Consider the following 54,494-nt stretch of genomic DNA (forward strand, 5'->3'; position numbering starts at 1 on the left):
GCGTTGCAGGTAGGGCTCGGCGCGACTCAGCCGCCAATCGAGCTGCAGGGCGTCGGCGCCGAGCTGCAGGCGACGGCCGTCGGCGGCCAGTTGCTCCAGCTCCAGGCGCTGCAACTGCAGGCCGTGGCGCGACAGTACGAGGCCCTGCCAGTCGAGGCGGACGATGCCCTGCTCCTGCTGCAGCCTTTGCCACTGTTGCCAGCCGTAGCCGGCCGCCGCCAGCAGGGCGAGCAGCAGGCCGAGCGCCGTCCATGACAGGATGCGGCGCCAGCGCTGCGGGCGTGCCGCCATCGGGATGTCCTCGTGTCCGTTGCGGGTTTGTGCCAAGGGTGGCTCGCCTGTCCTCCGGGGGCAAGCGGCCGGCGCCCGGAATTGTTGCCCTCTGCCTGTTGTCCATGGGGGCCTGTGCTAACCTGCGCGACAGTTTTCCGGGCCGCGCCGCCCGTATTCGAGGTCATCCATGCATATCCACATTCTCGGCATCTGCGGCACCTTCATGGGCTCGCTGGCGGTGCTGGCCAAGGAACTCGGCCACCGCGTCACCGGCTCCGACGCCAACGTCTATCCGCCGATGAGCACCCAGCTCGAGGCCCAGGGCATCGAGCTGACCCAGGGCTACGACCCGGCGCAGCTGGAGCCGGCGCCGGACCTGGTGGTGATCGGCAACGCCCTGTCGCGCGGCAACCCGGCGGTGGAGCACGTACTCAACGCCGGCCTGCCCTACGTCAGCGGCCCGCAGTGGCTGGCCGACCACGTGCTGCAGGGCCGCTGGGTGCTGGCGGTGGCCGGCACCCACGGCAAGACCACCACCAGCAGCATGCTGGCCTGGGTATTGGAAGACGCCGGCATGAGCCCGGGCTTTTTGATCGGCGGCGTGCCGCAGAATTTCGCGGTGTCCGCGCGCCTGGGCGGCACACCGTTCTTCGTGGTCGAGGCCGACGAGTACGACAGCGCCTTCTTCGACAAGCGCAGCAAGTTCGTTCACTACCGTCCGCGCACCGCCATCCTCAACAACCTGGAATTCGACCACGCGGACATCTTCCCGGATCTGGCGGCCATCGAGCGGCAGTTCCACCACCTGGTGCGGACCATCCCCAGCCAGGGCCTGATCATCCGCCCGGCCGGCGAGGAAGCGCTGGCGCGGGTGCTGGAGATGGGCTGCTGGACCCCGGTGCAGACCACCGGCGACGGCGGCCAGTGGCAGGCCCGGCTGCTCAGCGAAGACGGCTCGCGCTTCGCCGTGCTGTTCGACGGCGCGGAGCAGGGCACCGTCGAGTGGGAGCTGACCGGCCAGCACAACGTCGCCAACGCGCTGGCCACCCTGGCGGCGGCGCGGCATGTCGGCGTGCTGCCGGCGCAGGGCTGCGCCGCGCTGAGCAGCTTCAAGAGCGTCAAGCGGCGCATGGAGAAGGTCGCCGAGGTCAACGGCGTGACCGTCTACGACGACTTCGCCCACCACCCGACGGCCATCGCCACCACCCTCGACGGCCTGCGCAAGCGCGTCGGCAGCGCGCCGATCATCGCGGTGATCGAGCCGCGTTCCAACTCGATGAAGCTCGGCGCCCACCGCGACGGCCTGGCCGCTGCGGTGAACCTGGCCGACCAGGCGATCTGGTACGCGCCGCCGAATCTCGGCTGGGACCTGGCCGCCAGCGTGGCCGGAGCGACGGTGCCAAGCGCGGTGTGCGACTCGCTGGAGGCGATCATCGCCGCGGTCAAGGCCAGCGCGACCCCCGGCACCCAGGTGGTGATCATGAGCAACGGTGGCTTCGGCGGCCTGCACGGCAAGCTGGCCAAGGCGCTGGCCGAGTAAGGAGAAATGGCGATGAGCGGACCGGAACGTATCACCCTGGCCATGACCGGCGCGTCCGGCTCGCAGTACGGCCTGCGCCTGCTCGACTGCCTGGTGCAGGAGGAGCGCGAGGTGCACTTCCTGATCTCCAAGGCGGCGCAGCTGGTGATGGCCACCGAGACCGACGTCGCCCTGCCGGCCAAGCCGCGGGCGATGCAGGCGTTCCTCACCGAGTACACCGGCGCCGCGCCGGGCCAGGTGCGGGTGTTCGGCCAGGACGACTGGATGGCGCCGCCGGCCTCCGGCTCCAGCGCCCCGGCGGCGATGGTGGTGGTGCCGTGCTCGACCGGCTCGCTGTCGGCGATCGCCAGCGGGGCCTGCAACAACCTGATCGAGCGCGCCGCCGACGTCGCCCTCAAGGAGCGCCGCCAGCTGATCCTGGTGCCGCGCGAGGCGCCGTTCTCCAGCATCCACCTGGAGAACATGCTCAAGCTGTCCAACCTCGGCGCGGTGATCCTGCCTGCCTCGCCGGGCTTCTACCACCAGCCGCAGACCATCGACGACCTGGTCGACTTCGTGGTGGCGCGCATCCTCAACCTGCTGAACATCCCCCAGGACATGCTGCCGCGCTGGGGCGAGCACCATCGGGTCAGCGAGGACTGAGATGCGCCGCCTCGCCGCCCTGCTGCTGGCGCTGCTGCTGCTCGGTGGCTGCGCCAGCGTACGCACTCTCGACGCCGCCAAGCCCGGCGCGCCGCTGATCTATTCCGGCACCCGCCTGGACTGGTACGCACTCAACGGCGGCTGTTGCCCGCTGGATCGCTTCGGCGCCGAAGCGCCCAAATATCCCGGCTTCGACCTGCCGGCCAGTGCGCTGCTGGATACCCTGCTGCTGCCGCTGTCGATTGCCGCGGAGCTGGGGCTGGGGTTGCAGGTGGTTGGCGGGAATTGAGTGACGGCGGCCAAGGGCGTGGGGGCTTGGGTGATCGGCGTGGCGTTCTGTGCGCCTTAACATGCGCGCAACAATTGCCGCCTAGGATGAAGCCAAGTTCACGGATGACCGACCATTGCACGGAGTGCAGCCGACAGGATGTTGGCATGGTCTAAAAAACCCGCTTCGGCGGGTTTTTTGTTGTCTGCAGAATGCCTCTGCAAAGCAGGCGGCCGTGTAGCTGGGCGGGTCACTCCGCCAAGCCCACCACCGCAGCGCAACTCTCGCTCAACCCGAACTTCCCCTTGCCATCGCGGCTCACCCGGCCCATCGCCACCCTGGGGTCGTGGGTGAACACCAGCCGGCCATTGCGCGCCAGCAGATCCTCCAGCAGCGCGGTCTTCTCCTCGATCAGGCCTTCCGGGAAGCGGTCGTAGCCCATGGTGATCGGCAGGTGCACCCAGGGCGCGCCGGGGATCAGGTCGCCGGCGAACACCACCGGGCCGCCGGGCATCTGCACCTCGGGGAGCAGCTGGCCGGGGGTGTGGCCGTCGCTGACGTGGAAACGCCAGTCGGCGCCGAGGGTCGGCGAACTCTGGCCGTCGTCGAGCAGCTCCAGACGGCCGCTGGCTTCGAGCAGTTCGAGCAGCTCGGGGATGTACGAGGCGCGGTCGCGGGCGTGCGGCTGGCAGGCGCGTTGCCACTGGCGGCGGCCGGTGACGAAGCGGGCGTGGGGGAACAGCAGGCGCGGCGGCTGACCCTCGGCCCAGGGCGCAAGCAGGCCGCCGGCGTGGTCGAAGTGCAGGTGGGTGAGCACCACCACGTCAATGTCGGCGTCGCACAGGCCCTGGGCGGCGAGGTTGTCGAGCAGCACGTGGCGGCTTTCCTGCACGCCGAAGCGCTCCTTCAGCTCGGGACTGAAGAAGGCGCCGATGCCGGCCTCGACCAAGATGTTGCGCTCGTCCTCGCGCACCAGCAGGGCGCGGCAGCCCAGATCGATGCGGTGCAGGGCGTCGGCCGGCATCCAGCGCTCCCACAGGGCGCGCGGCGCGTTGCCGAACATGGCGCCGCCGTCGAGTTTCTGGCTGTTGCCGAGCAGGGTGGTCAGGGTGCGCATGGGCGGGACTCTCTTGTTGTTGTCGGTGCCGGGTGTGGGCAGGCGCTCAGTCTGCCACACGGAATAAAAAGACGCGGCGGCGGGGGAGCACGCCGCGCAAAACGCTCAAAGCGGTTTCAGAACTGCTCGGTCGTCAGGCCGTACAAAGGCTCGCTGCCGGCGCGGATGCCGGCTTCTAGGCTGTGGATGCGCGGCAGCAGCTTGCGGAAGTAGAACTGCGCGGTGGCCAGCTTGGCGGCATAGAAGGTCTCGTCGCTGGCGCGTCGCTCTGTGGCCACCGCGGCCATGCGCGCCCACATGAAGGCGTAGGCGACGTAGCCGAACAGGTGCAGGTAGTCGACCGCGGCGGCGCCGACCTGCGCCGGGTCGCGTGCGGCCTCGCCCGCCAGCCAGGCGCTGACGCTTTCCAGGCGCTCCAGCGCGGCGAGCAGTTCGCTGGCGAATGGCTGGGCGACTCCGGCCGGGCTGTCGACGAAGGCGCGGATTTCGGCGGCGAACAGGCGCAGGCTGGCGCGCTCGTTGCCCAGCACCTTGCGGCCGAGCAGGTCGAGGGCCTGGATGCCGTTGGTGCCTTCGTAGATCTGCGCGATGCGCACGTCGCGCACCAGCTGCTCCTGGCCCCATTCGCGGATGTAGCCGTGGCCGCCGAACACCTGCTGGCCGTGGATGCAGCTTTCCAGACCGGTGTCGGTGAAGAACGCCTTGGCCACCGGGGTGAGCAGGGCGATCAGCGCGTCGGCGTTGTTGCGCTCGTCGATGTTGTCGCTGAACTTGGCCAGGTCGAGCTGCTGGCCGACCCAGGTGGCGAAGGCACGGCCACCCTCGGTCAGCGCCTTCATGGTCAGCAGCATGCGCCGTACGTCGGGGTGGGCGATGATCGGGTCGGCGCTCTTCTCCGCTGCCAGCGGGCCGCCCGGAGCACGCCCCTGCAGGCGCTCGCGGGCGTATTCCACGGCGCTCTGGTAGGAGGCCTCGGCGCAGCCGATGCCCTGGATGCCGATCGACAGGCGCTCGTAGTTCATCATGGTGAACATCGCCGCCAGGCCGCGGTTGGGCTCGCCGACCAGGTAGCCGGTGGCGCCGTCGAAGTTCATCACGCAGGTGGCCGAGGCCTTGATGCCCATCTTGTGTTCGATGGAGCCGCAGTTGACCGGGTTGCGCGCGCCGAGCGAGCCGTCGGCGTTGACCAGGAACTTGGGCACCAGGAACAGCGAGATGCCGCGCGAGCCGGCCGGCGCGTCGGGGAGGCGGGCCAGCACCAGGTGGACGATGTTGGCGGTGAGGTCCTGCTCGCCGCCGGTGATGAAGATCTTGCTGCCGCTGATCGCGTAGCTGCCGTCACCCTGCGGTTCGGCGCGGGTGCGCAGCAGGCCGAGGTCGCTGCCGGCCTGGGCTTCGGTCAGACACATGGTGCCGGCCCACTCGCCGCTGTACAGGCGCGGCAGGTAGGTCTGCTTGAGCTCCTCGCTGGCGTGGGCGTCGATGGCCAGGCAGGCGCCTGCGGTCAGCGCGGAGTACAGGCTGAAGCTGGAGTTGGCGGCGTAGAGCATTTCCTCGAACTGCACGGCGAGCATCTTGGGCATGCCCAGGCCGCCGTAGACCGGGTTGCCGGCCAGGCCGACCCAGCCGCCTTCGATATAGGTGGCGTAGGCGGTGCCGAAGCCGGTCGGGGTGCTGACCTGGCCGTTGTCGAAGCGCGCGCCTTCCTCGTCGCCGCTGCGGTTGAGCGGGGCGAGCAGTTGGCCGGTGACCTTGGCGGCTTCCTCGAGGATGGCGTCGGCGGTGTCGGCATCGACCGTGTCGGCCAGCGCCGGCAGGCGCGCCCACAGGTCCGGGGCCTGGAAGACTTCATGGAGGACGAAGCGCATGTCGCGCAGGGGAGCATTGAAGGCGGCCATGGATTACCTCGTGACGGCGAAGGCGCAGCAGGGCTGCGCCGGAATCGTGGGGAAAAGGCGCTGCGCGGCGAAGCGGCGCAGCGCCAGGGGATCAGTCGCTTTCGGCCGGTACGGCCGGCTTGCTCTTCACCGAGGTGAAGCGCAGCAGGTGGGTGCGCTCGACCAGGATGTACAGCGCCGCGCCGGCCGCCAGGCCCCAGCCGGCGCCGTACACGGCGAGGACCACGCCCATGGTGCCGGCGACGCCGCGCTCGGTGTTGTTGTTGAGCTGCTCGAAGCCGACCATCAGGCAGATGTAGCCGGTGAGCACTAGGGTCAGCGACAGGGCGATCGGCAGCACCGGCTGGAAGAAGCTGACCAGCGGCAGGATGAACAGGGCGATGAAGCCGGTGATCCAGAAGGTGCCGGCGCCGCTGTAGATCGAGTCCATGGCATGGCGGCCGTACTTGTAGCGCTCGGCCATGGTCGCCGCCACCGCGGTCCACAGCGGTCCGGCCAGGCCCGGGTAGGGAGCGAAGAAGGCGTGCAGGCCGTTGCGCAGGGCGGTGACCAGGTGGATGCGGTCGACGTTGTTCTCGATCTGCTCGTCGGTGCGCAGTTCGTCGGCGCGCTGCATCAGCGACTGGCCGACGATGATGTCGCCGAAGGCGATGATATAGGCGATCACCGCGGTGGGCACGGCGAGCATGAACACCTTGGCGTCCGGGAAGCCGACGTTGAACGGCAGGTAGTTCCACAGCTCGCCGAAAGCCGGCGCGGTGATGCCGAAACGCACGTCGGGCATCTTGTACTCGCCGACGGCGATGCCGGCGAAGATGGCCACGATCATCCCCGGCACCATGCCGTAGTTGACGATCTTGCGGGCGAAGGGCACCCGCTCGGTGAGGCCCTTGAACGACACCGAGAACATCAGGTACAGGCAGATCAGGCTGCCCAGCACCAGCGAGATCGGCGTGTTGGCCAGCCGTCCGCCGCTGGAGATCTCGCCCATCAGCGCGGCGATGCCGGCACCGATGATGATGCCGCCCTTCATCGAGTTGGGCACCAGGCGCACCATCACGCTGCCCAGGCGGGTGAGGCCGAGCACCAGGAAGATGAGGAACACCAGAAACTGCAGGGCGAACAGCGCCTGGATGGCTTCCGGGCCGGGCTTGAACTGGCCGAGGAACAGCAGCACCACCGGGATGCCCGGGGTGATCCAGCCGGGGACCAGCGGCACGCCGAGCAGCGCCGGCAGCATGAAACCGACGCCGCAGACCACCACGTAGGCCAGCGCCACGTCGTAGGGCAGGCCGAGGTATTTCTCCAGCAGCGGGATCATCGCCAGGCTGACCACGAACATGATCAGCGCCTGGAGCATCTCCGCGGTTTCCCAGCGGTAGTGGACGAACGGCAGACGCACCTTGAACGGGCCGAGCGGCCAGTACGGTTGTTCGTCGCCATCCTTGCGGTTGTACAGTTGCATGAATGCCTCCCGGGCCGCGCGCGGGGCGCGGCCGGTTTGTTGTTGTTGGAAACGGAAAGGTGGGCGGGGCGGCTACAGTGCCTTGGCCCAGTCGCGCAGCACGTACTTCTGGATCTTGCCGGTGGAGGTCTTCGGCAGGACGTCGAACACCACGGTCTTCGGAACCTTGAAGTGCGCCAGGTGCTCGCGGCAGAAGGCGACGATCTCGGCCTGGCTGGAGTCGTGGCCCTGCTTGAGGGTGACGAAGGCACACGGCGTCTCGCCCCACTTCTCGTCCGGGCGGGCCACCACAGCGGCTTCCAGCACCGCCGGGTGGCGATACAGCACGCCCTCCACCTCGATGGTGGAGATGTTCTCGCCGCCGGAGATGATGATGTCCTTGAGGCGATCCTTGATCTCCACGTAGCCGTCCGGGTGGCACACGGCGAGGTCGCCGGTGTGGAACCAGCCGCCCTCGAAGGCCTCGGCAGTGGCGGTGGGGTTCTTCAGGTAGCCCTTCATCACCGTGTTGCCGCGCATGAAGATCTCGCCGAGGGTCTCGCCGTCGCGCGGCACCGGCTCGAGGGTCTTCGGATCGCCGACCATCACCCCTTCCAGGGTCGGGTAGCGCACGCCCTGGCGGGCCTTGATGCGTGCCCGCTCGTCGAGCGGCAGGGCGTCCCATTCGGCGTGCCAGGCGCACACGGTGACCGGGCCGTAGACTTCGGTGAGGCCGTAGACGTGGGTGACCTTGATGCCCATTTCCTCCACCGCACCGATCACCTTGGCCGGCGGCGCCGCGCCGGCGACCATGGCGTTGACCGGATGGTCGATGGCGGCCTTGGCGGAGTCGGGCATGTTGACCAGCGCGTTGAGTACGATGGGGGCGCCGCACAGGTGGCTGACGCGGTGCTCGCGGATCAGGGTGAGGATCTTCTGCGGGTCGACCCGGCGCAGGAACACGTGCACGCCGGCCAGCGCGGTGATGGTCCACGGGTAGCACCAGCCGTTGCAGTGGAACATCGGCAGGGTCCACAGGTAGACGGGGTGGTTGCCCATCGCCCAGGTCATCTGGTTGCCCATGGCGTTGAGGTAGGCGCCGCGGTGATGGTAGACGACGCCCTTGGGATTTCCGGTGGTACCGGAGGTGTAGTTGAGACTGATGGCGTCCCACTCGTCCTGCGGCCACTGCCAGGCGAACTCGGGGTCGCCCTCGGCGAGGAAGGCCTCGTAGTCGAGGTCGCTGACCGCCTCGCCCTCGCCGTATTCGGGATCGTCGACGTCGATCACCAGCGGCGGGTGGTCGAGCATGCCAATGGCGGCGTGGATCACCGCATGGAACTCGCGGTCGGTGATCAGTACCTTGGCCTCGCCGTGCTGGAGCATGAAGGCGATGGCCTCGGCGTCCAGGCGCACGTTGAGGGGATTGAGCACCGCGCCGATCATCGGCACGCCGAAATGCGCCTCGAGCATGGCCGGGATGTTCGGCAGCATCACCGCCACGGTGTCGCCGCGGCCGATGCCGCGACCGGCCAGGGCGGAGGCCAGGCGCCGGCAGCGCTGGTAGGTTTCGGCCCAGGTGCGGCGGACGGCGCCGTGGATCACCGCGGGGTAGTGGGGGTAGATGCTCGCGGTGCGCTCGATGAAGCTGAGCGGCGAGAGGGCGACATGGTTCACGGGGGCGGGCGCGAGGCCCTGCTCGTATATCGACATGGAAGTATCCGCTGGCTGATTGTTAGCTCTTTGTCTTTTTCGCTCGTGGCGGCCACGGGTGCGGCGACGAACGTGCCGCCTCGTTCCTGTGGCGACTTGTCCCGAGCATAGCTGGTGAAAATGGAAATGTGTATAGGTTTTTGACTATATTGATATGGTAGAAATACTATAAAGGAGCGACGCAGGTGGCCAAGAGCGCGAAACAGAGCGGCGCGGGGCGTGCAGCCGTCGGGCAGGAGCTGCAGGAATTGGTGCGTCTGGCCGGCGAGGGCGTCGGTCGCCACGAGCTGGCCGATGCCCTGCTGCGCCTGACCCGCAGCCGGCCGGAGGTGATCCAGGCCTACTACCTGGTCTGGCAGGCGGCGGCCGGCACCTATGCCGAGCTGGGCAGCGTCGAGCGCCTGCCGCCGGGGCAGGGCGATCCGCTCACCGCCAGCGACGCCGAGCTGCACGCGCAACTGACGGCTCGTGGCGAACTGGGCCTCGCCGAACTGCGCCGGCTGCCCTGCTGGCTGGCCGGGCGCCTGCGTCGGGCCGGTATCCGCCAGGGTGTGGCGCTGGCCCTCGAGCTGACGCCCGGCGAGCCGGGGCTGTTGCTGCTGGAGCTGGAGGAGCCGGGCAGCGGACTGGCCGGCTGGCTGGCCCAGCTGCTCGGCGCCGTCCTGCTGCTGGCGCGCCAGCAGCTGCGCCCGTCGCCGCTGCTCGACGCCGATGGCGAGCCGAGCCTGCTGCTGGATGGCGATGGCCGCCTGCTCGATCGCAACCGGGCCGCCCTGCAGTTGCAGCAGGACTGCGGCGTGGCCGGGGCCGGCGCGCTGCTGCCGGTCAACCACACGCCGCTGCTGCACGCCTGCCTGCAGCAGCGCCGGGCGATCGGTCCGGTGAGCGTGGAGGTGGCCGGGCGCATTCTGCTCTGGCAGTTCGTCCCGGAACCGGCCAGCGGCCGCGTGCTGGCGCGCGGCCGCGATGCCAGCGAGCAGATCCGCAGCGAGCGCGAGGCGGCGCGCGCCAGTCGCCTGTACCGACTGATCACCGAGAACACCACCGACCTGATCTCCCGGCATACCCCGGGCGGGCGCTTCCTCGATGCTTCGCCGGCCTCCTGGACCCTGCTCGGCTACTGGCCGGAGCAGCTGCGCGGCAGCGACCTCAAGCCGCTGCTGCACCCCGACGACCTGCCACTGATGCGCGAGGCGCGCGAGGTGCTCGAGCAGCACGGCTACCACACCCTGAGCTACCGCCTGCGCCACCGCGACGGCAGCTACCGCTGGTTCGAGACCGCCAGCCGGGCGATCCGCGAGACCTATACCGGTGCGGTGGTGGAGATCGTCAGCGTGTCGCGCGACATCACCGCGCGGGTGCAGGGCGAGGAGGTGCGCCGGCGCCTGGCCGAGGTGATCGAGGCGACCACCGATCTGGTGCTGTTCATCGACCGCAGCGGCGCCATCACCTACCTCAACCAGTCGGCGCGGCGCACCCTCGGTCTGGACGAGGGGCAGGACGCCCCGCCGCTGGCGGCGCTGCTGGATGCCGGCGACCTGCACCGCCTGCTCGACAGCGGCCTGCCCTGTGCCGAACGCAGTGGCGTGTGGGAGAGCGACATGCGCCTGCATCCGCCTGGCGGTGCGGATTCGCTGCCGGTGTCGCTGGTGCTGCTGGCCCACGCCAGCGCCGGCGAGGCCGGCTACTTCTCGCTGGTGGCCCGCGACATGACCGAGCGCGAGCTGCGCGAGACGCAGATGCGCCACCACCAGGACGAGCTGGCGCACACCGCGCGGCTGGTCACCCTCGGCGAGCTGGCCTCGGGGATCGCCCACGAGATCAACCAGCCGCTGGCCGCGGTGGTCAACTACGCCAGCGCCAGCCAGCGCTACCTGCAGCAGGTGGCGGACGATCCGCAGGCGGCGAGCCGGGTGGCCCAGGGCCTGGAGCGCATCACCGCGCACGCCAACCACGCCGCCGAGGTGATCCGCCGCCTGCGCGCCTTTCTGCGCAAGGAGCCGCGCCGCCTGCAGGCGCTGGATGCCGCGGCGCTGGCGCGCGAGGCGGTGCGCCTGTGCGCCTGGGAGGCGGGCAACAGCCGGGTGGCGATCGTCGAAGTTCTGCCGGACAATCTGCCGCCGGTGTACGTCGACCGCGTGCTGCTCGAACAGGTGCTGCTCAATCTGCTGCGCAACGCCATCGACGCCAACCGCGAGGCGCATCCGCACGCGGCCTCGACGATCCGCCTGCAGGCCGCCCTGGAGGCGGACGGCCAGCAGCTGAGCATCAGCGTCGAGGACCAAGGGCCGGGGGTGAGCGAGGAAGCGCTGGCGCACATCTTCACCCCCTTCTACACCAGCAAGGCCGACGGTCTGGGTCTCGGCCTGTCGATGAGCCGTTCGATCGTCGAGGGCTTCGGCGGCGAGCTGCTGGCCCGCCGCCAGCCCGGCGGGCTGTGCCTGGTCTGTCGCCTGCCGGTGGCGGCGCGCGGCGAGGCGGCCGAACCCCTACAACAACAGCAATGAGGAATGACGCCGGTGAAGGAACAAGTGGTGTATGTGGTCGATGACGACCAGGGCCTGCTCGATTCGACGGTCTGGCTGCTCGAGTCGGTCGGCCTCAAGGCCCTGCCGTTCACCAGCGGGCGGGCCTTTCTCGACGCCTGCGACCCCAGCGTGGCGGCCTGCGTGCTGCTCGACGTGCGCATGCCCGGCATGGGCGGCCTCAACGTGCAGGAGGAGCTACGGGCGCGCGGCATCGACCTGCCGGTGATCTTCGTCAGCGGGCATGCCGACGTGCCCATCGTGGTGCGCGCGTTCAAGTCGGGGGCCTGCGACTTCATCGAGAAGCCGTGCAACGAGCAGCTGCTGCTCGACAGCGTGCAACAGGCGCTGCGCCGCCAGGCCGAACGCCACAGTCGCCAGGGCGGCCCGGCTGCCCTGCGTGCGCGGCTGGACAGCCTGACCCCGCGCGAGCGCGACGTGCTGCTGCCGCTGGTGCAGGGCTATACCAGCCGCGAGATCGCCGAGCAGCTGGAGATCAGCGTGAAGACCGTCGACCTGTACCGGGCGCGGGTGATGAAGCGCATGCAGGCCGAGCGCCTGGCCGATCTGGTCGGCATGGCCTGCGCCGCCGGGCTGGTCGATCCGCTCGACCTGCGCGGCAGCGCGGGCGCTCAGTCGGCGCAGGCTCCGCAGACGCAGCAGGCGTAGGCGACCAGCAGGCTGTCGATGAGGTCGTGGATGCTCATGGGCGTTTCCTCCGGGTGGATGCGGCCATTGTCTGCCGCCGGGCGGGCGGCGGCCGCTTGAATCCCTCAATCACTAAGATAGCCGACCGCTGGCAAGGAACTTGCCTGGCGGCATGAGGGTCTGCTGGGGGTGTCGATGTGTTCATCGAGGAGCCCGCTTTCGTGACCCGTAAAACCCTAGCCGCCGGCCTGCTGGTGCTGTTCACCCCGTCGCTGTGGGCGGCGACCTGCAGTGTCGATATCGAGGCCAGCGACCGCATCACCTTCAACACCGAGGTGATCAAGGTGAGTCGCAGCTGCGCGGAGTTCACCGTCAAGCTGCACCATGTCGGTCGTCTGGAGCACACCCGCATGGGTCACAACTGGGTCCTGGTGCGCGCCCGCGAGCAGCAGGCGGTGGCCAACGCCGGCCTGTTCGGCGGCCTCGGCCACAGCTTCGTGCGCCCCGGCGATGCACGGGTGATCGCCAGCACCCGGCTGCTCGGCGGCGGCGAGTCGGACTCGGTGACCTTCCCGGTGAGCCTGCTCGAGGACGGCGAGCAGTACCAGTTCTTCTGCTCCTTCCCCGGCCATGCCCCGCTGATGCGCGGCAGCCTGCTGCTGGTCGACTGACCCGTCCCCCGCCGCGGGCTCTATCCCGGGCCTCGCGACGACTTCCCGGGCGACGTATGCTGTACGCCCGCTGGGCACACCTCCGTCAGCGGTTCCCTGCTCTTGGCCGCTCAAGGAGTCTGCTGCCGATGATCGCCCTCCAGGCCATTGTGCCGATCTTTTTGCTGGTCGCCCTCGGCTACCTGCTGTCCTGGCGCGGCTGGCTCGCCGCCGAGGCGGTGGCCGGGCTGTCGACCATGACCTTCAAGCTGTTCATGCCGACCCTGCTGTTCACCGGCATAGCCCGCGCCGATCTCGGCGAGGGCCTGGCGCCGAGCCTGCTGCTGGCCTACTTCGTGCCGGTGCTGGCGGTGTTCGTGCTGGTCAACCTGTGGGTCCATCGCCAGCGCGGTGCGGCCAGCCCGCTGGGTCTGACTGCCAGCTACTCGAACAACGTGCTGATCGGCATCCCGCTGGTGACCACCCTGCTCGGCGCGGACCAGCTGGTCTACCTGTTCGCCGTGCTGGTGTTCCACAGCCTCACGCTGTTTTCCCTGCAGTCGCTGTACGTGGCGCTGGGCCAGGGCGACGGCAGCCGCGTCGACCTGCGCGGCCTGCTGAAGAGCCTGTTCAACCCGGTGATCAACGGCCTGCTGCTCGGCGCGCTGGTCAACGGCCTCGACCTGCCGCTGCCGGCGGCGGTGTGGAAGGTGGCCGACTGGCTGGCCGCCGCGGCGCTGCCCTGCGCGTTGATGGTGCTGGGCATGGGCCTGAGCCGCTATCGCTTCCATCCGTCGACGGCGGTGTTCGCCCTCAGCGCGATCAAGCTGCTGGCCTTTCCGGCGCTGGTCTGGTGGTTCAGCGGCCTGCTCGGCCTCAACGAGGCGGCGCGCGGCGTGCTGTTGCTGATGGCCGCCTGTCCGACCGGGGTCAACGTGCTGGCCTTCGCCACCAGCCCCGAGGACAACCGCACCCTCGGCTCCGAGGTGTTCCTCTCCACCGTGCTGGCGGTGGTCAGCCTGCCATTGTGGATGCTGCTGGCCGGTCACTGAGCCGTTCAGGCTGACGGGATGCGGCGCGCGTCCTGCTGCTGTTCCTTGTAGGCGATCCAGTGCTCGATCAGCTCGCGCAGCTGCGACAGCTCCACCGGCTTGGCCACGTGGCCGTCCATGCCGGCCTCGAGGGCGCGCTCGCGGTGCTCGCCGAGGATGTGCGCGGTCAGCGCCACCACCGGCGTACGTGGCTGCTGGCGGGCGGCCTCCCAGGCGCGCAGCTGCTCGGTGGCGGCGAAGCCGTCGAGTACTGGCATCTCGCAGTCCATCAGCACCAGGTCGTAGTGGCGGTTCTGCATGGCGCGCAGCGCATCGCGGCCGTTGCTGACCAGGTCGGGGATCAGATCGAGTTTGCCGAGCATCCCCTGGATCACCTTGGTCGAGATGCTGTTGTCCTCGGCGACCAACACGCGGAAGTCGGCCGGCACCTGCAGCGCCGGCAGCTGGCGCTGGCTGCCCGGGGTGGTGAGGCCGCGGCGCTGGCGACCGAGCTCCTCGGCGAGGGTGGCCTTGAGGGTGTAGCCGGCCACCGGCTTGGCGAGGATGCGGCTGATCCCGGCGTTGCGCGCCACCAGCTTGCTCGGCGCCTGGCTCTGGCCGCCGAGCATCACCAGCAGCAGGTCGTGGTTGATGTAGGGATCGGCCTTGATCCGTGCCGCCAGCTGCAGGCCGTTCATGCCCGGCATGTCGTAGTCGAGCAGCACCGCATCGAAGTATTCGCGCAGGTTGGCCTTGGTGCGCAGCAGGGCCAGCGCCTCGGTGCCGGAGGCGGCACTGCTGACCTGCAGTCCCCAGCTGCTGCACTGCTGGATCAGCACCTTGCGGCAGGTCTCGTTGTCGTCGACCACCAGCACGCGCGCCTCGCGCAGCTGCAGGTCGGGATCGAGGGCCGCCTGCTGCAGGCTGGCCGGGTCCAGCGGCAGGCTGAGCCACAGCGTCGAGCCCTGCTGGTTGCCGATCTCGATGCCGAACTCGCCGCGCATCAGCTCGACCAGCTGGCGGCTGATGATCAGGCCGAGGTAGCCGTCGGGGTGGTTCTCGTCGAGGTAGTCGCGGCTGTGCAGCTGGCGGCTGAGCAGCATGTCGCGTTCCGCGCTGCTCAGCGGCCGGCCGCTGTCCTGCACGGCGATGCGCAGGCGCGGCGGCGTGTTGTCGCGCTCCAGGGCGGCGACCAGCAGCACCTCGCCCTCGTCGGTCTGCTTGAAGGCGTTGTCCAGCAGGTTGAGCAGGGTCTGGCGCAGGCGGCCGGGGTCGCCGCTGATGGTGCGCGGCACCTGCGGCTGGATGAAGCCGATCAGCTCGACACCCAGCTGCTCGGCACGGGCGCGGAAGATGTCGAGACTCTCCTCGATCAGTGCGTGCAGGTCGAACTGCACGTCGTCCAGCTCGATCTCCCCGGACTCCAGGGCGGAGATGTCGAGGATCTCGTTGATCAGCAGCAGCAGCTCGTTGCCCGAGCTGTGGATGGTCTGCACGTAGTCGCGCTGCTTGGCCGACAGCGGCGTGCCGAGCAGCAGCTCGGTCATGCCCAGCACGCCGTTCATCGGCGTGCGGATCTCGTGGCTGATGCGTGCCAGGAACTTGGCCTTGCCGGCCTGCTCGGCGCGGCTGGCGGCTTCGGCGCGGCTGGCGCTGGCGCGGGCGTGGATCAGCGCGCGCTGCCGTTCTCTGAGCAGCAGGCTGTAGAGGAACAGGCCGATCAGGCCGGTGGTCAGCAGCAGCGCGTTGACGTCCGCCGGCAGCGCCGGCCACACACCGCTCAGGCCGAGCAGCGGCGGCAGGGCGCACAGCCCGGCCTGCACCAGATTCTGGCGGTCCTGGCCGTAGGCGAAACGCATCAGGTGGTAGACCAGCAGCATCAGCAGCACGCCGAACTGCATGCCGAGCAGCAGGCGGTTGTCGAGGGTCGCCGGCAGCCACGCCGCCAGGCCGGAGGCGTTGTCCAGCTGGCTCAGCAGGGCGAGGGGCAGCGCCAACAGCGCGCTGGCGACCAGGGTCATGGCAATCCGAAGCCGGCGCACGATCGAGCATCCATTCTGGGTGAAAGTCGGCGAATTATAGAGAACAGCGCCGGGGGCGGGGGGATTCTTGGGCGTAAATTGCACCGCTGGGCGGGCGGCGGCGACGAGCTGTCGGTGGGGGCCGAGCAGGCCGCCTGACGCCCGCTGGGGCGCGTCAGGCGGCGGGCACATCAGCCTTCGCCGCGTTCGCGGGCGATGGCGCGGTAGCCGATGTCGTGGCGGTAGAACATGCCGTTCCAGCGGATCTTCTCGGCCAGGCGGTAGGCTTGCTGCTGGGCGTCGGACACGCTGGCGCCGATGGCGGTGGCGCACAGTACGCGGCCGCCGGCGGTGACCACCTGACCGGCGGCATTCAGCGCGGTGCCGGCGTGGAATACCTTGCCGTCCAGCTTCGCGGCCTCGTCGAGGCCCTCGATCACGTCACCCTTGGCGTAGTCGCCCGGGTAGCCGCCGGCCGCCAGCACCACGCCGACGGTGGGACGCGGGTCCCAGGTCGCCTCGACCTTGTCCAGCGCCTTGGCCAGCGCGGCCTCGACCAGCAGCACCAGCGAGGACTCCAGGCGCACCATGATCGGCTGGGTTTCCGGGTCGCCGAAGCGGCAGTTGAACTCGATGACCTTCGGCTTGCCGGCCTTGTCGATCATCAGGCCGGCGTAGAGGAAGCCGGTGTAGACGTTGCCCTCGGCCGCCATGCCGCGCACGGTCGGGTAGATGATCTCGTCCATCACCCGCTGGTGCACTTCGGCGGTGACCACCGGGGCCGGCGAGTAGGCGCCCATGCCGCCGGTGTTCGGGCCGCTGTCGCCGTCGCCGACGCGCTTGTGGTCCTGGCTGGTGGCCATCGGCAGCACGTGCTCGCCGTCGACCATGACGATGAAGCTGGCTTCCTCGCCGTCGAGGAACTCCTCGATCACCACGCGCGCGCCGGCGTCGCCGAAGGCGTTGCCGGACAGCATGTCGCGCACCGCTTCCTCGGCTTCGGCCAGGGTCATGGCGACGATCACGCCCTTGCCGGCGGCCAGGCCGTCGGCCTTGACCACGATCGGCGCGCCCTTCTCGCGCAGGTAGGCCAGTGCCGGCTCGACTTCGGTGAAGTTCTGGTAGTCGGCGGTGGGGATCTGCTGGCGGGCCAGGAAGTCCTTGGTGAAGGCCTTGGAGCCTTCCAGCTGGGCGGCGGCGGCGGTCGGGCCGAAGATGTCCAGGCCGCGCGAACGGAACAGGTCGACCACGCCCTTCACCAGCGGCGCTTCCGGGCCGACGATGGTCAGCTGCACGTTGGCGGCGGCGAAGTCGGCCAGCTGCTCGATGGCCAGCACGTCGATGGCGACGTTCTCGCACTTGGCCTCGGTGGCGGTGCCGGCGTTGCCGGGGGCGACGAAGACCTTGGCGACGCGCGGATCCTGCGCCACTTTCCAGGCCAGGGCGTGCTCGCGGCCGCCGCTGCCGATGATCAGTACGTTCATTGCTGTCTCCTCGTGGAGCCTGTTTGGTGGCCAGCTGCGGCTGACCACCCTACGAGTCTGGTGTCGGGCTGTGCCCGGCGTATTCAAATCTTTCGGGTCGCGATGAAGCGTCTGGATGCAAGGCGGCGGTGGGATCGACGAGCGCAGTTGCCTAGATGGCAATGAGCATCGGCGAGTCCGCCGCCAACGCCGCAGACGGGCGTTTCAGCGCGGCCATGCCACCTTAGTGGCGGAAGTGGCGCATGCCGGTGAAGACCATGGCAATGCCGGCTTCGTCGGCCGCGGCGATCACCTCGGCGTCGCGCATCGAGCCGCCGGGCTGGATCACCGCGGTGATGCCGGCCTTGGCGGCGTTGTCGATGCCGTCGCGGAACGGGAAGAAGGCGTCGCTGGCCATCACCGCGCCGGGAACCGGCAGGCCGGCGTGCTCGGCCTTGATCGCGGCGATGCGCGCGGAGTTGACGCGGCTCATCTGGCCGGCGCCGACGCCGACGGTCTGGCGGTTCTTGGCGTAGACGATGGCGTTGGACTTGACGAACTTGGCCACCTTCCAGGCGAAGATCAGGTCGTGGATTTCCTGCTCGCTCGGCGCGCGCTGGGTGACTACCTTGAGGTCGGCCTCGGTGATCATGCCGATGTCGCGGCTCTGCACCAGCAGGCCGCCGTTGACGCGCTTGTAGTCCAGACCATTGATGCGCTCGGCCGGCCACTGGCCGCATTCGAGCAGGCGCACGTTGGCCTTGGCGGCGACCACTGCGCGGGCCTCGGCGGACACGCTCGGGGCGATGATCACTTCGACGAACTGGCGCTCGACGATGGCCTTGGCGGTTTCGCCGTCCAGCTCGCGGTTGAAGGCGATGATGCCGCCGAAGGCGGACTCGCTGTCGGTGGCGTAGGCCAGGTCATAGGCCTTGCGGATGCCGCCCTCGTCTTCCGGGACCACGGCGACGCCGCACGGGTTGGCGTGCTTGACGATCACGCAGGCCGGCTTGACGAAGCTCTTCACGCACTCCAGGGCGGCGTCGGTGTCGGCCACGTTGTTGTAGGACAGTTCCTTGCCCTGCAGCTGCTTGGCGGTGGCGATGCTGGCTTCGGCCGGGTTGGCTTCGACGTAGAAGGCCGCGTTCTGGTGCGGGTTCTCGCCGTAGCGCATGTCCTGCGCCTTGATGAACTGGCTGTTGAAGGTGCGCGGGAACTCGCTGCGACCTTCGGTGGACAGGGTCTCGGCGCTCTGGTCGACGGTGCCCAGGTAGTTGGCGATCATGCCGTCGTAGGCGGCGGTGTGCTCGAAGGCCTTGAGGGCCAGGTCGAAGCGCTGGGCGTAGCTCAGGCCGCCGCTCTTCAGCGAGGCGACGATACCGGCGTAGTCGCCGGCGTTGACCACGATGGCGACGTCCTTGTGGTTCTTGGCCGCCGAGCGAACCATGGTCGGGCCGCCGATGTCGATGTTCTCGATGGCGTCCGGCAGGGTGCAACCGGCCTTGGCCACGGTGGCGGCGAACGGGTACAGGTTGACAGCGACCAGGTCGATCGGGGCGATGCCGTGCTCGGCCATCACCGCGCCGTCGAGATCGCGACGGCCGAGGATGCCGCCGTGGATCTTCGGATGCAGGGTCTTCACCCGGCCGTCCATCATTTCCGGGAAGCCGGTGTAGTCGGCCACTTCGACCGCGGCCACGCCGTTTTCGCGCAGCAGCTTGAAGGTGCCGCCGGTGGAGAGGATCTCGACGCCGAGGGCGGCGAGTTCGCGGGCGAAGTCGACGACGCCGGTCTTGTCGGACACGCTGATCAGCGCGCGGCGGACGGGGAGGCGGGTGGTCTGGTCGGTCATCTCGGATTCCATCAGGACAGGATTGGACAGAAGAGGAGGCGGTCGGCCGCCTCCTTTCGAGCGGATAGGGTCAGAGCAGGTCGTACTGCTTGAGCTTCTTGCGCAGGGTGCCGCGGTTCAGGCCGAGCAACTCGGAGGCCTTGGTCTGGTTGCCCTTGACGTAGCGCATCACGGTTTCCAGCAGCGGCGCCTCGACCTCCGACAGCACCAGATTGTAGACGTCGGTCACCGGCTGGCCGTCGAGGTGGGCAAAGTAGTTGTGCAGGGCCTGCTCCACGCTGTCGCGCAGGGTCTGACGCTCCTCGCTGGGGGCGATGAGGTGCTGTTTCAGGTTGGCGTTGTCGCTCACGGCAGTCGTTCCACTCACAAAATTCTCGGTCAGGGTCGTCATGCGGCCGTCCCTCTGCAGATGTCCCTTTGCCTGGCGAAGAAGCCGCGCACCTGCTCGTGCTGGGCGTCTGGACAGTCCAGGCGATTGAAGTCGTTACGAAAATCCCGGGCACCGGGCAGGGTGGCCAGGTACCAGCCGACGTGCTTGCGGGCGATGCGCACGCCCATCACCTCGCCGTAGAAGGCATGCAGCTCGGCCAGGTGCTCGAGGAGGATGCGCTCGACTTCCTCGAGTGACGGCCCGGCCAGCAGTTCGCCGGTCTGCAGGTAGTGGTCGATCTCGCGGAAGATCCACGGCCGGCCCTGGGCGGCGCGGCCGATCATCACCGCGTCGGCGCCGGTGGCGTCGAGCACGGCGCGGGCCTTCTCGGGCGAGTCGATGTCGCCGTTGGCGAACAGCGGCAGGTCGACCGCCTCGCGGATCGCGGCGATGGTGGCGTACTCGGCCTCGCCGCGGTACAGGTCGGCGCGGGTGCGGCCGTGCACAGAGAGGGCGGCGATGCCGGCCTGCTCGGCGATCCGCGCGACGCTCACGCCGTTGCGATTGTCGGGGTCCCAGCCGGTGCGGATCTTCAGGGTCACCGGCACGTCGACGGCAGCGACCACGGCATCGAGGATTTCGCCCACCAGTTTTTCGTCCTTCATCAGGGCGGAGCCGGCGGCCTTGTTGCACACCTTCTTGGCCGGACAACCCATGTTGATATCGATGATCTGTGCGCCCAGTTCGACGTTGCGGCGTGCCGCCTCGGCGAGCATCTGCGCATCGCCACCGGCGATCTGCACCGAGCGCGGCTCGGGATCGCCGTCGTGGAGCATGCGCAGGCGCGATTTGCGGCTGTGCCACAGGCTCACGTCGCTGGTCAGCATCTCGGACACGACCAGGCCGGCGCCGAGACGGCGACACAGTTGGCGGAACGGACGATCGGTGACGCCGGCCATGGGAGCCAGGATCACCCGATTGGGGAGCGTGTAAGGGCCGATGCGAACCACCGACATGGGGTATCCCTGCCGCAGGGGCAAATCAGCTGCTGGAAAAGGGTGGCGATGATACCCGCTCCGCGGGTGCGGTTAAAGACTGTTCTGAGTATTTTTTGAACAGTCGCCGCTATGGCTCAGTCCGGCGAGTGGAAGCCCAGGCTGTAGTTCACCGCGTGGGTGCCGGGGTCGACGATCTCCAGGGAGATGTGGATCGGCGTCTGTGGCGGCATGTCGGTGCGCCCGGCCAGCTCGCCGGCGAGGTACTCGCCGGGCTTGAAGCTGCGCCTGGCCAGCGGCTGGCCGTTGATGTCCTCGAAGCGCAGCTCGAGCAGCGGGAACGGCTGGCTGAAGGTGGCGCGGTTGTAGATGATCGCGTCCACGGTCAGCGCGCCGGGATGGGTCGGGTGGTTGCGCACGGTCAGGTTGCTGCTCTTCACCAGGCTGACGTCGACCCGCGGCGGCAGGCTGCAGCCGAGCAGCGGGCAGACCTTGTCGAACCAGGGGCGCAGGCGATCGTCGCGGGCCAGCTCGTCGAAGTGGTAGTAGACGTACTGGCCGGCCAGGCCGCCGAGGGCGAGGAGGATCAGCAGCAGCCAGAGCAGGCGGCGGGCCCAGCCCGGACCCTGCTGCGGTTGCCAGTCGAGCTGCAGCGGTTCGTCGTTGAGGCTGAGCAGGCCCTCGTCGCGCAGGCGCGGTTCGCTGCGCCGCGCGCTGCCGGCAGCGGCTGCCGCGCCGAGGCTGGCGGCCGCGGCGCTGACGGTGATCGGCTCGTCGCGCTCGGCGCTGAGGCCGGTGTCGACGTGGCGCGCGGCTTCCTCGGCGTCATCGGCGAATTCGACGAGGTCCTCGCTGCCGTTGTCCATTTCCAGCGGCAGCTCGTCGTCGAGGCTGGGCTCGGCGCGTCGGCCGCCCGGCTCGCTCGTCGGGGTCTTGGCCTCCGGCTGGTCGTTGAGCAGGGCTTCGACCCAGCTTTCGTCGTGGGGATCGCGCCGGCTGTCCGGTGCATCGCCGAAGGGGTTGAGCAGCGGGTTCTCCGGCGGCTGGTAGTCGCGGAACTCGCTGCTCAGCTCGAAGCTGGCCCGGTCGAGCTCCTCGTCGAGGTCGAGATCGAGGTCGTCGAGGTCGAGATCGTCGTGGATCCACAGGGTGCCGTCGGCCGGTGCCGGTGCCGGTGCGGCAGGGGCGGCGGCCGGGGGGGCGTCGTCGGTCGGCAGGGGCGGCGCGGGCTGGTAGCCGGCCGGCTGGAAGTGTTCGCTGTCATCCTGGTCTAGCGTGCTGCCGGCCAGGGTACTCGCCGCGCCGCCAGCCAGGGCGCCGCCCATGGCTGCGCGCACGTCGCTCGCCGCGACCGCAGCCGCTACCGCGCTGTCCGGCGTGCGTGTCTCGGTGCCCGGCGCCTCGGCCGGGCTGGCCGCGAGTTCGCCAGCCAGCTGCTCGGCGGCGTTGAACACCTGCAGGCAGGCGCCGCAGCGCACGGCACCACGGGCCATGCCCAACTGCGCGGGGGTGACGCGGAAGCGGGTCTGGCAGTGCGGACATTGGGTGACGAACGACTCGGTCATGCTGCGGCAATCCGGAACAGGTCAGATGCTCATTCTAGCGCAGCCGGAGCGCTCCGACTGCGCCTCGCGCGAGGGGTCAGCGGCGCACGCCGCTGATGCGTACCCAGCCTTCCTTCACCGCGGTGGGGTCGAGGTCGAAGGCGTCGGCGTAGGCGGCGCGCACTTCCTCGGCCTGTTCGGCGAGGATGCCGGACAGCGCCAGGCGGCCGCCCGGCTTGACCAGCGTGGTGATCTGCGGCGCCAGCTGCACCAGCGGGCCGGCGAGGATGTTGGCCACCACCACGTCGACCGGCTGCGGCGGCAGGTCGGCCGGCAGGTAGACCGGGAAGGCGTCGGCCGGCAGGCCGTTGCGCCCGGCGTTGTCGCGCGAGGCGTCCAGCGCCTGCGGGTCGATGTCGGTGCCCAGCGCCGATTCGGCGCCGAGCAGCAGGGCGGCGATGCCGAGGATGCCCGAGCCGCAGCCGAAGTCGAGTACCCGGCAGCCGCTCAGTTCCTGGCCGTCCAGCCACTCCAGGCACAGTGCGGTGGTCGGGTGGGTGCCGGTGCCGAAGGCCAGGCCCGGGTCGAGCAGCAGGTTGACCGCGTCCGGCTCCGGCGCCTCGTGCCAGCTAGGTACGATCCACAGGCGGCGACCGAAGCGCATCGGTTGGAAGTTGTCCATCCAGCTGCGTTCCCAGTCCTGGTCCTCGATGCGCTCGACCTGGTACTCGGGCAGTTCGCCGCCACGCTGCAGCCTGAGGTGGGCGAGCACCGCGTCGGTGTCGGTGCCGTCCTCGAACAGGGCGAGCAGATGGGTGTGGGTCCACAGCGGGGTGGTGCCCAGGTCCGGCTCGAAGATCGGCTGGTCCTCGGCGTCCATGAAGGTCACCGAGACCGCGCCCAGCTCCAGCAACTGGTCTTCCAGCACGGCGGCCTGGTGGGGAGTGATGGCGAGTCGGACTTGCAGCCAGGGCATGGCGGAGGCCTCTTGGAGAGTAGGGCGGATGGTGGGCAAGCTTACTGGAGGGGCGGGTGCTGTGCCAGCATGAGGGCAGCCCGCTGTAGGGGCGAATTCATTCGCCTGACAGAGCCGCGTTGGCGAATGAATTCGCCCCTACAGCAATGTCCCGTGAAACGACAGAGGCCGCCCGAAGGCGGCCTCTGTGCAAGCGCCGAGCCGGAGCTCAGTGCTTGTCCATACCCAGTTTCTTTTCCAGGTAGTGGATGTTGACGCCACCCTTGCAGAAACCGGCATCGCGCACCAGTTCGGCGTGCAGCGGGGCGTTGGTCTTGATGCCGTCGACGATCAGCTCGTCGAGGGCATTGCGCATGCGCCCCAGGGCCTCGTCGCGGCTGGCGCCGAAGGTGATCAGCTTGCCGATCAGCGAATCGTAGTACGGCGGCACCACATAGCCGTCATACAGGTGCGAGTCGACGCGCACGCCGTTGCCGCCCGGGGCATGGAAGTGCTTGACCTTGCCGGGGCTGGGCATGAAGGTGCGCGGGTCTTCGGCGTTGATCCGGCATTCCACCGCGTGGCCGCGGATCACCACGTCTTCCTGCTTGATCGACAGCTTCTCGCCGCCGGAAATGCGCAGCATCTCCTTGACGATGTCGACGCCGGTGACCATCTCGGTGACCGGGTGTTCCACCTGCACGCGGGTGTTCATCTCGATGAAGTAGAAGTGCCCGTCTTCATAGAGGAACTCGAAGGTGCCGGCGCCACGGTAGTTGATGTCGATGCACGCCTGCACGCAGTGGGCCTGGACCTTGCGGCGGGCGGCCTCGTCGATCAGCGGGGCGGGGGCTTCCTCGATCACCTTCTGGTGGCGGCGCTGCAGCGAGCAGTCGCGATCGCCGAGGTGGATGGCGTTGCCCTGGCCGTCGGCGAGCACCTGGATTTCCACGTGACGCGGATTGGTCAGGAACTTCTCGAGGTAGACCATCGGGTTGCCGAAGGCGGCACCGGCTTCGGTGCGGGTCAGCTTGGCCGAGGCGATCAGATCCTCTTCCTTGTGCACCACGCGCATGCCGCGACCACCACCGCCACCGGCGGCCTTGATGATCACCGGGTAGCCGACCTGGCGGGCGATCTCCAGGGCTTCGGCCTCGTCTTCCGGCAGCGGGCCGTCGGAGCCGGGCACGGTCGGCACGCCGGCCGCCTTCATGGCGTCCTTGGCCGACACCTTGTCGCCCATCAGGCGGATCACGTCGGCGGTCGGGCCGATGAAGGCGAAACCGGACTTCTCCACCTGCTCGGCGAAGTCGGCGTTCTCGGCGAGGAAGCCGTAGCCGGGGTGGATGCCGTCGGCGCCGGTGACCTCGGCCGCGGCGATGATCGCCGGGATGCTCAGGTACGACTGGCTCGCGGACGCCGGGCCGATGCACACGGATTCATCGGCGAGGGAGACGTGCATCAGGTCGCGGTCGGCAGTCGAGTGCACAGCCACGGTCTTGATGCCCAGTTCCTTGCACGCGCGCAGCACGCGCAGGGCGATCTCGCCGCGGTTGGCAATCAGGACTTTTTGCAACATCGCAGGAATCTCCGCGTGTTAGACGATGGTGAACAGCGGCTGGTCGAATTCGACCGGATGGCCGTTTTCCACCAGGATCGAGCCGATGGTACCGCTGGCTTCGGCCTCGATGTGGTTCATCATCTTCATCGCTTCGACGATGCACAGGATGTCGCCCTTCTTCACGGCCTGGCCGACTTCGACGAACGAGGCGGAGGTCGGCGAGGAGGCGCGGTAGAAGGTGCCGACCATCGGCGAGCGCACCACGTGGCCGCTCAGCGCCGGGGCAGCCGGGGCGGCGGCAGCGGCCGGAGCGGCAACCGGGGCAGCGGCCGGAGCCGGAGCCGGCGCCGGGGCGTACATCGGCTGGGCGGCGTACTGCGGCTGCTTGCTGTGGCGGCTGATACGTACCGACTCTTCGCCTTCACAGATTTCCAGCTCGTCGATACCGGACTCTTCCAGCAGTTCGATCAGCTTCTTGACTTTACGAATGTCCATCAGGGCGCTCCAAAAGAGGTCAGGGGCGTTGCAGTTGTTCGAGTGCGGCTTCCAGTGCCAGGCGGTAACCGCTGGCGCCGAGCCCGCAGATCACGCCTACCGCTACATCGGAGAAGTAGGAGTGATGGCGAAAGGGTTCGCGCTTGTGCACGTTCGACAGGTGAACTTCGATGAATGGGATGCTCACCGCCAGCAATGCGTCACGCAATGCGACGCTGGTATGGGTAAAAGCGGCCGGGTTGATGATGATGAAGTCGACACCTTCGCCGCGCGCGGCGTGGATGCGCTCGATCAGTTCGTACTCGGCATTGCTCTGCAGGTGCTGCAGGTGATGGCCGGCGGCACGGGCACGGGCCTCCAGATCGCTGTTGATGTCGGCGAGCGTGGTGGCGCCGTAGACGCCCGGCTCGCGGGTGCCCAGCAGGTTCAGGTTGGGGCCGTGCAGAACCAGGAAGGTGGCCATGCGTGCGTCCTGTCAGCGAGAGGTTCGGAAAAAGCTGCCGGAATATGCCGGAAAAACCGACCGCCTGTCCAGCAGCCGATTTTTTGCCGTAGATGGCCGCATGATGGCTGACGATGACCGGAGACGCCCGTTCAGAAGCGCTGCGCCGCCTTTTCCAGCACCGTTGCGAAGTGGGCTGCGTCGGTTTCGCCGATCACCCGCAGGTCCTGCCACTCGCTGCCGTCGGCGGCGAACAGCAGCAGCGCCGGCGGACCGAACAGGCGGTAGCGGTCGAGCAGGGCGCGCTGATCGGCACGGCTTTCCGTCATGTCGAAGCGCACCAGGCGCCAGGCGGCCAGCTGCGGGGCGACGGCCGGCGCCTGCAGCACCTCGCGCTCGATCACCTTGCAGCTGATGCACCAGTCGGCATACCAGTCGAGCAGCAGCGGCTGGCCGGCCGCCCTTGCTGCGGCGAAGGCGGCGTCCAGCTCGGCCGGGGTGCCGATGGTCTGCCAGCCGGCGTGGGTGGCCGGAGCGCCCGCAGGCGTGGTTTGCGCGAGTGCCGGCTGGCCGAACGGGCGCAGCGGATCGACTTCGCCGCGCAGCGCGCCAATCCAGGCGGCCAGCGCATAGACCAGCAGCAGCAGGCCGAACAGCTGGGCCAGGCGCTGGCGGTGGGTCTTGGGCACCATTTCCAGCGCGCCGAGGTTGAGCGCCACGCCGCCGGCCAGCAGGCCCCACAGCGCCAGGCTGAGCTGGCCGGGCAGGATGCGCTCGAGCAGCCAGATCGCCACGGCAAGCAGCAGCACGCCGAAGGTGTTGCGCACCGTGACCATCCACACCCCGGCGCGGGGCAGCAGGGCATTGCCGCCGCTGGCGAACAGCACCAGCGGCGCACCCATGCCCAGGCCCAGGGCGAACAGCTTGAGGCCGCCGCCGAGGGCATCGCCGCTGGCGCTGATATACAGCAGGGCGCCGGCCAGCGGCGCCGACACGCAGGGCGACACCAGCAGGCTGGAGAACACGCCGAGCAGCGCCGCGCCGAGCAGCGAGCCGCCGCGGGCGTGGCCGGCCATGCGGTCCAGCGGCTCGCGGACGAAGGCCGGCAAGCGCAGCTCGTAGACACCGAACATGGCCAGGGCGAACAGGGCGAAGAACAGCGCGAAGGGCGCCAGCACCCAGGGCGACTGCAAGCGCGCCTGCAGGTTGAGTTCGGCGCCGAACAGGCCCATCAGTGCGCCGAGCACGGCGAAGCAGGCGGCCATCGGCAGCACGTAGGCCAGCGACAGCAGCAGCCCGCGGCTGCCGCCGATCTGCCCGCGCAGCACCACGCCGGAAAGGATCGGCAGCATCGGCAGCACGCAGGGGGTGAAAGTCAGGCCGAGGCCGGCGAGGAAGAACAGCGCCAGTTCGCTCCACTGCCAGGCCGTTGCGCCGCTGGCGGCAGCGGGCGCTGTGCTGGTGGAGTTGGCCGCGGCGGGGGCAGCAGCGCCGTCGATGGCCAGTACGGCGGTTTCCGGCGGATAGCACAGGCCCTGATCGGCGCAGCCCTGGTAGCTCACCCGCAGGCTGAAGGCCTGGCCGGACGGGTTGGCGATCGGCACCTCCAGGTCGGTCACCCCGTAGTACACCTCGACATCGCCGAAGTACTCGTCGTGCTTGGCCTGGCCGGCCGGCAGGCCGAGCTCGCCGCCGACCAGGCCGGCCGGCTCGCTATGCACCTGGAAGCGGTGGCGATACAGGTAGTAGCCCTTGGCGTTGACGAAGCGCAGCTTCACCCGCCGCTCTTCCGTCTCGACCAGGCTGAGCTTGAAGGCTTCGGCCACCGGCAGGAAGTCGCCGCTGTTGTTCAGCGCGGCGCCGCCGAGGACCGGGGCCGGACGGCTGTCGAACAGGCCGGCGCTGGCGGGCAGGGTGAACAGCAGCACAAGCAGGAGGAACAGGCGATGCATTGCAGTCTCTCGTTCGGGGAGGCGGGCATGATAGCGGAAAGGCGTGCGTGACCGGACTGCGACAGACTGGCGTGCTTTTCTGCCGACGGTCGGCGCGGGCGTGCTTTTCATGCTTTATAGTGCAAGGCAATGTGCAGTCCGCCGCGCGCGGCTGCCAGCCTGAAATTGTTTCTCGGTGAGTAAGGACGAATCCATGCTGGACTGGAAGAAAAAGGTCGGCGCCATGCGCGACAGTGTCGATGACTCGGTGGAAGGCGCGAGCAGCTACTTCGGCGGCATCTGGGCCAGCCGGGCGGTCGGCAGCGTGGTCGGGGTGTACCTGCTCGGCGCTCTGGTGGTCGGCTGGTACTGGAGCCTCGAGCCCGAGCTGTTCCCGGTGCAGCAGCAGGCCCAGGCCGCGGCGGAACAGGCCCAGATCAAGATGGTGCCCGGCTACACCACGGTGGAGACCCTGAAGAGCGTGACCGGCACCCTGCTCGACAAGTCGGGCGGCTACCTGTCCAACGACATCGCACCGCCGGGGCTGTGGCTGGACAACATGCCCAACTGGGAATACGGCGTGCTGGTGCAGGCGCGCGACCTGGCCCGCGCCCTGCGCAAGGATTTCGCCCGTTCGCAGTCGCAGTCCACCGAGGACGCCGACCTGGCCAAGGCCGAGCCGAAATTCCATTTCGACAGCAACAGCTGGGCGCTGCCGGCCAGCGAGCAGGAGTACCGCGACGCCATCCGCTCGCTGACCCGCTTCCAGAAACGCCTCGGTGATCCCACCCAGACCCAGGCGCAGTTCTACGCCCGCGCCGACAACCTGCGCAACTGGCTGACCGACGTCGAGACCCGCCTCGGTTCGCTGTCCCAGCGCCTGTCGGCCAGCGTCGGCCAGATGCGCCTGAACACCGACGTCAACGGCGCGATTCCCAGCGGCAGCGAGGAGATCGTCAAGACCCCCTGGCTGCAGATCGACAACGTGTTCTACGAGGCCCGCGGCCAGGCCTGGGCTCTGTCGCACTTCCTGCGCGCCATCGAGGTCGACTTCGCCGACGTGCTGGCCAAGAAGAACGCCACGGTCGGCGTGCGGCAGATCATTCGCGAGCTGGAGGCGGCGCAGGAGCCGCTGTGGAGTCCGATGATCCTCAACGGCGACGGCTTCGGCATCCTCGCCAACCACTCGCTGGTGATGGCCAACTACATCTCGCGGGCCAACGCCGCGATCATCGACCTGCGCCAGCTGCTCGAGCAGGGTTGAGGGGACGGACGTGAGCAAGAAGTCTTCCTCCTTCGCCGCCCTCGGCGGCCTGGTCTACTCCACCGACGCCGGCCGGCACTGCCCGGATTGCGGCAAGCCGGTGGGCGAGTGCATCTGCGGCCAGCCGGTGCTCCCCGAGGGCGACGGTGTCGCCCGGGTGCGCCGCGAGAGCAAAGGGCGCGGTGGCAAGACGGTGACCACCATCAGTGGTGTGACGCTGGCCGGCGACGAACTCAAGGAGTTGGCCACGGCGCTGAAGAAGCGTTGCGGTACCGGCGGCGCGCTCAAGGACGGCGTGATCGAGATCCAGGGCGAGCATGTCGAGCTGCTGCTGGCCGAGCTGCACAAGCGCGGCTTCAAGGCGAAGAAATCCGGCGGTTGAGGCTGTTTCTCTGTAGGAGCCAGCCTGCTGGCGATCACGGGGCGCGCATGTATCGCCAGCAAGCTGGCTCCTACCGATCTGGCGGCGGCATCCAACCACGACCAAGGAGAGCAGGGACATGGCAAAAGGCAAGACTGCAAGCAGCGACTGGAGCGTGGCCGACAGCCGCCGGGTCTACGGCATCCGCCACTGGGGCGCCGGCTACTTCGCGATCAACGAGGCCGGCAACGTCGAGGTCCGCCCGCAGGGTCCCGACGGCATGCCCATCGATCTGTACGACCTGGTCGGCCAGCTGCGCGCTTCCGGGCTGTCGCTGCCGCTGCTGGTGCGCTTTCCCGGCATCCTCCAGGATCGCGTGCGCCAGCTCACCGGCGCCTTCGACGCCAATATCGCCCGTCTCGGCTACGGCAACCGCTACACCGCGCTGTACCCGATCAAGGTCAACCAGCAGGAGGCGGTGGTGGAGAACATCATCGCCACCGACAACGTCGCCATCGGCCTGGAGGCCGGCTCCAAGCCCGAGCTGATGGCGGTGCTGGCGCTGGCGCCGAAAGGCGGCACCATCGTCTGCAACGGCTACAAGGACCGCGAGTTCATCCGCCTGGCGCTGATCGGCCAGAAGCTCGGCCACAGCCTGTTCATCGTCATCGAGAAGGAGTCCGAGGTGGCGCTGGTGATCGAGGAGGCCGCTGCCCTCGGCGTCGCCCCGCAGATCGGCCTGCGCGTGCGGCTGTCCTCGCTGGCGTCCTCGAAGTGGGCCGACACCGGTGGCGAGAAGTCCAAGTTCGGCCTGTCCGCCGCCCAGCTGCTGGCGGTGGTCGAGCGCTTCCGCGCCGCCGGCCTCGACCAGGGCATCCGCCTGCTGCACTTCCACATGGGCTCGCAGATCGCCAACATCGCCGACTACCGCAAGGGCTTTCGCGAGGCGATCCGCTACTACGGCGAGCTGCGCGCCCTCGGCCTGCCGGTCGACCACGTCGACGTCGGCGGCGGCCTGGGCGTCGACTACGACGGCACCCACTCGCGCAACGCCAGCTCGATCAACTACGACATGGACGACTACGCCGCCACCGTGGTCGACATGCTCAAGGAGTTCTGCGACCGCCAGGAGCTGCCGCACCCGCACATCTTCTCCGAGAGCGGCCGGGCGATGACCGCCCACCACGCCGTGCTGGTGATGCAGGTCACCGACGTCGAGCGCCACAACGACAGCGTGCCGGCGCTCGATCCGGCGCTGGAGCAGCCGGAGACGCTGCAGGCGCTGATCGACCTGCTCGGCCCGAGCGATCCGGAGATGGTCGCCGAGACCTACTGGCGCGCCACCCACTTCGTCGGCGAGACGGCTGCGCAGTATTCCGCCGGCAAGCTGTCGCTGGCGCAGAAGGCGCTGGCCGAGCAGTGCTACTTCGCCATCTGCCGGCGCCTCTACGACCAGCTGCAGGCGCGCCAGCGCTCGCACCGCGCGGTGCTCGACGAACTCAACGACAAGCTGGCCGACAAGTACATCTGCAACTTCTCGGTGTTCCAGAGCCTGCCGGACACCTGGGCCATCGACCAGATCCTGCCGATCCTGCCGATCCATCGCCTCGACGAGCAGCCGCAGCGCCGCGCGGTGCTGCAGGACCTGACCTGCGACTCCGATGGCAAGATCAAGCACTACGTCGACGAGCAGAGCATCGAGACCAGCCTGCCGGTGCATGCGCTGCGCGAGGGAGAGGACTACCTGCTCGGCGTGTTTCTGGTCGGCGCCTACCAGGAGATCCTCGGCGACATGCACAACCTGTTCGGCGACACCGATTCGGTGAACATCTACCAGCGCGGCGACGGCAGCGTGTTCCACGCCGGCATCGAGACCCACGACACCATCGAGGACATGCTGCGCTATGTGCACCTGGAGCCGGCCGAGCTGATGTCGCTGTACCGCGAGAAGGTCGCCAGCGCCAGCCTCAGCGTCATCGAGCGCACGCGCTTTCTCGACGCCCTGCGCCTGGGGCTGACCCGCTCGTCCTACCTGTCGACCTGAGTCCTCAACCCAGGCCGAACTCGTCCCACACCTGCGCCGCGCTGTGCTGGAGGATGGCGTGGCGGCGGGCCAGCACATGTCGGTCGCGGTCGTAGCCGCCGCCGATCAGCCCGGCCACCGGAATGTCGCGGCCCAGGCAGTGGCGCAGCACCGCCAGGTCGCGGGCGGCGATGCCGGCATCGCTGAGCTGCAGCAGGCCGAGGGCGTCGTCCTTGTGCACGTCCACCCCGGCGTCATAGAGCACCAGGTCGGGCTGGTAGATCTGCAGCAGGTAGCCGAGCAGCTCGTCCACCGTCAGCAGGTAGGCGGCATCGCCCATGCCTGCCGGCAGGTCGATGTCCCAGTCGCTGCGTGCCTTGCTGGCCGGAAAGTTGCGCTCGCAGTGCAACGATACGGTCACCGCGTCGCGGCAGTCTTCCAGCAGGCGCGCGGTGCCGTCGCCCTGGTGCACGTCGCAGTCGAAGATCAGCACCCGGTGCACCCGCCCGCTGGCCAGCAGGTAGCGGGCGATCACCGCCAGGTCGTTGAAGATGCAGAAGCCGGAGGGATGGTCGTAGTGGGCATGGTGGGTGCCGCCGGCCAGGTTGCAGGCCAGGCCATGGGCGAGGGCCAGCTCGGCGGTCAGCAGCGAGCCGCCCACCGCGCGTACCGTGCGTCGCGCCAGCGCCTCGCTCCACGGCAGGCCGAGGCGGCGTTGCTCGCCCGGCGGCAGCTCGCCGGCTAGGTAGCGCTCGATGTAGGCCGGGTCGTGGGCCAGGGCGAGGATGTCCGCCGGACACAGCTCGGGCGCGTGGTAATCCGCGGCCAACGCCGAATCGCGCAGATGCTCGCGGAGCAGACGGAACTTTTCCATGGGAAAGCGGTGTCCGGCCGGAAACGGCGGGCTGTAGTCGTCGTGATAGACCAGGGGCAGCAGCATGATCGGCAGGCGGGCGAAGAGTGAGCCGCCATTATGCGCCGTGCTGCGCCGAACGGCAGGGTGTCAGACGGCATGCCAGCGGTTACGCTCTGGCAGCCGGCGCGGCACAAAGTGCTCGGCAGCGCCGGTATAAAGCCTTTACCATTTCGTCAACTGCCTGCGCGGCGGCGTTCCTCTTCGCCGTCCGCCGGGCCCTTGTTCAATAGCGTCGGCCGGCGCCTGCGCGCGACCGCCCTGCCGAGCCTGAAGGAGAGACCGCATGACCCAAGTGCTCGACGAGCTGGTGGCCCTGCTCAGCCTGGAAACCATCGAGGAAAACCTGTTTCGCGGCGTCAGCCAGGATCTCGGCTTTCGCCAGCTGTTCGGCGGTCAGGTGATCGGCCAGTCGCTGTCGGCGGCCAGCCAGACGGTCGCGGTCGACCGGCACATGCACTCGATGCACGCCTACTTCCTGCGCCCCGGCGACGCCACCCTGCCGGTGGTCTACGAGGTCGACCGGGTGCGCGACGGCGGCAGCTTTAACACCCGCCGCGTGTTGGCGATCCAGAAGGGCCGGCCGATCTACAGCTGCAGCGTCTCGTTCCAGCAGGATGAGGAGGGCTTCAGTCATCAGACGCCGAGCATGCCCGACGTGCCGGGGCCGGAGGAGCTGGCTTCCGAGCAGGAGCTGAGTCAGGCCACCGGTTTCGAGCGCCCGGAGGGGATGCGCGAGCAGGTGACCGTCGACATGCCGATCGAGATCCGTCCGGTCGATCCCGCCGATGTCGGTCATCCGCAGGCGCGCGCGCCCTTCAAGTACCTGTGGGTGCGCGCCGCCGGCACGCTGCCGGACAACCCGGCGCTGCACAAGTACCTGATGGCCTACGCCAGCGACTTCGGCCTGCTGACCACCGCGCTGCTGCCCCACGGCGTGTCCTTCTGGCAGCGCTCGATGCAGATCGCCAGCCTTGACCATTCGCTGTGGTTCCACCGCAACGACGTGCGCGCCGACGAGTGGATGCTCTACGCCCTGGACAGCCCTTGGGCCGGCAACGGCCGCGGCTTCACCCGCGGCAACATCTTCAACCGCGCCGGTGAGCTGCTCGCCTCGGTGGCCCAGGAAGGCCTGATCCGCCACCGTGCCGACTGGGCCTGAGGCCGTGGCCATGTCCAGTGGGACCGCCCTGGCGCAGCTGCGCCACTGGGTGTTCGACATGGACGGCACCCTGACCATCGCCGTGCACGACTTCGCGGCGATCCGCCGGGCGCTGGAAATTCCGCCGCAGGACGACATCCTCGCCCATCTCGCCGCCCTGCCGGTGGCGGAGGCCGCCGCCAAACATGCCTGGCTGCTGGCCCACGAGCGCCAACTGGCCGAGGCGGCGCGCCCGGCGCCGGGCGCCTGCGAGCTGGTGCGCGCGCTGCACGGGCGCGGCTGCCGGCTGGGCATCCTCACCCGCAACGCCCGGCCGCTGGCGCTGGTCACCCTCGAGGCCATCGGCCTGTTCGACTGCTTCGTGGTCGACGACGTTCTCGGCCGCGACGAGGCGCCGCCCAAGCCGCAGCCGCACGGCCTGTTGCAGTTGGCGTCACGCTGGGCGGTGGCGCCGGGCGAGCTGGCGATGGTCGGCGACTTCGTCCACGACCTGAGCTGCGCGCGGGCCGCCGGGGCGCGCAGCGTGCTGGTCAACCATCCGGAAAATCCCTGGCCGGAGCTCACCGATCTCTACGCCCGCGACTGCGCCGAGCTGCAGCGCCTGCTCGGCTGAGCGGCTAGAGCCACGCCGCCTTGAAGGTGTCGCAGCTGCCCGGATCGCCGGAATCGAAGCCGCCCCTGAACCAGCGCACGCGCTGCCCCGAGGTGCCGTGGGTGAAGGAGTCCGGCACCACCTGGCCCTGGGTATGCCGCTGCAGGCGGTCGTCGCCGATGGCGTTGGCGGCGTTCAGCGCCTCTTCCAGGTCGCCCGGCTCGAGCCAGTCGAGGCGGCGCTGGGCATGGTGCGCCCAGACCCCGGCCAGGCAGTCGGCCTGCAGCTCCTGACGCACCAGCAGGCCGTTGGCGCCCTCCATCGTCGCGCCGCGCTGGCGGGCGGCGTTGACCTTGGCGGAGACGCCGAGCAGGGTCTGCACATGGTGGCCGACCTCGTGGGCGATCACGTAGGCCTGGGCGAAGTCGCCGGCGGCGGTAAAGCGCTGCTCCAGCTCGTCGAAGAACTGCAGGTCGAGATACACCTGGCGGTCGGCGGGGCAGTAGAAGGGGCCGACCGCCGCGCTGGCCAGGCCGCAGGCCGAGCGCACGCTGGCGCTGAACAGCACCAGCTTCGGCTCCTGGTATTGCTGGCCGGCGTCCTGGAACAGGGCGCTCCAGGTGTCTTCGGTGTCGCCGAGCACGGCGCGGACGAACTCGCTGTGTTCGTCGCCGGCGCCCGTTGCCGGTTGGCTGTCGCCGGGAACCTGCTGCTGCACCAGTTCGCCGCCGATCTGGCCGAGGATCTGCAGCGGATCCTTGCCCATCAGCAGGCCGATGATGACGATGGCGGCGATGCCGCCCAGGCTGAGCTTGCCGCCGCCGATGCGCATGCCCCCACCGCGGGCATCCACCACGTTGTCGCTGCGTCGAGCCCGTTTCCAGCGCATGGCCATTCTCCTGCCGGGTCAGCGGCTGGTGGCCGCATTTACTGAAGTGTCGTCGCTTCGTGGCCCGCCGGCCAGTCCGATCGTCCGTGCCGATGGCGCGCGGCAGGCGCCGAAGCTTTGGCTAGGCTTGCTGCAGTCGATCTCGAAAGGAGTGCGCGATGAAACCTCTGTTCCGTCTGGCCGCGGTGGCCAGCCTGCTCGGCGTCCTGGTGCCGGCCCAGGCACAGGAAGTTCTCCCTGGGCTGTGGGAGCTCAGCAGCGACAACATGCAGGTCAATGGCCAGCAGATGCCGTCCATGCAGGAGTTGCTCGGCCAGTTGGATGGCCTGCCGGCCGAGCAGCGGCAGATGCTGGAGGAGACGATGGCCGGCAAGGGCATCCAGGCCGGTGGCCAGGGCCTGCGCGTGTGCCTGAGCGAGGCGCAGGTCAAAGCGCAGGAGCTGCCGCTGCAGGACGCCCAGAGCGGCTGCACCCAGGAGATCACCGAGCGCAGCGAACAACTGTGGAAATTCCGCTTCCGCTGTCCGGACGCCGAGGGCGAGGGCGAGACTCGCTTCGTCAGCGCGCGCGAATTCGTCACCCGGATCGATAGCCGCTTCAACGCCGCCGGCCAGGCCGGCACTTCGCGCATGGAAACCCGCGCGCGCTGGCTGGGCGAGGATTGTGGGGAGCTGGCGCCCCGGCCGTGACGAGATTTCCAGTGACCGGAAAGCAGAAAGCCCCGACATGTGGTCGAGGCTTTCTGTAGTGAATCAGTGGTGCCCAGGGACGGAATCGAACCGCCGACACGGGGATTTTCAATCCCCTGCTCTACCGACTGAGCTACCTGGGCATATCAGGGACAAGGCACCTGAAATAAGTGGTGCCCAGGGACGGAATCGAACCGCCGACACGGGGATTTTCAATCCCCTGCTCTACCGACTGAGCTACCTGGGCAACAACGGCCGGCATTAAACCGTTTTTCCAGCCGGAGCGTCAACTGCTGCCAGCAAAAAAACCAGTTTTTTTAAGCGTTTAGCTGTGGCGGCGGGCTGCCGGGCGGGATTCATTCGCTCGGCGGCACGTAGCCTTCGGCTTGGGCGTAGTCTTCGCCGGCGAAGAACTTGTCCATCTCGGCCTGGAGGAACTTGCGGTCGGCGGCGTCCATCATGTTCAGCCGGCGCTCGTTGATCAGCATGGTCTGGTGCTTCTGCCATTCGTTCCAGGCTTGCTGCGAGATGTGGTTGAAGATGTCCTCGCCCTTGGCACCCGGAAAGGGCTGACGGTCGAGGCCGGGGAGTTCCTGGTTGTGCTTGCGGCACATCACCATGCGGGTCATACGTTGTCTCCTCGAAACGGGGTGGACGAATCCGTCGCCTAGGCTGGCGGGTCCTGCAGTTCGGCTTGCGCGCGCTTGAGCAGTTTCTTCACCGGAGCGGCGAGGCCCAGGCGCGGCGGGTTGGCGAGGTTATACCAGAGCCAGTCGCCTTCGGCCACGCCATGGCCGTGGCGGGCGGCGTCGATCAGCAGCGGCTCGATGTGCAGCTGGAAGTGACTGAAGGTGTGGCGCAGCGGGGCGAGGGCGTGCTCGCGGCCCAGGCGCAGGCCGTGACGGGCAGCCAGTTCGGCCAGATCGCCGCGCTGGGTCAGTTCCGGCAGGCTCCACAGGCCGCCCCACAGGCCGCTGGCCGGTCGGCGGTAGAGCAGGATGGCGCCGGCGCCATCGTGCAGCAGCGGCATCAGGGTGTGTTTCTGCGGCAGCGTCTTGCGCGGCTTGGGCTGCGGGTAGTCCGTCTCGCGGCCGAGGTGGTGCGCCTGGCAGTCGGCGGCCAGCGGACAGAGTAGGCAGCTCGGCTTGCTGCGGGTGCACAGGGTGGCGCCCAGATCCATCATCGCCTGGGTGTAGTGGTTGACCCTCGAGTGCGGGGTCAGCCGTTCGGCGGCGTCCCACAGCTGCGCCGCCACCCGGGTCTCACCCGGGTAACCGTCCTGGGCCAGGTAGCGGGCCAGCACGCGCTTGACGTTGCCGTCGAGGATCGGCGCGCGCAGGTCCATGCTGATGCTGGCGATGGCGCCGGCGGTGGAGCGACCGATGCCGGGCAGCTCGGCCAGCGCCTCGACCGAGCGCGGAAAGTCGCCGCCGTGCTCGGCGACCACGATCTGCGCGGTCTTGTGCAGGTTGCGCGCGCGGCTGTAGTAGCCGAGACCGGTCCACAGGTGCAGCACCTCGTCGGCGCTGGCGGCGGCCAGCGCTTCGACCGTGGGCAGTGCCGTCATGAAGCGCTGGTAGTAGCCGAGCACGGTGGCCACCTGGGTCTGCTGCAGCATGATTTCCGACACCCACACCCGGTAAGGATCGATGTCCTGCTGCCAGGGCAGGTCGTGGCGGCCGTGCTGGTCGAACCAGGCGAGCACGCGGGCGGCGAAGTCGGGGGTGGGGGCGGGAGCGGTCATAGGGGGGCGGCAGGGGATCGCAGGAGGAATTCGACCGCCATGGTACAGGGTCATGGCGGTCGAATCGTCCCCACAGGCTGTGGGGTCAGCGCTGGAACAGGCCCTTGAGGGCGTCCTTGAGTTCCGGACTGACCTTGTCGCCGAGCTTCTCGTCGAGCTTCTCGGTCAGCTTCTCGCCGGCCAGCTTGGCGGCGATCTTGCCGAGGCCGTCCTGGTCGAGGCGGCAGGCCTTGGCGCCCAGCTCCAGCGGGCCGCGACAGCGCAGCGGCCATTCGAGGCCGACGTAGCGCTCGTTGACCTGGCAGGCCGGGTCGGGCATCTCGCGCTGGTCGCCTTCGAGCACCACGCCGACGCGGTAGTCGAGGCCGAGCACGCGCAGGTCGACATTGCCCTTGCCGTTGACGGTCAGGCCGGGGATGCGCGCGCGCAGGTCCTGGTTGCTGGCCACGCCGTTGTTGAGCAGCAGGCTGCCGCGCAGCTCGCGGAACGGGGTGTCCTTGTCGGTGAACTCGCGGGTCGGCACCTTGCGGTTGAGGGTGGCGATGCCGCGGCACAGCTGCTGTTCGAGGTTGGCGTCGGCCAGCGCGCCGTCGTCGAGGATGAAGCTGGCGTTGCCGCCGAGGCTGTCGATCAGCGCCTTCTCGCTGTTGCCGCGGGCCTTGAGGTTGGCGTCCAGCTGCAGGTTGCCGCGCAGCGGGGGCTTTTCCTCCGGCTTGAGGGTCTTGAGCAGGCGCTCCAGCGGGATGTCGTTGAGCTGGGGGGCGAACTGCAGCTGCGGGGCGTCGCTGCGCGCATCCAGGCTGCCGCTGAGGGCGAAGCGGCCGTCGAACAGGTCGCCGCGCAGTTCGTCGAGGGCGAGCTGGCCGCCCAGCGCCTGGAACTTGAGGCTGGCGTTGTCGATCGGCAGCTTGCGCAGGGTCAGCTGGCCGAGGCTGAGGGTGACCTGGGCGTCCAGCTTGCGCAGGGCTTCCAGGGGCAGCAGCTTGTCCTCGCTCCACGCCTGGGTGGTCGGCTGGTCCGGCAGCGGGGTGCTGCCGTTGCCGGCGCTCTGGGCGATTTCCTGTTTTACTTCGGCCTTGCGGCTGGCGCTGGCGGCATCGGCTTGCTTGCTCGGCGGCGCCAGGTAGCGGTCGAGGTCGAGGCGGTCGCCCTTGAGCTGGGCGCGCAGGCTCTGCCGGCTGAAGTCGGCCACCGCGAGCTGGCCGCTGAAGCTGCTGTCGTCCAGCTGCAGCTTGAGGTCCTGCAGGGTCAGGCTGCTGGTGCTGCCGCTGAAGCGGCTGGCCAGGGCGAAGCGCTTGAGGCTGTTGCCGTCGGCCATCGGCGGCAGGCTGTGGCCGATGCCCTCGAGGAAGGCGCGCAGGTCGAACTCGGCAATCGATAGGGCGCCCTCGAGCTTGGGCTGCTTGTCCAGTTCGCGCACCTTCAGCTCGCCGAGCAGGCTGAGCTGGTTGGCGCTCAGCTTGAGGCTGTTCCATTCGGCGACCTGGGCGGCGAGGTCGGCGAGCAGCTGGCCGTGCAGGTCGACGGCGAGGGTCCGGTTGTGCAGCGGTTCGCCGGAAACTTCGCCCTTGAGCTGGGCGTCCTCCAGCTGGTAGCGCTTGAGGGCGGTGTCGAAGCGCAGGTTGCCGGTGAGTTCGCCGCGGGCGCGCAGCACCGGCTGGTTGGTGCCGAAGTAACCCTTGAGGGTCAGCGGGATGCTGGCGCCTTCGCGGATCGCGCCGCTGCGCAGGTCGAGGCCTTCGAGGGTGTACTGCTGGCCGCTGCTGGCGTCGCGGTATTCGATGCGCGCGTTGCTCATGGCCAGGCTGTCAATGTCCAGCTTGAGGGCCGGGGCGGCTGTTTGCTGCGCTTGCCCGGCCTTCGCCGTGGTCGGCGCCTCGGCGGCGGCTGCCTTGCCGTCAACCGGCGCGGGCTGCGCCGGCTGGCCGATGTCCTGCCAGTTGCCGCGGCCCTTGGCGTCGCGTTCCAGGCGCAGGGTCAGGCCGTCGACGCGGATGTCGCTCATCTGTACTTCGCGGCTGAGCAGCGGCAGCACGCGCACCGACAGGCCGAGCATGCCCACGTCGGCGAACGGCTGCTGCGGGGTGGCGGCGCTGGCCAGGGTGGTGTCGTGCAGCTCCAGGCCCAGCCAGGGGAACAGGCTCCAGCCTATCTCGCCCTTGAGGTCGAGTTCGAGGTTGGCCTTGTCGCGGGCCAACTGGCGGATCTCGTCCTTGTAGTCGTTGGGGTCGAACAGCTGGGTGAGGGCGAAGCCCAGCGCGACTATGACCAGCAGCAGGCCGAGCAGCAGCAGGCCGAGAAACTTGCCGAAGGTTTTCATGGCGGACGAGTCCTTGTGCAATGCGAAGGCTGGGACGAAGTATATCGCCCCGGCGCCGAAGGAGAGTCTCGGTACGCCAGGCGCCGGGTGTTGCCGCAGGGTTGGAGGACAATTGCGCGGGGTGGTTCCCCGCGCGACCGGCTCAGTCGGCGAGGTCGACCAGTGTCAGGTCCAGGCGCCGCGCCAGCGCCTGCACTTCCAGTTGGCGGGCCGGGGCCTGCAGGCGCAGCGGCTGGCAGGTTTCCCCGGCGCGCTGGCGGGCCGTGGCGATCAGGCGCTGGCCGACGCCGCGGCCACGGGTGATCTTGCGCACGCACAGATGCGACAGGTTCCAGCCGCCTTCGTCCTGGCGCAGCCAGGCGGCGCCGAGCAGGCGGGCGTTGAAGCGCCCGGCGATCAGCCAGCCGCCGGCCAGGCCGGCGTCGACCAGGCTGGCGGCGTCGGGGTAGGGGGCCAGCAGCCAGGCGGGGGCGTCGGCGTAGATCTTTTCCAGGTCGGTACGGTCCTGCGCGCTGGACTGGACGACGGTTTCGACAATGACGGGCATGGTGCACTCCTCGGAACGATGGGCGAATCTTATGCCTTTTGCCCCGGAAGTGCTCCGAACTGCGGCACAGCCAGCGCCGGTAGCCCGCCGGGGTGGCCCCGGCCTATAATGCGCGCTCATATCCGCCCGTGATTCTGTGGAGCTGGCAATGGCCGAACGCAAGGCGTCCGTCGAGCGCAATACCCTGGAAACCCAGGTCAAGGTTTCCATCAATCTGGATGGCACCGGCAAGGCCCGATTCGACATCGGTGTACCCTTCCTCGAGCACATGCTCGACCAGATCGCCCGCCACGGGCTGATCGACCTGGACATCGAGTGCAAGGGCGACCTGCACATCGACGACCACCATACCGTCGAGGATGTCGGCATCACCGTCGGCCAGGCCTTCGCCAAGGCCATCGGCGACAAGAAGGGCATCGTCCGCTACGGCCACTCCTACGTGCCGCTGGACGAGGCGCTGTCGCGCGTGGTGATCGACTTCTCCGGCCGCCCCGGTCTGCAGATGCACGTGCCCTTCACCCGCGCCACGGTCGGCGGCTTCGACGTCGACCTGTTCCAGGAATTTTTCCAGGGCTTCGTCAACCACGCCCTGGTCAGCCTGCACATCGACAACCTGCGTGGCAGCAACACCCACCACCAGATCGAGACGGTATTCAAGGCCTTCGGCCGTGCCCTGCGCATGGCGGTCGAGCTGGACCCGCGCATGGCCGGGCAGATGCCGTCGACCAAGGGGTGCCTGTAATGCAGACCGTCGCCGTCATCGACTACGGCATGGGCAACCTGCACTCGGTAGCCAAGGCGCTCGAGCACGTCGGTGCCGGCAGGGTGCTGGTGACCAGCGACGCGCAGACCATCCGCGAAGCCGACCGCGTGGTATTCCCCGGCGTCGGCGCGATCCGCGACTGCATGGCCGAGATCCGCCGCCTGGGCTTCGACAGCCTGGTCCGTGAGGTCAGTCAGGACCGCCCGTTCCTCGGCATCTGCGTCGGCATGCAGGCGCTGCTCGAGCGCAGCGAGGAGAACGACGGCGTCGACTGCATCGGCCTGTTCCCCGGCCAGGTGCGCTTCTTCGGCAAGGGCATGGTCGAGGACGGCGAGCAGCTCAAGGTGCCGCACATGGGCTGGAACGAGGTGCGCCAGAGCATCGACCATCCGCTGTGGCACGAGATCCCCGACGGCGGGCGCTTCTACTTCGTGCACAGCTACTACGTCGAGGCCGGCAACCCCGCGCAGGTGGCCGGTCGCGGCCACTACGGCAAGGACTTCGCCGCCGCGCTGGCCGACGGTTCGCGCTTCGCCGTGCAGTTCCACCCGGAAAAGAGCCACACCCACGGCCTGCAGCTGCTGCAGAACTTCGTCGCCTGGGACGGCCGCTGGTAATGGGCCGGGCCAAGGGCAAGGCGCCGCTCCTCGCGCTGGATAGCGCGCAGGAGCAGGCCGCGCAGCAGCTCCTCAAGCGCTTCCTCGCCGAGCGCTTCGAGCTGGAGCTGGGCTCCTTCGAGGTGCAGGAGCTGCTCGATCTGTTCGCTCGCGACATAGCCCCGCATTTCTACAACAAGGCGATCCTCGATGTGCAGGCGCACCTGAAAGACAGGTTCGAGAGCATCGAAAGCGACTTGTGGGCGCTCGAGAAGAGCTGACCCTTACCGAATTCAAGACTTGAGCAGGTTCAACCGATGCTGATTATCCCCGCGATCGACCTCAAAGACGGCGCCTGCGTGCGTCTGCGCCAGGGCCTGATGGACGACGCCACCGTATTCTCCGACGACCCGGTGGCCATGGCCGCCAAGTGGGTCGAGGGCGGCTGCCGCCGCCTGCACCTGGTCGACCTCAACGGCGCCTTCGAGGGCCAGCCGGTCAACGGCGAGGTGGTCACCGCCATCGCCAAGCGCTACCCGCAGCTGCCGATCCAGATCGGCGGCGGCATCCGTTCGCTAGAAACCATCGAGCACTACGTGCGCGCCGGCGTCAGCTACGTGATCATCGGCACCAAGGCGGTCAAGCAGCCGGAATTAGTCGCCGAGGCCTGCCGCGCCTTCCCGGGTAAGGTGATCGTCGGCCTGGATGCCAAGGATGGCTTCGTCGCCACCGACGGCTGGGCGGAAGTCTCCAGTGTGCAGGCCACCGACCTGGCCAAGCGCTTCGAAGCCGACGGCGTGGCCGCCATCGTCTACACCGACATCAGCAAGGACGGCATGATGCAGGGCTGCAACGTCGAGGCCACCGTGGCCCTGGCCAATGCCAGCCGCATCCCGGTGATCGCCTCCGGCGGCATCCACAACCTCGGCGACATCCAGAAGCTGCTCGACACCCGCAACCCGGGCATCGTCGGCGCCATCACCGGCCGGGCCATCTACGAGGGCACCCTCGACGTGGCCGAGGCGCAGGCGCTGTGCGACGGCTTCAAGGGTTAATGAACAAGCACTGAAGCCCTCGCTAACCGAGCGAGCCGCTTCAGCCACAAGGCGCGCGGCGCACAGCGACGAGACAGACATCAAGTACGGCGAGGAGCGAGCACCGCGCAACGCCGTGGATGTGCGGCGCAGCCGGTTAGAGAGGGTTTCAGCATGGCACTCGCCAAACGCATCATTCCTTGCCTCGACGTGGACAACGGCCGCGTGGTCAAGGGCGTCCAGTTCGAGAACATCCGCGACGCCGGCGATCCGGTGGAGATCGCCCGCCGCTACGACGAGCAGGGCGCCGACGAGATCACCTTTCTCGACATCACCGCCAGCGTCGACGGTCGCGACACCACCCTGCACACCGTCGAGCGCATGGCCAGTCAGGTGTTCATCCCGCTGACCGTCGGCGGTGGCGTGCGCACCGTGCAGGACATCCGCAACCTGCTGAATGCCGGCGCCGACAAGGTGTCGATCAACACCGCGGCGGTATTCACCCCGGAATTCGTCCGCGAGGCGGCCGAGCGCTTCGGCTCGCAGTGCATCGTGGTCGCCATCGATGCCAAGAAGGTTTCCAAGCCGGGCGAAACCCCGCGCTGGGAAATCTTCACCCACGGCGGGCGCAAGCCCACCGGGCTGGACGCGGTGCTCTGGGCGAAGAAGATGGAGGACTTCGGCGCCGGCGAGATCCTGCTCACCAGCATGGACCAGGACGGCGTGAAGAGTGGCTACGACCTCGGCGTGACCCGCGCCATCAGCGAGGCGGTGGGCATCCCGGTGATCGCCTCCGGCGGCGTCGGCAACCTCGAGCACCTGGCCGCCGGCATCCTCGAGGGCAAGGCCGACGCGGTGCTGGCGGCGAGCATCTTCCACTTCGGCGAGTACACCGTGCCGGAAGCCAAGGCCTACCTGGCCAGCCGCGGCATCGTGGTGCGCTGAGCGCGGCCGGCAGGTCGCGGAAAACAAGAAGCCCGGGCCAGTGCCCGGGCTTCTGCGTTTCAGACCGTGCGGCCTGTAGGAGGCGCGACCTCGCGGCGCTGCGGGGCGCAGGCCCGCCCCCCGCATCCGTGTGCTTAAGGCTTGCGGGTGATGTTCAGGCCCTTGAGCAGGTTGAGGGCCTGGCTCAGCTGGTAGTCCTTGTCCTGTGCCGTGACGGTGGCCGGGGTGGTCTTGCCATTGCTCGGCCTGTCCGCGCCGCCGTTGCCGTTGCCGAGGTGGCCGGGCAGGTCGGCTTCCTTGACGCCCTGTGCCTGGCTCTTGTCGCGGGTCACCGTGCCGCGCTCGACGACGATGTCCGGCACGATGCCCTGGGCCTGGATCGAGCGGCCATTGGGGGTGTAGTACAGCGCCGTGGTCAGCTTCAGCGCGCGGTCGTTGGTCAGCGGCAGCACGGTCTGCACCGAGCCCTTGCCGAAGCTGTCGGTGCCCATCAGTACGGCGCGCTTGTGGTCCTGCAGGGCGCCGGCGACGATCTCGGCCGCCGAGGCGCTGCCGCCGTTGATCAGCACCACCAGCGGCACGCCCTGGCTGGCGTCGGCCGGGTCGGCGGAGAAGCGCAGCTCGGAGTTGGCGATGCGCCCCTTGGTATAGACGATCAGGCCCTTGTTGAGGAAGTGGTCGGAGACTTCCACCGCCGCCTGCAGCACGCCGCCGGGGTTGTTGCGCAGGTCGAGGACCAGCCCGCCGAGCTTGCCGCCGTTGTCCTTCTGCAACTGGCGCAGCGCCTTGGCGACTTCCTCGCCGCTGTTGACCTGGAACTGGGTGATGCGCAGGTAGCCGTAGTTCTTCTCCAGCAGCTCGCTCTTCACGCTGAGCACCTTGATCACTGCGCGTTCGAGCTTGAGGGTGAACGGCTTGCCGCCTTCGCGCACCAAGGTCAGCTCGATCTTGCTGCCGGGCTTGCCGCGCAGCTTGTCCACCGCCTCCATCAGGCTCCAGCCCTTTGTCGGCTGGCCGTCGATGCGCAGGATCAGGTCGCCGGCCTCGACGCCGGCGCGCGCTGCCGGGGTGTCATCGATCGGCGAGATGACCTTGAGCAGGCCGTCCTCCTGGCCGAGCTCGATGCCGAGGCCGCCGAATTCGCCGCTGGTGCTTTCCTGCAGCTCCAGGAAGTCCTCCGGCTCGAGGTAGGCCGAGTGCGGGTCGAGGTTGCTGAGCATGCCCTTGATGGCGTTTTCCAGCAGGGTCTTGTCGTCGATCGGCTCGACGTAGGCGGTCTTGATGCGGTCGAGCACTTCGGCGAAGGTGCGCAGTTCGTCCAGCGGCAGGACGGCCTTGCCGGTCGCCGCCGGGGTGTCGGCGCCCTCGGCCGGCTCCGCGGCCTGCACCAGAGGCGCGGCGCCGAGCAGCGCAAGGGACAGGGCCAGGGCGGAGAGACGGAAACGCGACGACATGGGGTAGCTCCTGAGTGGGCGTGCCATCAGCCTTGGGCGCGGCACCAGCGCAGCGGGTCGCTGGGCTGGCCCTGCTGGCGGATGGCGAAGTACAGCGCCGGGGTATCCTGACCTCCGGAGCTGCCAACGGTGGCGATGGCTTCGCCGGCCTTGACCTGGTCGCCGGCGGCTTTCAACAAGGTCTGATTATGGCCGTACAGGCTGAGATAGCCGCCGCCATGATCGACGATCAACAGCATGCCGGCGCCGCGCAGCCAGTCGGCGAACACCACGCGACCGGCGTGTATGGCGCGCACCCGGGTGCCGGCGGCGGCGCCGATCAGCACGCCGTCCCACTTCAGGCGGGCATCGCCGCGCGGGGTGCCGAAGCGGGCCAGCAGGCGGCCGTCCACCGGCCAGGGCAGCTGGCCGCGGGCCTTGGCGAAGGGGCCGTCGACCGCCGGGGCGTTGCTGGAAACCAGTGGGCCGCTGCTGGCCGTGCTGCTCCTGCCGCTGTCGGAGGCGGCGGCCAGGCGGCGCTCGGCCTCCTCGCGGGCGCGCTGCTCGGCCAGTTGGCGCGCCTGCTCGGCTTCGCGGGCCTGGCGGGCGAGGGTTTCCTCGATGGTCTTGAGTACCTTGGCCAGCTGGGCCTGCTCGCGCTGGCGGGACTTGAGCTGGCGATCGCCGTCGCCCAGTTCGCTGTTGAGCTTGGCCAGCGCGCTGCGGCGCTCGTCGCGGACCTTGTCCAGCGCGCTGCGGCGGTCCTGCAGTTCGAGTTGCTGGCCGGCCAGCAGGGCGTGCTGGGTGGCCAGGTCGGCCTCGACGCTGTGCAGCTGGCGCAGGGTGTCGTTGTAGCTGGCCAGTTGCTCGCTGCGCGCGCGGCTGAGGTAGTCGTGGTAGGTCAGGTTGCGGGAGAACTGCTCGGGCCGCTGCTGGTTGAGCAGCAGCTTGAGGTATTCCTGACCGCCGCTCTGGTGGGCGGCGCGGATCTGGATGGCGATCAGCTTCTGCTGCTCAGCGCGCTGACTCTGGAGTTTTTTTTTCTCCTCGTCGAGGCGCTGGATCTCGCTCTCGCCGTCCTTGAGCTGCTGTTCGAGAGCATCGATCTGCTGCTGCAGGGTGCCCATCTCGCGCTCGGTGCCCTGCAGCTGCTTCTGGATGCCGGACTTCTCCTGCTGCAGGCCGCCGAGCAGTTTCTGCAGCTCGGCGATGTCGCGCTGCGCGGCTTCCAGCTGGCGCTGGGCATCGGCGCGCTCATCGGCGATGGCCGGGGCGAGGCAGCAGGCGAGCAGGGCAAACAGGGCGGCACGCAGCATGGGCAGGGATCCGTTTGGTGAACGGCTAGTATGCATCCGCAGGGCGGTAAAAAGAACGCCCCCGGGAGCACTGTGTCACTGCAGGAAAATCAACAGCTTCGCCCCGAGGTCGGGCCTCCCACAAGAGCCGCAGCGGCACGAGACTTTGTAGGAGGCGCGCCCTTGCGGCGATGCGGGCCGAGAGGCCCGCCAGGGAACGAAGCGCCGTTCAGCCGAGTTCGATCAGCGGCGTGCCGGTCATCTCCGCCGGGATCGGCAGATCGAGCAGCCTGAGCATGGTCGGCGCCACGTCGGCCAGCACGCCGCCTTCGCGGATGGCCAGCTGGCGGGGGCCGTAATAGAGGAAGGGCACCGGCTCGCAGGTGTGTGCGGTGTGCGCCTGGCCGGTGCACTCGTCTTCCATCTGCTCGACGTTGCCGTGGTCGGCGGTGATCAGCGCTTCGCCGCCGACCTTGTCCAGTGCTTCGGCGATGCGGCCGATGCAGCTGTCCAGGCACTCCACCGCCTTGACCGCCGCCGCGAACACGCCGGTGTGGCCGACCATGTCGCCGTTGGCGTAGTTGACCACGATCACGTCATAGCGCTGCTGCTCGATGGCCTCGACGATGCGGTCGGTGACTTCCGGAGCGCTCATCTCCGGCTGCAGGTCGTAGGTGGCGACGTTGGGCGAGGGGATGAGGATGCGCTCCTCGCCCGCGAAGGGTTCCTCGCGCCCGCCGGAGAAGAAGAAGGTGACGTGGGCGTACTTTTCGGTCTCGGCGATGCGCAGCTGGGTCTTGCCGTTTTTCGCCAGGTACTCGCCGAGCACGTTGTCCAGCGACGCAGGCGGGAAGGCGCAGGGTGCCGGGATGCTCGCCGCGTACTGGGTGAGCATCACGAAGCCGGCCAATTGCGGCACGCGCTGGCGCGCGAAGCCCTGGAAGTCGGCCTCGACGAAGGCGCGGGTCAGCTCGCGGGCGCGGTCGGCGCGGAAGTTCATGAACACCACGGCGTCGCCGTCTTCTACCCGCACCGACGCGCCGATGGTGGTGGCCTTGACGAACTCGTCGCTCTCACCGCGCTCGTAGGCGGCCTGCAGGCCCTCGACGGCGCTGGCGGCGTTGAATTCGCCCTGGCCGTCGACGATCAGGTTGTAGGCCTGTTCGACGCGGTCCCAGCGGTTGTCGCGGTCCATGGCGAAGTAGCGGCCGGTGAGGCTGGCGATGCGGCCCTTGCCCAGCTTGGCGAAGGTGGCGTCGAGCAGCTCGATGGACGGCTGCGCGCTTTTCGGCGGGGTGTCGCGGCCGTCGAGGAAGGCGTGCAGGTAGATCTTCTCGGCACCGCGCTGGGCAGCCAGTTCGGCCATCGCCGCGATGTGCTCCTGGTGGCTGTGCACGCCGCCTTCGGAGAGCAGGCCGAGGATGTGCACCGCCTTGCCGGCCGCCACCGCCTGGTCCACCGCCGCGCCGATCACCGGATTGGCGAAGAACTCGCCGTCGCGGATCGACTTGGTCACCCGGGTGAAGTCCTGGTACACCACGCGGCCGGCGCCGAGGTTCATGTGGCCGACCTCGGAGTTGCCCATCTGCCCCTCGGGCAGGCCGACATCCATGCCGCTGCCGGAAATCAGTCCGTGCGGACGGGTCGCGCACAGGCGGTCCCACACCGGGGTGTTGGCGTGGTAGATGGCGTTGTAATCCGGGCTGTCGCTGTGACCGAAGCCGTCCAGGATGATCAGAACCAGAGGTTTGGGCGTGGCAGGCATGCGTCCGACTCGTGCAGGTGATGGCAAAAGAGCGCCAGTCTAATGGCTGCGCCCCGGAGCGTCACGGCAGCGTGACTGGCGGCGGGTTCAGTGGTGCCAACTGGCTGTGTATACTGCTGGCCATTTTACCGTGCCGGATGCTTGCGATGGTTGCCCAGCTGATTGAATTTGTCTCTAACCACTATGTACTCAGCACCCTGTTCGTGGTGCTGCTGGCCCTGTTGCTGGCCAACGAGGCGCGCCGCGGCGGGCGCAGCCTGAGCTGCCGCGAGCTGACCGCCAAGCTCAACGCCGGCGAGGCGCTGGTGCTCGACGTGCGTCCGCACAAGGAGTTCACCGGCGGCCACATCACCGGCTCGCTGAACATCCCCTTCGACAAGCTGGACAGCCGCATCGGTGAACTGGACAAGCACAAGGCCAAGACCCTGATCGTGGTCGATGCCATGGGGCAGCATGCCGGCAGCATCTGCGGCAAGCTGAAGAAGGCCGGCTACGACGTCTCCCGCCTGGGCGGCGGCATCGCCAGCTGGCGCGGCGACAACCTGCCGGTCGTGAAGTGACATGCAGCCGGTCATCATCTATTCCAGCGATTTCTGCCCCTACTGCATGCGTGCCAAGCAGCTGCTGAGCCGCAAGGGCGTGGTGTTCACCGAGATCAAGGTCGACGGCCAGCGCGAGCTGCGCGCGGAGATGGCGCGCAAGGCCGGCCGGACCTCGGTGCCGCAGATCTGGATCGGTGACACCCACGTCGGTGGCTGCGACGATCTGCACGCCTTGGAGCGTGCCGGCAAACTGGACGCGCTGCTGCGCGGCTGATCCCATCATTGCAACCAACAAGGAAGCCAACATGACCGAACAAGCCAACGGCGCCGCCGCGCAGAACGACCAGCCGCAATTCGCCCTGCAGCGCATCTATGTGCGCGACCTGTCCTTCGAAGCGCCGAAGAGTCCGGAAGTCTTCCGCCAGGAGTGGAAGCCGGCGATCAGCCTCGACCTCAATACCCGCCAGAAGGATCTGGGTGGCGACTTCCACGAGGTGGTGCTGACCGTCTCGGTGACCGTGAAGAATGGCGAGGACACCGCCTTCATCGCCGAAGTGCAGCAGGCCGGCATCTTCCTGATCAAGGGCCTCGACGCCGCCTCGATGAGCCACACCCTCGGCGCCTTCTGCCCGAACCTGCTGTTCCCCTACGCCCGCGAGACCCTCGACAGCCTGGTGGTACGCGGCTCGTTCCCGGCACTGATGCTCTCGCCGGTGAACTTCGATGCACTCTACGCTCAGGAGCTGGCGCGCCTGCAGGCCGCCGAGGCCCAGGCCTGACGCTCGGCGCCGCGGCTGGCGGCTGCGCGCAACAAAAGCCCCGCCATTCGCGGGGTTTTTTGTTGCGCGCAGTACCAATGGCTTATTCAAAAATGTGACGGAGTTGGCTATGTTGATGCGCGTCAGTACGCATTATGCTCTGTCAGTCATGATTCTGGCGCATTGTTGCCGGGGCTTAGGCGACCTCAATCGAGGCGAAAGTCCTGTTGGCGCCAGGCTTCGTAGACGGTCACCGCCACGGCGTTGGACAGGTTGAGGCTGCGGCAGCCCGGACGCATCGGCAGGCGCAGCAGCTGCTCGGCCGGCAGGCTGGCCAGTACCTCGGCTGGCAGGCCGCGGCTCTCGGGGCCGAACAACAGTACGTCGCCGGGTAGGTATTTCATTTCGGCATAACTGTTCTTGGCTTTGGTGGTGAGCGCCAGTATCCTGCCGCCCGGCAGTTTTTCCAGGCAATCGCTCAAAGATTCGTGACGGATTACCGTCGCATATTCGTGGTAGTCCAGCCCTGCACGGCGCAGGCGTTTGTCGTCGAGTTCGAAGCCCAGCGGCTCGATCAGGTGTAGCTGGCAACCGGTATTGGCGCAAAGCCGGATGATGTTGCCGGTGTTCGGCGGGATTTCTGGTTGAAACAACACAACGTGAAACATGGTGTGTGCCTGTACGAATCGGGACGGCACGCATTCTAGCGGTTTGTGGCCGATTACAGCGGTCTGCCCGCCTGCGCCGAGCAGGCTGCACGGGCAAGGAGAACTCATTTGCTGGCCTGGCTGAAACGATCCAAAACCACTGCCGACCGCCTGCTCGGACTGGCGCCCGTCGCTGGCGGCTGCGTGCTGGTTTGCCTGCAGCGTAGCGCGGGGCCCGTGCGATTGCCGACCTGCGAGTTCATCGCCGCTGCGCCGGGCAGCCAGGGCGAGGTGCTGCGCCAGCGCGTCGAAGCGCTCGGCCTTCAAGGCCTGCCAGTCAACCTGCTGCTGTCTGCCGCCGACTATCAGCTGCTGCTGGTCGAACGTCCCGACGTGCCGCCCGCCGAGTTGCGCGCCGCGATGCGCTGGCGCATTCGCGAGCTGGTCAACGCACCGCTGGACAGCCTAGTGGTGGACGCCTTCGCCCTGCCCGACGATGCCTACCGCGGCCGCACGCCGATGGCCTACTGCGCGGTGCTGTCGCGCGCGCGCATGCAGGCGCTGGCCGACTGGGTGGAGGGTGCCGGGCTGCGTCTGCACAGCATCGACATCGCCGAAATGGCCCTGCGCAACCTCGGCCTGCTGATCGCCGGCGAAAGCCAGAATCTGGCCGTGCTCAAGCTCAACGCCCGCGACGGGCTGATCTGCGTGCAGCACGGCCGCGACCTGTACATGGCGCGGCGCATCGAGCGCGGCCTGGACAACCGCGGCGCGGACAGCGCCCAGCTGGCGCTGGAGATCCAGCGCTCGCTGGACTACTTCGAAAGCCAGCTGGGCAAGGGCCCGGTCGGCCGCCTGTTGCTGCTGCCGGTGCCGGCTGTCGGCGAGCAGCTGCACGCCGAGCTCGGCCTGCCGCTGTCCGTGCGCATCGAACGCCTGGCGCTCGACGAGCTGTTCGCCGGCTCGCCGCTGCTCGAGCTGCCGGCGGACCAGCAGGCACTGTACCTGCCGGCAATCGGCGCGGCCCTGCGCCAGGAGCATGCCGAGGCCGTCGAGCCGCGCCAAGCAGCGCCACGCCGAGCGCAGATGGCCGCGGTACGGCATCTGGAGACCAGCTGATGGGTGCCAGTGTGTCGCTGCAGAACCTCAACCTCTACCAGCCGCCACAGGCGGACAGCGCCGGCCGGCCGGCGCCGCGCCTGCTGGTGCTCGGCCTGCTGGCCCTGTTGCTGGCGATCCTCGCCGATGGCGGCTGGCAGCTCTGGCGCACCCAGCAGGCGCAGGCCGCGCTGACCCAGAGCCGCCAGGCCGCCGAGCAGGCCGAAGCCGAGCTGGCCAGCCTGCGCCAGACCTTCCGCGAGCCGCAGGCCGACCCGCGCCTGCCGCAACAACTGGCCGCGCTGGAGGCCGGCAACCGCCAGCTGCAGCAGCTGGCCGCCCATCTGCAGCTGTTGCTGGCCGAGCGCAGCGCCGGCTTCAGTGCGCCGCTCGATGCCCTGGCCGAGCGCCACCTCGGCGGCGTCTGGCTCAGCGCCATCCGCTTCGAGCAGGGCGGCCGCGACCTGCTGCTCGAGGGCGCCAGCCAGCAGCCCGACCTGCTGCCCGGTTACCTGAACAGCCTGGGCCGCAGCCCGGCCTTCGCCGGACGCCAATTCGCTCGTTTCGACCTTGATCGCGACGAAGGCGGCGTGCTGCGCTTTCGGCTCGCCTCGCAGGCGGCCACCGCCGAGGAGACGCGCCAATGAACGCCCTGCGGCAATACTGGAACGCCCGCGCGCCGCGCGAACAGTGGCTGGCCGTCAGCGTGGCCCTGCTGGTGCCGGCGCTGGCCTGGCTGGCCTTCGGCCACGAGCCGCTGGCCCTGCGCCTCCAGCAGCTGGAGGGCGAGCAGCGCAGCGCCGAGACGCGCCGCCTGGAGGCCCGCACGGCCTTGGCCGAGCTGCAGGCGCGCGCCGCCATCGACCCCGATCAGGCCCTGCGCCAGGCGCTGCGCGCTGCGCAGGCGCTGCGCGACCACCAACTCGAGGACCTCGACCGCGAGACCGCCGCGCTGATTGATCCGCAGCGCATGCAGCAGGTGCTGCAAAACCTGCTGCAGCAGCGCCCAGGCTTGCGCCTGCTGGCGCTGGAAAGCTTTTCCGCGCCGCTCGAGCTGCCGACGCCGCCTGCCGCCGCTGGCCAGCCGGCTGCCGCCAACGCCGCCGCGGACGGCGCGGCACCCGCGACGCCGGTGCTCTACCGCCACGGCATGCGCCTGACCCTGGAGGGCAGCTACTTCGAGCTGTGCGACTACTTGCAGGGCATCGAGGCGCAGAGCCTGGCCGCCGGCGGTCGCCGGCTGTTCTGGGAGCGACTCGACTACCAGGTCGGCGAAGCCGGCCCGGGCCAGGCGAAGATCACCCTCGAGCTGTACACACTGAGCCGTGAAGCGGGGTGGGTCGGTGTCTAGATGGCTGCTTGCCCTGTGCTGTACCGCGCCGCTGCTGGCGCTGGCCGCCGTCGATCCGACCCTGCCGCCGGCGACGCTGGCCGCTCCGACCACGGCCGACGCCGCGGCGGGGCCGGCCCCGCTGCTGCAGGCGATCCTGCGCGGCCCGGCCGGTACCCGTGTGGTGATCGGCGGGCACAGCCTGCGCGTCGGCGAACAGCAGGGCGACCTGCGCGTGCTGGCCATCCGTGCGCGCAGCGTGGTGATCGAACGTCAGGGGCAGCGCAGCGAGCTGCACCTGAGCCAACCCATTCTGACTCCATCCACGCGGAGCCCGAGCCGTTGATGCCCATGATGTCATTCCGTCTGTCCCAGCTGGGCCTGCTCGCCGCCTGCTGCCTGCTCGCCGCCTGCCAGACCTTTCCCGATGGCGATCGCCAGCTGCGCGAGCAGACCGACCGCCTGCTCGAGGAAAGCCTGGCGCAGAGCCGGCACAGCGCCACGCCGCCGCCGGCGGTGCAGGCCGCGCTGCTGCCGCCGCTGCTCACTGAAGGTCCGCTGACGGCCCGTGGCCCGCGCTTCGACGTCGCGGTGCGCGACATGGACGCCCGCGAGTTCTTTCTCAGCTTGATGGACGGTGCCGGACAGAACCTGGTGGTGCATCCCGAGGTCAGCGGCCAGGTCACCTTCAGCCTGCGCAACGTCACCCTCGACGAGGTGCTGGCCGCGGTGCGCGACAGCTACGGCTATGACTTCAAGCGCACCGCCTACGGCTACCGCATCCTGCCCAACCAGCTGCTGACCCGTACCTACGACCTCAACTACCTCAACCTGCAGCGTCGTGGCGAGACCGATACCCGGGTCAGCTCCGGCCAGGTCACCACTTCCGAGAGCGCCGATAGCGGCAGCAACAGCAGTGGCAGCGATTCCGGCGGCAGCAGCACGTCCTCCACGGTCAACGCCAGCCAGGTGGTGACCACCAGCGAGGTCGACTTCTGGCGCGAGGTGGGCGACGTGATCGGCGCGCTGATCGGCGACGATCCCGGCAACAAGGTGGTGGTCAATCCTCAGGCCAGCCTGCTGGTGGTACGTGCCTCCAGCGGCGACCAGCAGAACGTCGAGGCCTTCCTCGAGCAGGCCGAGCGCAACCTGCAGCGCCAGGTGATCCTCGAGGCGAAGATCCTCGAGGTGCGCCTGAGCGACAGCTTCCAGGCCGGGATCAACTGGACCCAGCTGGGCAGCAAGCTCAGCCTCGACCTGGCGGGCGACCCGCTGAGCGGTGTCTCGGGCATCGGCGGGGTGTTCAGCGCGCTGTACACCAGTGGCGACTTCACCGCCCTGCTGCAGCTGCTGGAAACCCAGGGTCAGGTGCGCGTGCTGTCCAGCCCGCGCATCTCCACGCTGAACAACCAGAAGGCGGTGATCAAGGTCGGCACCGACGAGTTCTTCGTCACCGACGTGTCGTCGACCAACACCACCACCACCACCGGGATTGCCGAGCCGACCCAGGACGTCACCCTGACGCCGTTCTTCTCCGGCATCTCGCTGGACGTCACCCCGCAGATCAACCAGCGCGAGGAGGTCACCCTGCACGTGCGGCCGACCGTCAGCCGCGTGCAGGACCAGAACAAGGAGATCAGCTTCGGCGAGGATCGCGTGCTCAACCTGCCGCTGGCGCTGTCCACCACCCGCCAGTCCGACTCCATCGTGCGGGCGCGCAGTGGCCAGGTGGTGGTGATCGGCGGCCTGCTCGAGGATGTCAGCGACAACACCGATGCCAACGTGCCCTGGCTGTCCAAACTGCCGTTCCTCGGCGGTCTGTTCCAGCAGCAGCGCAAGGACCTGGTGCGCAGCGAGCTGGTGATCCTGCTGCGTCCGCAGGTGATCGGCGCCGATACCTGGATCGACGAGCTGCAGAAGAGCGCGGCCAGTTTCCGCGAGCTGAGGTAGGCGCATGTATCAGGGCTTCTTCGGCCTGCGCGAAAAACCCTTCGCGCTGACCCCCAACACCGCGTTCCTGGTGCGGCTGGCCCCCTATCAGGCCTGCCTCAACCTGCTGCGCGTGGCGCTGGGCGAGGGCGAAGGTTTCATCAAGGTCAGCGGCGAGGTCGGCACCGGCAAGACCCTGCTGTGCCGCGCCCTGCTCAATACCCTCGGCGCGGACGGCGAGGGCTGGCAGGTCGCCTGGCTGCCCAATCCGGGCCTCAGCCCGCGCGGCCTGCGCCAGGCGTTGGCCGTTGAGCTGCACATCGCCGATGCCGACGAGCTGGACGACCACAGCCTGCTGGCGGCGCTCAACCACCGGCTGATCGAACTGGCGGCCGAGGGCAAGCGCACCGTGCTGCTGATCGACGAAGCCCAGGCCCTGCCGGAGAAAACCCTCGAGTCCCTGCGTCTGCTGACCAA

General features: G+C 68.7%; 52 protein-coding genes, 2 tRNA genes and 1 pseudogene (2 of these 55 only partly in view). 27 read left to right on the forward strand and 28 right to left on the reverse strand.

From position 1 onward, the window contains the following. On the reverse strand, window positions 1-291 hold the start of the coding sequence (locus BMZ19_RS02690; RefSeq protein ID WP_090306516.1) for an intermembrane phospholipid transport YdbH family protein. It extends 1,947 nt beyond the left edge of the window; only the first 291 of its 2,238 coding nucleotides appear in the window; the start codon lies at window positions 289-291; the stop codon falls past the left edge of the window. Window positions 292-460: 169 nt separating this feature from the next. Between BMZ19_RS02690 and mpl the strand changes: the two genes are divergently transcribed. Genes mpl through BMZ19_RS02705 form a run of 3 tightly spaced genes read left to right on the forward strand, consistent with a single transcriptional unit; the run spans window position 461 to window position 2,744 of the window. Continuing rightward, complete coding sequence (gene mpl / locus BMZ19_RS02695; RefSeq protein WP_090306517.1) at window positions 461-1,813, forward strand: UDP-N-acetylmuramate:L-alanyl-gamma-D-glutamyl-meso-diaminopimelate ligase; 1,353 nt, start codon at window positions 461-463, stop codon at window positions 1,811-1,813. 12 nt (window positions 1,814-1,825) lie between these two features. Further along, window positions 1,826-2,455, forward strand: coding sequence for a flavin prenyltransferase UbiX (gene ubiX / locus BMZ19_RS02700; RefSeq protein WP_090306520.1), 630 nt, complete (start codon window positions 1,826-1,828; stop codon window positions 2,453-2,455). 1 nt (window position 2,456) lies between these two features. Then, window positions 2,457-2,744 (forward strand): YceK/YidQ family lipoprotein, encoded by a 288-nt coding sequence (locus BMZ19_RS02705; RefSeq protein WP_090306523.1) that lies wholly within the window; start codon window positions 2,457-2,459, stop codon window positions 2,742-2,744. Window positions 2,745-2,973: 229 nt separating this feature from the next. On the opposite strand, the gene BMZ19_RS02710 is transcribed toward BMZ19_RS02705, so the two are convergent. The 4 genes from BMZ19_RS02710 to BMZ19_RS02725 form a co-directional block, all read right to left on the reverse strand. After that, entirely contained in the window at window positions 2,974-3,840 is an 867-nt protein-coding gene (locus tag BMZ19_RS02710) for an MBL fold metallo-hydrolase (RefSeq protein ID WP_090306526.1), read from the reverse strand. A 116-nt stretch (window positions 3,841-3,956) separates the two neighbouring features. Beyond that, window positions 3,957-5,738 (reverse strand): acyl-CoA dehydrogenase C-terminal domain-containing protein, encoded by a 1,782-nt coding sequence (locus BMZ19_RS02715; protein WP_090306529.1) that lies wholly within the window; start codon window positions 5,736-5,738, stop codon window positions 3,957-3,959. 91 nt (window positions 5,739-5,829) lie between these two features. Beyond that, on the reverse strand, window positions 5,830-7,203 hold the full coding sequence (locus BMZ19_RS02720) for a solute carrier family 23 protein (protein ID WP_090306532.1): 1,374 nt from the start codon (window positions 7,201-7,203) through the stop codon (window positions 5,830-5,832). 72 nt (window positions 7,204-7,275) lie between these two features. After that, a complete protein-coding gene (locus BMZ19_RS02725) occupies window positions 7,276-8,895 on the reverse strand; it encodes an acyl-CoA synthetase (protein ID WP_090306535.1) in 1,620 nt (539 codons plus the stop codon). A 185-nt stretch (window positions 8,896-9,080) separates the two neighbouring features. Here BMZ19_RS02725 and BMZ19_RS02730 point away from each other — a divergent pair, with 185 nt between their 5' ends. The 4 genes from BMZ19_RS02730 to BMZ19_RS02745 all read left to right on the forward strand — a co-directional run bounded on the left by BMZ19_RS02730 (window position 9,081) and on the right by BMZ19_RS02745 (window position 13,770). After that, window positions 9,081-11,402: a PAS domain-containing sensor histidine kinase gene (locus BMZ19_RS02730; protein WP_425287155.1), complete on the forward strand. Its 2,322-nt coding sequence runs from the start codon at window positions 9,081-9,083 to the stop codon at window positions 11,400-11,402. Between the two features lie 12 nt (window positions 11,403-11,414). Further along, entirely contained in the window at window positions 11,415-12,089 is a 675-nt protein-coding gene (locus BMZ19_RS02735; RefSeq protein WP_425287156.1) for a response regulator transcription factor, read from the forward strand. A gap of 200 nt (window positions 12,090-12,289) precedes the next feature. Further along, window positions 12,290-12,739 (forward strand): azurin, encoded by a 450-nt coding sequence (gene azu, locus BMZ19_RS02740; RefSeq protein ID WP_090307332.1) that lies wholly within the window; start codon window positions 12,290-12,292, stop codon window positions 12,737-12,739. Between the two features lie 128 nt (window positions 12,740-12,867). Next, on the forward strand, window positions 12,868-13,770 hold the full coding sequence (locus tag BMZ19_RS02745) for an AEC family transporter (RefSeq protein WP_090306539.1): 903 nt from the start codon (window positions 12,868-12,870) through the stop codon (window positions 13,768-13,770). A gap of 5 nt (window positions 13,771-13,775) precedes the next feature. On the opposite strand, the pseudogene BMZ19_RS02750 reads toward BMZ19_RS02745, so the two are convergent. The 11 genes and pseudogenes from BMZ19_RS02750 to BMZ19_RS02800 all read right to left on the reverse strand — a co-directional run. Next, window positions 13,776-15,560: pseudogene (locus BMZ19_RS02750) on the reverse strand (response regulator); the annotation flags it as partial. Window positions 15,561-15,961: 401 nt separating this feature from the next. Continuing rightward, window positions 15,962-17,254, reverse strand: coding sequence for a phosphoribosylamine--glycine ligase (gene purD, locus BMZ19_RS02755; RefSeq protein ID WP_090306545.1), 1,293 nt, complete (start codon window positions 17,252-17,254; stop codon window positions 15,962-15,964). Window positions 17,255-17,477: 223 nt separating this feature from the next. After that, on the reverse strand, window positions 17,478-19,085 hold the full coding sequence (purH, locus tag BMZ19_RS02760; RefSeq protein WP_090306547.1) for a bifunctional phosphoribosylaminoimidazolecarboxamide formyltransferase/IMP cyclohydrolase: 1,608 nt from the start codon (window positions 19,083-19,085) through the stop codon (window positions 17,478-17,480). Window positions 19,086-19,155: 70 nt separating this feature from the next. After that, a complete protein-coding gene (fis, locus tag BMZ19_RS02765) occupies window positions 19,156-19,476 on the reverse strand; it encodes a DNA-binding transcriptional regulator Fis (RefSeq protein WP_090306550.1) in 321 nt (106 codons plus the stop codon). Beyond that, window positions 19,473-20,471, reverse strand: coding sequence for a tRNA dihydrouridine synthase DusB (gene dusB / locus BMZ19_RS02770; protein ID WP_090306553.1), 999 nt, complete (start codon window positions 20,469-20,471; stop codon window positions 19,473-19,475). The genes fis and dusB overlap by 4 nt, the downstream gene beginning before the upstream one ends. 116 nt (window positions 20,472-20,587) lie before the next feature. Continuing rightward, a complete protein-coding gene (locus tag BMZ19_RS02775; protein WP_090306555.1) occupies window positions 20,588-22,015 on the reverse strand; it encodes a DUF3426 domain-containing protein in 1,428 nt (475 codons plus the stop codon). Window positions 22,016-22,091: 76 nt separating this feature from the next. Further along, window positions 22,092-22,970, reverse strand: a complete 879-nt coding sequence (gene prmA, locus BMZ19_RS02780; protein ID WP_090306558.1) for a 50S ribosomal protein L11 methyltransferase — start codon at window positions 22,968-22,970, stop codon at window positions 22,092-22,094. A 208-nt stretch (window positions 22,971-23,178) separates the two neighbouring features. After that, on the reverse strand, window positions 23,179-24,528 hold the full coding sequence (gene accC / locus BMZ19_RS02785) for an acetyl-CoA carboxylase biotin carboxylase subunit (protein ID WP_090306561.1): 1,350 nt from the start codon (window positions 24,526-24,528) through the stop codon (window positions 23,179-23,181). 18 nt (window positions 24,529-24,546) lie between these two features. Beyond that, complete coding sequence (gene accB / locus BMZ19_RS02790; protein ID WP_090306564.1) at window positions 24,547-25,005, reverse strand: acetyl-CoA carboxylase biotin carboxyl carrier protein; 459 nt, start codon at window positions 25,003-25,005, stop codon at window positions 24,547-24,549. 19 nt (window positions 25,006-25,024) lie between these two features. Further along, window positions 25,025-25,468, reverse strand: a complete 444-nt coding sequence (aroQ, locus tag BMZ19_RS02795; protein ID WP_090306566.1) for a type II 3-dehydroquinate dehydratase — start codon at window positions 25,466-25,468, stop codon at window positions 25,025-25,027. A 131-nt stretch (window positions 25,469-25,599) separates the two neighbouring features. Next, window positions 25,600-27,399: a protein-disulfide reductase DsbD gene (locus BMZ19_RS02800; RefSeq protein WP_090306569.1), complete on the reverse strand. Its 1,800-nt coding sequence runs from the start codon at window positions 27,397-27,399 to the stop codon at window positions 25,600-25,602. Window positions 27,400-27,592: 193 nt separating this feature from the next. Here BMZ19_RS02800 and BMZ19_RS02805 point away from each other — a divergent pair, with 193 nt between their 5' ends. From BMZ19_RS02805 to speA, 3 genes are all read left to right on the forward strand, one after another. Then, window positions 27,593-28,642: a DUF2333 family protein gene (locus BMZ19_RS02805; protein WP_090306571.1), complete on the forward strand. Its 1,050-nt coding sequence runs from the start codon at window positions 27,593-27,595 to the stop codon at window positions 28,640-28,642. A 10-nt stretch (window positions 28,643-28,652) separates the two neighbouring features. After that, window positions 28,653-29,024 (forward strand): translation initiation factor Sui1, encoded by a 372-nt coding sequence (locus BMZ19_RS02810; RefSeq protein WP_090306574.1) that lies wholly within the window; start codon window positions 28,653-28,655, stop codon window positions 29,022-29,024. A 118-nt stretch (window positions 29,025-29,142) separates the two neighbouring features. Continuing rightward, window positions 29,143-31,047, forward strand: a complete 1,905-nt coding sequence (gene speA / locus BMZ19_RS02815; protein ID WP_090306577.1) for an arginine decarboxylase — start codon at window positions 29,143-29,145, stop codon at window positions 31,045-31,047. A gap of 4 nt (window positions 31,048-31,051) precedes the next feature. On the opposite strand, the gene BMZ19_RS02820 is transcribed toward speA, so the two are convergent. Then, on the reverse strand, window positions 31,052-31,966 hold the full coding sequence (locus BMZ19_RS02820; RefSeq protein WP_090306580.1) for a histone deacetylase family protein: 915 nt from the start codon (window positions 31,964-31,966) through the stop codon (window positions 31,052-31,054). Window positions 31,967-32,225: 259 nt separating this feature from the next. Between BMZ19_RS02820 and tesB the strand changes: the two genes are divergently transcribed. Together tesB and BMZ19_RS02830 are read left to right on the forward strand one after the other, a co-directional pair. Further along, entirely contained in the window at window positions 32,226-33,101 is an 876-nt protein-coding gene (gene tesB / locus BMZ19_RS02825; protein WP_090306582.1) for an acyl-CoA thioesterase II, read from the forward strand. A 10-nt stretch (window positions 33,102-33,111) separates the two neighbouring features. Then, a complete protein-coding gene (locus tag BMZ19_RS02830) occupies window positions 33,112-33,714 on the forward strand; it encodes an HAD family hydrolase (RefSeq protein WP_090306585.1) in 603 nt (200 codons plus the stop codon). Between the two features lie 4 nt (window positions 33,715-33,718). Here BMZ19_RS02830 and ypfJ read toward each other — a convergent pair whose 3' ends face one another. Further along, complete coding sequence (ypfJ, locus tag BMZ19_RS02835) at window positions 33,719-34,582, reverse strand: KPN_02809 family neutral zinc metallopeptidase (protein ID WP_090306586.1); 864 nt, start codon at window positions 34,580-34,582, stop codon at window positions 33,719-33,721. A gap of 158 nt (window positions 34,583-34,740) precedes the next feature. On the opposite strand from ypfJ, the gene BMZ19_RS02840 reads away from it, so the two are divergent. Next, on the forward strand, window positions 34,741-35,271 hold the full coding sequence (locus tag BMZ19_RS02840) for a DUF3617 domain-containing protein (RefSeq protein ID WP_090306589.1): 531 nt from the start codon (window positions 34,741-34,743) through the stop codon (window positions 35,269-35,271). Between the two features lie 67 nt (window positions 35,272-35,338). Here BMZ19_RS02840 and BMZ19_RS02845 read toward each other — a convergent pair. The 6 genes from BMZ19_RS02845 to BMZ19_RS02870 form a co-directional block, all read right to left on the reverse strand. Then, window positions 35,339-35,414: transfer RNA gene (locus tag BMZ19_RS02845), tRNA-Phe, on the reverse strand. 28 nt (window positions 35,415-35,442) lie between these two features. Beyond that, a tRNA-Phe gene (locus BMZ19_RS02850) sits at window positions 35,443-35,518 on the reverse strand. Between the two features lie 109 nt (window positions 35,519-35,627). Beyond that, on the reverse strand, window positions 35,628-35,900 hold the full coding sequence (locus BMZ19_RS02855; RefSeq protein ID WP_090306591.1) for an oxidative damage protection protein: 273 nt from the start codon (window positions 35,898-35,900) through the stop codon (window positions 35,628-35,630). Window positions 35,901-35,938: 38 nt separating this feature from the next. Continuing rightward, entirely contained in the window at window positions 35,939-37,015 is a 1,077-nt protein-coding gene (gene mutY, locus BMZ19_RS02860; protein ID WP_090306595.1) for an A/G-specific adenine glycosylase, read from the reverse strand. Window positions 37,016-37,100: 85 nt separating this feature from the next. Then, window positions 37,101-39,335, reverse strand: a complete 2,235-nt coding sequence (locus BMZ19_RS02865) for an AsmA family protein (protein ID WP_090306598.1) — start codon at window positions 39,333-39,335, stop codon at window positions 37,101-37,103. Between the two features lie 142 nt (window positions 39,336-39,477). Continuing rightward, window positions 39,478-39,882 (reverse strand): acetyl-CoA sensor PanZ family protein, encoded by a 405-nt coding sequence (locus BMZ19_RS02870; protein ID WP_090306600.1) that lies wholly within the window; start codon window positions 39,880-39,882, stop codon window positions 39,478-39,480. A 148-nt stretch (window positions 39,883-40,030) separates the two neighbouring features. Between BMZ19_RS02870 and hisB the strand changes: the two genes are divergently transcribed. The 5 genes from hisB to hisF all read left to right on the forward strand — a co-directional run bounded on the left by hisB (window position 40,031) and on the right by hisF (window position 43,220). After that, entirely contained in the window at window positions 40,031-40,624 is a 594-nt protein-coding gene (hisB, locus tag BMZ19_RS02875) for an imidazoleglycerol-phosphate dehydratase HisB (RefSeq protein WP_090306602.1), read from the forward strand. Next, entirely contained in the window at window positions 40,624-41,262 is a 639-nt protein-coding gene (gene hisH, locus BMZ19_RS02880) for an imidazole glycerol phosphate synthase subunit HisH (RefSeq protein ID WP_090306604.1), read from the forward strand. The genes hisB and hisH overlap by 1 nt, the downstream gene beginning before the upstream one ends. Continuing rightward, complete coding sequence (locus tag BMZ19_RS02885; RefSeq protein WP_090306606.1) at window positions 41,262-41,522, forward strand: DUF2164 domain-containing protein; 261 nt, start codon at window positions 41,262-41,264, stop codon at window positions 41,520-41,522. The genes hisH and BMZ19_RS02885 overlap by 1 nt, the downstream gene beginning before the upstream one ends. A gap of 36 nt (window positions 41,523-41,558) precedes the next feature. Continuing rightward, complete coding sequence (hisA, locus tag BMZ19_RS02890; RefSeq protein WP_090306609.1) at window positions 41,559-42,296, forward strand: 1-(5-phosphoribosyl)-5-[(5-phosphoribosylamino)methylideneamino]imidazole-4-carboxamide isomerase; 738 nt, start codon at window positions 41,559-41,561, stop codon at window positions 42,294-42,296. A 153-nt stretch (window positions 42,297-42,449) separates the two neighbouring features. After that, a complete protein-coding gene (gene hisF, locus BMZ19_RS02895; protein WP_090306611.1) occupies window positions 42,450-43,220 on the forward strand; it encodes an imidazole glycerol phosphate synthase subunit HisF in 771 nt (256 codons plus the stop codon). Window positions 43,221-43,354: 134 nt separating this feature from the next. On the opposite strand, the gene BMZ19_RS02900 is transcribed toward hisF, so the two are convergent. The 3 genes from BMZ19_RS02900 to gpmI all read right to left on the reverse strand — a co-directional run bounded on the left by BMZ19_RS02900 (window position 43,355) and on the right by gpmI (window position 47,713). Beyond that, window positions 43,355-44,674, reverse strand: a complete 1,320-nt coding sequence (locus BMZ19_RS02900) for a S41 family peptidase (RefSeq protein WP_090306614.1) — start codon at window positions 44,672-44,674, stop codon at window positions 43,355-43,357. Between the two features lie 26 nt (window positions 44,675-44,700). Further along, entirely contained in the window at window positions 44,701-45,969 is a 1,269-nt protein-coding gene (locus tag BMZ19_RS02905; RefSeq protein ID WP_090306616.1) for a murein hydrolase activator EnvC family protein, read from the reverse strand. A 208-nt stretch (window positions 45,970-46,177) separates the two neighbouring features. After that, window positions 46,178-47,713 carry a 2,3-bisphosphoglycerate-independent phosphoglycerate mutase gene (gene gpmI, locus BMZ19_RS02910; protein WP_090306618.1) on the reverse strand — a complete coding sequence of 512 codons (1,536 nt, stop codon included), beginning with the start codon at window positions 47,711-47,713 and terminating at the stop codon, window positions 46,178-46,180. Window positions 47,714-47,859: 146 nt separating this feature from the next. Between gpmI and BMZ19_RS02915 the strand changes: the two genes are divergently transcribed. From BMZ19_RS02915 to secB, 3 genes are read left to right on the forward strand one after another with little or no spacing between them, the layout of a single operon-like run. After that, window positions 47,860-48,273: a rhodanese-like domain-containing protein gene (locus BMZ19_RS02915; RefSeq protein ID WP_090306620.1), complete on the forward strand. Its 414-nt coding sequence runs from the start codon at window positions 47,860-47,862 to the stop codon at window positions 48,271-48,273. 1 nt (window position 48,274) lies between these two features. Next, a complete protein-coding gene (gene grxC, locus BMZ19_RS02920; RefSeq protein WP_090306623.1) occupies window positions 48,275-48,529 on the forward strand; it encodes a glutaredoxin 3 in 255 nt (84 codons plus the stop codon). 31 nt (window positions 48,530-48,560) lie between these two features. Further along, window positions 48,561-49,034 carry a protein-export chaperone SecB gene (gene secB, locus BMZ19_RS02925; RefSeq protein WP_090306625.1) on the forward strand — a complete coding sequence of 158 codons (474 nt, stop codon included), beginning with the start codon at window positions 48,561-48,563 and terminating at the stop codon, window positions 49,032-49,034. Window positions 49,035-49,219: 185 nt separating this feature from the next. On the opposite strand, the gene trmL is transcribed toward secB, so the two are convergent. Continuing rightward, window positions 49,220-49,681: a tRNA (uridine(34)/cytosine(34)/5-carboxymethylaminomethyluridine(34)-2'-O)-methyltransferase TrmL gene (trmL, locus tag BMZ19_RS02930; protein ID WP_090306628.1), complete on the reverse strand. Its 462-nt coding sequence runs from the start codon at window positions 49,679-49,681 to the stop codon at window positions 49,220-49,222. A 216-nt stretch (window positions 49,682-49,897) separates the two neighbouring features. On the opposite strand from trmL, the gene BMZ19_RS02935 reads away from it, so the two are divergent. The 6 genes in view from BMZ19_RS02935 to BMZ19_RS02960 are tightly spaced (at most 4 nt apart) and all read left to right on the forward strand, a layout consistent with a single transcriptional unit that may run on beyond the window. Further along, a complete protein-coding gene (locus BMZ19_RS02935) occupies window positions 49,898-50,779 on the forward strand; it encodes an MSHA biogenesis protein MshI (RefSeq protein ID WP_212633195.1) in 882 nt (293 codons plus the stop codon). Beyond that, window positions 50,779-51,405, forward strand: a complete 627-nt coding sequence (locus tag BMZ19_RS02940; protein WP_244517087.1) for an MSHA biogenesis protein MshI — start codon at window positions 50,779-50,781, stop codon at window positions 51,403-51,405. The genes BMZ19_RS02935 and BMZ19_RS02940 overlap by 1 nt, the downstream gene beginning before the upstream one ends. Continuing rightward, on the forward strand, window positions 51,402-52,109 hold the full coding sequence (locus BMZ19_RS02945; RefSeq protein ID WP_090306630.1) for a hypothetical protein: 708 nt from the start codon (window positions 51,402-51,404) through the stop codon (window positions 52,107-52,109). Before BMZ19_RS02940 ends, BMZ19_RS02945 begins: the two co-directional genes overlap by 4 nt. Next, window positions 52,102-52,434 carry a Type II secretory pathway component gene (locus BMZ19_RS02950; RefSeq protein WP_244517088.1) on the forward strand — a complete coding sequence of 111 codons (333 nt, stop codon included), beginning with the start codon at window positions 52,102-52,104 and terminating at the stop codon, window positions 52,432-52,434. Before BMZ19_RS02945 ends, BMZ19_RS02950 begins: the two co-directional genes overlap by 8 nt. Continuing rightward, entirely contained in the window at window positions 52,434-54,038 is a 1,605-nt protein-coding gene (locus BMZ19_RS02955; protein ID WP_244517089.1) for a pilus (MSHA type) biogenesis protein MshL, read from the forward strand. Before BMZ19_RS02950 ends, BMZ19_RS02955 begins: the two co-directional genes overlap by 1 nt. A 4-nt stretch (window positions 54,039-54,042) precedes the next feature. Then, window positions 54,043-54,494, forward strand: the start of a protein-coding gene (locus tag BMZ19_RS02960; protein WP_090306633.1) for an ExeA family protein. It continues 487 nt past the right edge of the window; 452 of the gene's 939 nt are visible here — the first part of the coding sequence; its start codon is at window positions 54,043-54,045; its stop codon lies off the right edge, out of view.

This window comes from Pseudomonas linyingensis (assembly GCF_900109175.1).
Taxonomy (GTDB): Bacteria; Pseudomonadota; Gammaproteobacteria; order Pseudomonadales; family Pseudomonadaceae; genus Geopseudomonas; species Geopseudomonas linyingensis.

Coding starts and splice junctions, on each gene's coding strand:
- BMZ19_RS02705 (WP_090306523.1), top strand. CDS start 2,457: ATGCGCCGCCTCGCCGCCCTGCTGCTGGCGCTGCTGCTGCTCGGTGGC.
- BMZ19_RS02715 (WP_090306529.1), bottom strand. CDS start 5,738: ATGGCCGCCTTCAATGCTCCCCTGCGCGACATGCGCTTCGTCCTCCAT.
- BMZ19_RS02775 (WP_090306555.1), bottom strand. CDS start 22,015: ATGACCGAGTCGTTCGTCACCCAATGTCCGCACTGCCAGACCCGCTTC.
- BMZ19_RS02725 (WP_090306535.1), bottom strand. CDS start 8,895: ATGTCGATATACGAGCAGGGCCTCGCGCCCGCCCCCGTGAACCATGTC.
- BMZ19_RS02710 (WP_090306526.1), bottom strand. CDS start 3,840: ATGCGCACCCTGACCACCCTGCTCGGCAACAGCCAGAAACTCGACGGC.
- mpl (WP_090306517.1), top strand. CDS start 461: ATGCATATCCACATTCTCGGCATCTGCGGCACCTTCATGGGCTCGCTG.
- tesB (WP_090306582.1), top strand. CDS start 32,226: ATGACCCAAGTGCTCGACGAGCTGGTGGCCCTGCTCAGCCTGGAAACC.
- BMZ19_RS02745 (WP_090306539.1), top strand. CDS start 12,868: ATGATCGCCCTCCAGGCCATTGTGCCGATCTTTTTGCTGGTCGCCCTC.
- purD (WP_090306545.1), bottom strand. CDS start 17,254: ATGAACGTACTGATCATCGGCAGCGGCGGCCGCGAGCACGCCCTGGCC.
- BMZ19_RS02870 (WP_090306600.1), bottom strand. CDS start 39,882: ATGCCCGTCATTGTCGAAACCGTCGTCCAGTCCAGCGCGCAGGACCGT.
- BMZ19_RS02940 (WP_244517087.1), top strand. CDS start 50,779: ATGGGTGCCAGTGTGTCGCTGCAGAACCTCAACCTCTACCAGCCGCCA.
- BMZ19_RS02945 (WP_090306630.1), top strand. CDS start 51,402: ATGAACGCCCTGCGGCAATACTGGAACGCCCGCGCGCCGCGCGAACAG.
- hisB (WP_090306602.1), top strand. CDS start 40,031: ATGGCCGAACGCAAGGCGTCCGTCGAGCGCAATACCCTGGAAACCCAG.
- hisH (WP_090306604.1), top strand. CDS start 40,624: ATGCAGACCGTCGCCGTCATCGACTACGGCATGGGCAACCTGCACTCG.
- dusB (WP_090306553.1), bottom strand. CDS start 20,471: ATGTCGGTGGTTCGCATCGGCCCTTACACGCTCCCCAATCGGGTGATC.
- fis (WP_090306550.1), bottom strand. CDS start 19,476: ATGACGACCCTGACCGAGAATTTTGTGAGTGGAACGACTGCCGTGAGC.
- grxC (WP_090306623.1), top strand. CDS start 48,275: ATGCAGCCGGTCATCATCTATTCCAGCGATTTCTGCCCCTACTGCATG.
- BMZ19_RS02720 (WP_090306532.1), bottom strand. CDS start 7,203: ATGCAACTGTACAACCGCAAGGATGGCGACGAACAACCGTACTGGCCG.
- BMZ19_RS02905 (WP_090306616.1), bottom strand. CDS start 45,969: ATGCTGCGTGCCGCCCTGTTTGCCCTGCTCGCCTGCTGCCTCGCCCCG.
- gpmI (WP_090306618.1), bottom strand. CDS start 47,713: ATGCCTGCCACGCCCAAACCTCTGGTTCTGATCATCCTGGACGGCTTC.
- BMZ19_RS02840 (WP_090306589.1), top strand. CDS start 34,741: ATGAAACCTCTGTTCCGTCTGGCCGCGGTGGCCAGCCTGCTCGGCGTC.
- BMZ19_RS02820 (WP_090306580.1), bottom strand. CDS start 31,966: ATGCTGCTGCCCCTGGTCTATCACGACGACTACAGCCCGCCGTTTCCG.
- BMZ19_RS02800 (WP_090306569.1), bottom strand. CDS start 27,399: ATGCATCGCCTGTTCCTCCTGCTTGTGCTGCTGTTCACCCTGCCCGCC.
- purH (WP_090306547.1), bottom strand. CDS start 19,085: ATGACCGACCAGACCACCCGCCTCCCCGTCCGCCGCGCGCTGATCAGC.
- secB (WP_090306625.1), top strand. CDS start 48,561: ATGACCGAACAAGCCAACGGCGCCGCCGCGCAGAACGACCAGCCGCAA.
- mutY (WP_090306595.1), bottom strand. CDS start 37,015: ATGACCGCTCCCGCCCCCACCCCCGACTTCGCCGCCCGCGTGCTCGCC.
- accC (WP_090306561.1), bottom strand. CDS start 24,528: ATGTTGCAAAAAGTCCTGATTGCCAACCGCGGCGAGATCGCCCTGCGC.
- BMZ19_RS02855 (WP_090306591.1), bottom strand. CDS start 35,900: ATGACCCGCATGGTGATGTGCCGCAAGCACAACCAGGAACTCCCCGGC.
- accB (WP_090306564.1), bottom strand. CDS start 25,005: ATGGACATTCGTAAAGTCAAGAAGCTGATCGAACTGCTGGAAGAGTCC.
- trmL (WP_090306628.1), bottom strand. CDS start 49,681: ATGTTTCACGTTGTGTTGTTTCAACCAGAAATCCCGCCGAACACCGGC.
- BMZ19_RS02955 (WP_244517089.1), top strand. CDS start 52,434: ATGCCCATGATGTCATTCCGTCTGTCCCAGCTGGGCCTGCTCGCCGCC.
- BMZ19_RS02885 (WP_090306606.1), top strand. CDS start 41,262: ATGGGCCGGGCCAAGGGCAAGGCGCCGCTCCTCGCGCTGGATAGCGCG.
- BMZ19_RS02805 (WP_090306571.1), top strand. CDS start 27,593: ATGCTGGACTGGAAGAAAAAGGTCGGCGCCATGCGCGACAGTGTCGAT.
- aroQ (WP_090306566.1), bottom strand. CDS start 25,468: ATGGCCACCTTCCTGGTTCTGCACGGCCCCAACCTGAACCTGCTGGGC.
- BMZ19_RS02865 (WP_090306598.1), bottom strand. CDS start 39,335: ATGAAAACCTTCGGCAAGTTTCTCGGCCTGCTGCTGCTCGGCCTGCTG.
- BMZ19_RS02900 (WP_090306614.1), bottom strand. CDS start 44,674: ATGTCGTCGCGTTTCCGTCTCTCCGCCCTGGCCCTGTCCCTTGCGCTG.
- speA (WP_090306577.1), top strand. CDS start 29,143: ATGGCAAAAGGCAAGACTGCAAGCAGCGACTGGAGCGTGGCCGACAGC.
- ypfJ (WP_090306586.1), bottom strand. CDS start 34,582: ATGCGCTGGAAACGGGCTCGACGCAGCGACAACGTGGTGGATGCCCGC.
- BMZ19_RS02915 (WP_090306620.1), top strand. CDS start 47,860: ATGGTTGCCCAGCTGATTGAATTTGTCTCTAACCACTATGTACTCAGC.
- ubiX (WP_090306520.1), top strand. CDS start 1,826: ATGAGCGGACCGGAACGTATCACCCTGGCCATGACCGGCGCGTCCGGC.
- BMZ19_RS02830 (WP_090306585.1), top strand. CDS start 33,112: ATGTCCAGTGGGACCGCCCTGGCGCAGCTGCGCCACTGGGTGTTCGAC.
- hisA (WP_090306609.1), top strand. CDS start 41,559: ATGCTGATTATCCCCGCGATCGACCTCAAAGACGGCGCCTGCGTGCGT.
- hisF (WP_090306611.1), top strand. CDS start 42,450: ATGGCACTCGCCAAACGCATCATTCCTTGCCTCGACGTGGACAACGGC.
- prmA (WP_090306558.1), bottom strand. CDS start 22,970: ATGCCCTGGCTGCAAGTCCGACTCGCCATCACTCCCCACCAGGCCGCC.